The organism is Pseudomonas sp. NPDC090592 (assembly GCF_044769185.1).
Classification (GTDB): Bacteria; Pseudomonadota; Gammaproteobacteria; order Pseudomonadales; family Pseudomonadaceae; genus Aquipseudomonas.
This window is the reverse complement of the sequence record NZ_JBIVXJ010000039.1, coordinates 1-55,125: the sequence shown is the minus strand read 5'-3', so window position 1 is coordinate 55,125 and position 55,125 is coordinate 1. Positions and strand designations below refer to the sequence as shown.

The following is a 55,125-nucleotide window of genomic DNA, read 5'->3' as shown; positions in this document are numbered from 1 at the left end:
GTTTCCCCATGTGAGAGTAGGTCATCGTCAAGATTCATTTCGCAAAACCCCTATCTGCGCATGCAGGTAGGGGTTTTGTCTTTGTGCTCCAAAAATAATCTCCGCCATGTCGTGGCCCCATGTGGGAGCGGCTTTAGCCGCGAACACCGGCAACGCCGGTGCCATCCACCGCGCCGCCTGCTTCGCGGCTAAAGCCGCTCCCACAGGGGCCGCGCCAGCTCCTGTAATCGCGCAGAGCAATCATGAAATGTGCGTCATCTATGCCTGACGACTCACTGCTCAATGCTACGCTCGCGGAAATACTCAGCACGGATACCCCACCATGGACATGAACTGGCACCAGGCCCTGCAGGAAAGCCTGATCTGGCTTGCAATCGCCTCGTTCATCACCCTCATCGGCTTTGCTGCTGCCGCCACCGTGGCCGTACGTTGTACGCGCTGGGGCAGCCAGTTCTGGCAGCTTGCCGGACCCTATTTCAGTTTCAGGCGTAGCTGGCGGCCGCTATTGGTGTTTGCGTTGCTGCTGGTGTTGACGCTGTTCTCGGTGCGCCTGAACGTGCTGTTCTCGTTCTGGTACAACGGCTTCTACAGCGCCTTGCAAGGCCTTGATCAACCCGCTTTCTGGTCCCTGCTCGGCGTCTTCGCCGTATTGGCTACCATCCATGTGCTGCGCTCGTTGTTCGCCTTCTATGTGACCCAGGCATTCAGCATTCACTGGCGAGTCTGGCTCACGGAGCGCCTGACCCGCGACTGGATGCGCGGTGATGCCTACTACCGTGGTCAGTTCCTCGCCGAGCCGGTGGACAACCCCGACCAGCGTATCGAACTGGACGCCAACGCTTTTGTCAGCAACTCGGTAACCCTCGCCTTGGGCGCGGTCAGTGCACTGGTGTCGCTGGTGGCGTTCACCGGGATCCTCTGGGGGCTGTCGGCACCGTTGGCTGTTGCGGGTGTGGAAGTCCCGCGGGCGATGGTGTTTGCCGTGTACCTGTATGTCATTGTCGCCACCTGGATTGCCTTCCGTCTGGGGCAGCCGCTGATCCGCCTGAACTTCCTCAACGAAAAGCTCACCGCCAACTTCCGTTACGCGCTGATGCGCCTGCGCGAAAATGCCGAGAACATTGCCTTCTACCAAGGTGCCCTGGTAGAGCGGGGTACGTTGCTGGGCCGCTTTGGCGCCTTGATTGTCAATGCCTGGGCCCTGGTGTTCCGGAACCTGAAGTTCAGTGGTTTCAACCTGGGCGTGAGCCAGGTGGCCGTGGTATTCCCGTTTATCCTCCAGGCACCGCGCTTTTTCAGTGGGGCAATCAAGCTGGGCGATGTCATGCAGACCGCCCAGGCGTTCGGCCAGGTGCAAGACTCGTTGTCGTTCTTCCGTGAGTCTTACGATGCCTTCGCCCAATACCGTGCCACCCTCGACCGTCTGACCGGTTTCCTTGAAGCCAACGAACAGGCAAGTGCCTTGCCACGTGTCATCACCGAGCACCAGGCACACGCGCTGGAGATTACCCAGTTGCAAGTGCTGCGCCCGGACGGGCACGCCCTTATCGCCGACTTGGACCTGAGCCTGCACGCCGGCCAGGCGCTGTTGATCAAGGGCCCTTCGGGAAGTGGCAAAACCACCTTGTTGCGTGCACTGGCGGGCCTTTGGCCCTATGCCGAAGGTGAAGTCCGGCGGCCGACAGGCCATCAGGCGCTGTTCCTGTCGCAACGCCCGTACTTGCCCTTGGGTGACTTACGCACCGTTATTGCCTACCCGGCGGCCAGCAAGCCTGAAGACGAAGCGCGCATGCAACAGGTTTTGCGCCAGGTCAACCTGGCTCACCTGGCCGAGCGGCTGAGCGTCAACTGCGACTGGCCACACATTCTCTCGGTGGGTGAACAGCAGCGCCTGGCGTTCGCTCGGGTGCTGTTCAACCGGCCTCAAGTGGTGTTCCTCGACGAATCCACCTCGGCGATGGACGAAGGCCTGGAGCATGCCCTGTATTCGTTGCTGCGCACGGAGATGCCGGGCGCGCTGCTGGTCAGTGTCGGCCATCGCAGCACGCTGGCGGGGTTTCATACTCACCGGCTGGAGGTAGATGGGCAGGGGGGCTGGTCATTGCTCACGCAAGCTGTTCAACCTGCGTAGGCCACAGGTATCTGCTCAGAATGCGCAGCCATGGTCCGGCAGCCTACACTGGCTCAGTGCAACAGCGTTACCCCCAGCAGGGTGGCGCTGGCAAACCCTGCGCCAACCAGGAAGGTTGCCTGGAACCCCGCACCATCCCACAACAACCCGGCCACCACGCTGGCCACCAGCAGCGCCACCCCGGTCAGCAGGTTGAACAAGCCGAAGGCCGTGCCGCGCAGGTTGGCGGGTGCGCTGTCGGCAATCATGGCTGCGAAAATGCCCTGGCTGAAGCCCAGGTGCAGGCCCCAGGCGGCCACCCCCAGGGCCAACCCGACCCAGCCCGGCAGCAGGGCCAGCAGCAGGTCGGCGACAATCAGCAGCCCCAACCCCGTCATCAGCACTCCACGGCGGCCCACGCGGTCCGACAGCACCCCGGCAGGGTAGGCCGACACTGAGAAGGCCAGCGCCATCAGCACCAGCACCGCCGGTGCCCACATCGGCGCCAGGCCCATGTCCTGTGCACGCAGCAGCAGGAACGCCTCGCTGAAGCGCGCCAGGGTGAACAGCGTGGCCAGCCCGACAAGGCGCCAGTAGGCTGGCCCCAGGTGCACCAGTTCGTCCAGTGCCAGCGGTGCGCGCACTGGCGTTGTCGTGGTCGGCACTTCGGGTTCGCGTACGAACGCCACGAGGATATAAACCGCCACCAATGCGGGGATCACCGCCACCCAGAATACAGCCTGGAAATGGCTCGCGGTCAGCCACATCAGCATCATCGCCAGCAGCGGCCCAAGGAATGCCCCAACCGTATCCAGCGCCTGGCGCAGGCCGAAGGCGGCGCCACGCAACTCGGGGGGCGTGACATCGGCCACCAGTGCATCGCGTGGCGCCCCACGAATGCCTTTGCCGACCCGGTCGACGAAGCGTGCCGCGGTCAACCACTCCATGCCGCCAGCCATGGGAAATACTGGCTTGCTCAGCGCGGCCAGGCCGTAGCCGATCACCGTCAGCAGCTTGCGCTTGCCCAACCGGTCGCTGAGGGCGCCGGAGAACACCTTGGTGATCGACGCGGTGGCTTCGGCAATGCCTTCGATAACACCCACCGCTACTACCGAAGTGCCGAGCACCGTGACCATGTACAGCGGCAGCAGGGCGTGGATCATCTCCGAGGAAATGTCCATGAACATCGATACGAACCCCAGCGCCCAGACGCTACGCGGGATTCTCGGCAGGGTTCTGCTGGCACTTGCTGAGTGGCTTTCTTCCTGACTGTGCATCTGGGGGGCTCGGCAGAGTTGCTACGTTGGAACTGTAGTAGCCGGTGCGTCGATTTTCGCCGGGACACTCATTCAGGGAATCCGTCAACGCTCCTGAAGCACTTCGCGGAAAACGTCGGGGCGAGAAGCAGCAATATGGAGGAGGGACCGAGCGGCACCGGATGGTGAACGCCGACCCTGCTCCCATTCCTGAAGCGTACGTACCGAAACACCTAGCATTTCGGCAAACCTGGACTGGGAGAGCCCTGTTCTGCTGCGTGCCTCGGCGGCCTCGGTTACCTCTACCTGAAGTACCGCACCATAGCGGCCAGCTTTCACATCACGAATGGACTCCAGTAATTCCTCACCGATATTACGGCTGGCATCACGCAGTCTCAGTTCTTTTTCAGTCAGGGGCATGGTTGAGCTCCTTGGCAATCTTGCGCAACACGTGCGCGGGTATATTTTCAGTAGCGCTCTTACAGTAAATGAGCAGTGCGACCAGGGCCCCATTAGCGAGCTGGGCTATGTAGATTACACGGACCGCTCCGCGCTTGCCCTTGCCATCCAGGCTCCAGCGCACCTTGCGGCATCCACCTGAACCGGGAATCACAGCGCCGGCATCGGGTTCATTAGCAAGGTAGGACATGAAGGCTCCGTGCTCTTCTTCAGTCCAGTAATCAGGCCATTGTCTTGAGAAAATTGGCGCTTCAATGATTGTTAGCATACTGCATTCCTACGTCTTTGACGTAGGGATTTTGCTTCGTTCTTCTAAGCCAAAGAAGCGTGAGGATGTATCGACGGGTTGCTGATCAGCCCGCTCGTGCTGAAAACACCAGGGCCACTGCTCTACTCGGCGTTCCAGCAAAGTTCCGTTACAAACATGTAAACTTCGTAAATAAGATTTACTCGCATTTACATCGCCCTATATTTACCACCCCTGTTGGCCACCAAACTGTGTTTGCGAGGCCGGTGGGCGAGGGCTCCCGGTTTCCGACAGGGATGTGCCGTTTCGCTCATGAATCGCAGGAGATGTACCCATGCAGTGCAGAACTTCACCCAATAGCCTGGCCCTGGCGTTCGTCGCGCTGGCGTCGCCGGCCATGATGGCCACCGCGGCTGAAGCCGAGGAGCAGCGTGCGGGTGAGGTGCTGGAAGTGCCGGTCGCCGACAACGCGCTGGTGATCCAGGACACCCTGGTCACCGCCGAGCGCGAGGCCCGCCAGGCCCTGGGGTCGTCGATCATCACGGCCGAAGACATCAAGCGCCACCCGCCGGCCAACGACCTGTCCGACATCATCCGCCGCGAGCCCGGCGTCAACCTGACCGGCAACAGCGCCAGCGGCGCACGGGGCAACAACCGGCAGATCGACCTGCGTGGCATGGGCCCGGAGAACACCCTGATCCTTATCGACGGCAAGCCCTCCAGTGCACGCAACGCTGTGCGTTATGGCTGGAACGGCGACCGCGATACGCGCGGTGAAACCAACTGGGTACCGGCCGAAGCGGTCGAGCGCATCGAGATCCTGCGCGGGCCGGCGGCTGCACGCTACGGCTCCGGTGCAATGGGCGGGGTGGTCAACATCATCACCAAGCGACCCACCGACGAGCTCAAGGGTAGCGTCAGCCTGTACACCCAACTGCCGGAAGACAGCGCCGAGGGTGCCAGCCAGCGCGCCAACTTCAACCTTGGCGGCGGGCTTACCGATAACCTCGGTTTCCGGCTGTATGGTGGCCTGGCCAAGACCGACGCCGACGACCTGGATATCAACGCCAGCCATGCCAACAGCGCACTGGTTGCCGGCCGCGAGGGTGTGCGCAACAAGGACATCAACGGCCTGCTGAGCTGGAAGCTCAACGACGAGCATCGCCTGGAAGCCAGCGCAGGCTACAGCCGCCAGGGCAACATCTACGCTGGCGACACCATGAACAGCAATGGCGGCAGTGACGTCGCGCTGATTTCCAGCCTGTATGGCCACGAAACCAACGTGATGCAGCGCAGCACCTACGACCTGACCCACCTGGGTGATTTCACCTGGGGCACCAGCAAAACCACTCTGGCCTATGAATACGTGCGCAACTGGCGCCTCAATGAGGGCCTGGCCGGTGGCCCGGAAGGGGCGATCAACGACAGCGGTGCGGCGATGTCGCGGCTGCGCAACACCCGCTTGAACAGTGAGGTCAACCTGCCGTTCGCGGTGGGCAGCACTGAGCATGTGCTGACCCTGGGCGGGGAGTACCTGTACGAGTCGCTCAACGACCAGGGTTCGTTCCGCCCGCAAAGTTTCGACCCGAGTGCCTCGGGCAGTGACGCGATCAGCGGCTTTGACCGCAGCAACACGAAAATGACCGCCAAAAGCTACGCGTTGTTCGCCGAAGACAACATCGTCATCGGCGACACGACCGTGACGCCGGGCCTGCGCTTTGACCATCACGAGATGTTTGGCGACAACTTCAGCCCAAGCCTGAACCTGTCGCACAAGCTCACCGAGGCACTGTCGGTCAAGGGCGGCATCGCGCGCGCCTACAAGGTGCCGAACCTGTACCAGTCCAACCCCAACTACCTGCTCTACAGCCGTGGCCAGGGCTGCAGTGTGCAGCAGACCAACTCCGGCGGCTGCTACCTGCAAGGTAACGCCGACCTCAAGCCGGAAATCAGCGTCAACAAGGAAATCGGCCTGCTGTACGACCGCGGCACCTGGCGTACCAGCGCCACCTACTTCCGCAACGACTACAAGAACAAGATCATCGGCGGTACCGATGTGCTCTACGCCATCAACAGTGGCCGCCGCGTGACCCAGTGGGAGAACGCGGGTGAAGCGCGGGTGGAAGGTATCGAAGGCAACTTCTTCATCGAGTTGACGCCGAGCCTGGACTGGAACACCAACCTGACCTGGATGCTCGACAACGACAACCGCGAGACCGGAGAGCCGCTGTCGGTTATCCCGGAATACACCGTCAACACCACCCTCGACTGGCGTGCCACCGAGCAGCTGTCGTTCCAGGTGGCGGGCACCTACTTTGGCAAACAGAAGTCGCCGACCTACAACTACCGCACTCAGCAGGATTACGACCAGGCAGCGCAACAGGACGTCGAGGCCTATGGCCTGGTGGATCTGAGTGCCGGGTACAAGTTCAACGCCAACTACGACGTGCGGGTAGGGGTGAACAACGTGTTCGACAAGCAGATCCTGCGGGGCGGCAACGCCAGCAGTTCGGGGGCCAACACCTATAACCAGCCAGGCAGGGCGGTGTTTGCTGCGCTGAATATCAACTTCTGACACAAGGGGCCGCTTTGCGGCCCAATCGCCGGCAAGCCAGCTCCCACAGGTACCGCACAGCATTCGAACCTGGTGCAATTGTTGTGGGAGCTGGCTTGCCGGCGATTGGCTGCGCAGCAGCCCCGGCCTCATCACCGGACCTCAAGGAATCTCCGATGATCAACCCCCCAGCCTGGCTACAGATCCTCTCCCGCAGCGCCGCCGCCCTGCTCGGCGGCTATGCCTTCAGCTACACCGCCACTGCCTGCCTGGCCCGCATCCTGCCGCTGTCTGCCGCCGACGCGATCATCGTCGCGACCCTGCCTGCGTTCATTTTCTACACCGCTGCCATCCTCTGGGCTTTTGCCTGCCGTGATGCCCTGCGCGCCTGGGCGCCGCTGGCGCTGGCTGCACCCCTTGCCGTGATTGGCTTCTGGCCGCAGGTGCTGGAGCGGCTGGCATGAAGAATACCTTTACCCAATCGATGGCCTGGCTGCACACCTGGGCCGGGCTGGTCTTCGGCTGGCTGCTGTTCGCTATCTTCGTCACCGGAACCCTGGCGGTATTCGACAAGGAGCTCAACCACTGGATGCAGCCGGAAATTCCGGCCACCCAGGTGTCCCAGGCCGACGCGGCACAGCGTGCCATCGCCTACCTGCAGGCCCATGAACCGCAGGCGGGCAACTGGGGCATCAGCCTGCCAAGCGAGCGTTCGCCTGGGCTGCGTGTGTCCACGGGTGACCGGCGCCATGGCGTTGGGGTACAACTCGACCCACGCACCGGGGAAGCCATCGAGGTGCGCGACAGTGTCGGCGGCAACTTCTTCTTCCGCTTCCACTTTACCCTCGACCTGCCACGCAACTGGGGCATCTTCGTGGTCGGCGCGCTGGCGCTGGTGATGCTGGCGGCGTTGGTCACCGGCATCGTCATCCACAAGAAGATCTTCAAGGAGTTCTTCACCTTCCGGCCGAACAAGGGCCAGCGCTCGTGGCTGGACTTTCATAACGCCAGCGCGGTGCTGTTGCTGCCATTCCACCTGATGATCACCTACACCGGCCTGGTGATCTTCATGCTCATCTATATCCCCGCCGGGGTTGATGCGCTGTTCGCCGGTGACAACCGTGCCTACTTCCAGGCCCAGGGCAATGCCCGCGTGGAGCAGCCCCGTGGCCTGGCCAGGCAGCCGGCTGCGCTGGTCGATGTGGCGCCGCTGCTGGCCCGGGCCGAGGCGCAGTTGGGGCCGCTGGGCGGCTTGAATATACGCAACCCGAACACAGCGGCGGCGCGTATCGAAATACGCCCCGAGTTGGGCAACCGCATCGCCTTGGCCAAGGGCCAGGCCATGGTCTTTGACGGCGTCAGCGGGGCGTTGCTCAGCGACGTGCCGCAATGGCGCGCGGCCCCGCTTACCCAACGGGTCATGGTCGGGCTGCACTTTGCCCAGTTTGGCGGCTACCCGATGCGCTGGCTGTACTTCATCTGCGGGCTGGTCAGTTGCCTGATGATCGCCAGCGGCCTGGTGCTGTTCTGCGTGAAACGCGGGCGTAAGTACGCCACTGCCACCGCCGAGGCTTCAGCGCGACGCTGGTACCGGGTGGCCGAGGTGTGCAATGTGGCTTTCATCAGTGGCCTGTTGCTGGCCTGTGTGGGGCTGTTGTGGGCCAGTCGCTTGTTGCCCGTTGAGTTGGCGCAGCGTGAGAGCTGGGAAGTACGTGCGTTCTTTGGCGTGTGGCTGTTGGCGTTGTTGCATGCCGGTGTCAGGCCGGCACGTCGGGCCTGGGTTGAGCAACTGCTGCTGTCGGCAATGCTGTGCATCGGACTGGGGGCATTTGGCGGCCTGGACGACACCATGCGCCTTGGGGTTGCCGCGTGTGCGCTGGTGCTGGGGGGAATGCTTGGGTTGGTGGCCTGGCGCGTTCGGCAAGCGCAGCCGGTGCAGCAGAAGGCCAGGGCAGGGCGGCGGATGGAGGCCGAGGCATGATGATGTGGATTACAGGCGGGGTTTTATTTGCCTACGCCGGCATGCTCGGGCTGTGCCAAGGGCTGGAGCGGCATTACAAACAGGTGTGGAGCCGGGCCTGCCCGCGTGTGTTGCGGGTCGGCCTGCGCAGTGCAGGGTGGCTGGCATTGCTGGCCAGCCTGGTGCTGTGCGCCCAGGCCTGGGGTTGGGCCATGGGGGCGGTGGCTTGGTTTGGTGCGATGTCGCTGGCGGGGATGCTGCTGGTGATGCTGCTGCCGTACTGGCCAAGGCTGGCGGTGAGGTTGGTGGTGGCACTGCCTGTTTGGGGGCTGATAGTGATGGTGGCCTGATCTGGCCTCATCGCCGGCAAGCCAGCCCTGTGGGAGCGGGCGTGCCCGCGAAGAATCCAACGCGGTGCATGGCACCGGCTGCGCCGGTGTTCGCGGGCTTGCCCGCTCCCACAGGGTCCCTGCTGAATCAGTAAGTGATGTGCAGTTCCATGAGAGCTGGCTTGCCGGCGATGAGGCCCACGCGGTCAGCCAGGCACCACCTTGGCAAACGCCGCACGAAAGCGCTGCATGTCTCGCTCATCGCCCACACTCACCCGCACCCAGTTCGGCCAGCTCGGCCAGATCCGTCCCACCAGCACGCCTTGCTCTGCCAGGCGCTCGACCACCGGCTGCCCGGGCCCGCGCATATCGATCATGAAACAGTTGGTCTGCGACGCGGTACAGCGCCAGCCGCGTTCGGCCAGCCAGGCGATGGTCTGGTCGCGCAAGCGGGCGTTGTCGGCCTTGCGCTGCGGCACCAGCTGGCGGTCCTGCAAGCTGGCCAGGCCTGCCAGCAAGGTGGGGGCTGCCGCGACGTTCTGGCCGTCAAACGCTTCCAGCCGCTTCAGCAGTGGTGCCTGGCCAATCGCCAAACCCAGGCGTGCGCCCGCCATGCCGTACAGTTTGGAAAACGTCTGCAACACCAGTAGCTCTGGGTGGTCCTTGACCAGATCGATGCAACTTTGTGCATTGCTGAAATGAATGTAGGCCTCGTCCACCAGCACCACGCTACCTGCCGGCTTGCGCGCCAGCAGCCGTTCGATGTCCAGGCGTGGAGTGACGGTGCCAGTGGGGTTGTTGGGGTTGCACAGGTAGATCAACCCCGCTGCCGGGTCGGCCGCCAGCATGGCATCGACATCATGGGCGAAGCGGGCATCGAGGGCGATGCTGTGCACCCGGGTGCCACGCCCGACGGCGGCTTCGGCTGGCGCTTCATAGGACGGTTCCGGGACCACCAGGCTGCGTGACCCGGTGAACGCCATCACCGCGTGCTGCAACGCCAGTTTCGAACCGCAGAACACCTGTACCTGATCCGGTTTCAAACCGTGGTCGGCGGCGAACAGGTCGATCAACCGGTATTGCGCATCATAGGGGTAGCGCCCACACAGGCCGATACCTTCGCGCATGGCTTCGCGCGCCGCCGGGCTCGGGCCCCAGGGGCTTTCGTTGTAGTTGATGCGTGCCGGGCCGTCATTGGTAGCCGGGGAGGGTGATGCAGCGTTGGCCCAGTTGATCTGCCCGAGCAGCGGTAAGGCCATGCCCAGCCCCACCAGCGAGCGACGTGTCATTGCGGTCATGCGTCGACGTCCCTGTTGTCATTGGTCACTTCAGGGACGAAATGCACCCGCAGGAATTAATGATGGCAAATCGCTGCAGGTTGGTCGGCATCGACATTGTTGCAGCCAAACGCTTTGCGGCATGCTAAACCTTGCGTCCCAGCCTGCCACGAGAAACGCCTGGTGAAAGCCACCCGCCTGACCCTGATCTGCCATGCCCTGACCCAGGCCCAGAAGACCGGGCGCCTGCACTGTGCCGATGACGGTATCCTGCCGCTGGCGCAACCGCCGGCAGCTACCCTGCCCGCTGTGCAACTGCTGACTGCGCCGGAGCGGCGCGCTTGCGAGACGGCAGCATGGGTGTCGGGGACGGTGCAGGTCGAGCCGGCCTTGGCCGATTGTGACCTGGGGGGGTGGAAGGGGCTGGCATTGAAACAATTGCAGGCCGAGCGGCCTCAGGCACTCGCGCAATGGCTGCAGGATCCGGCAAGTGCGCCGCACGGGGGAGAGTCATTCGCCGCGCTTTGTCAGCGCGTGGCGAGCTGGCTGGCAAGCTTCGACAAGCCGGGCGAATGGCTGGCGGTAACCCACCCCATGGTCATCCGTGCCGTGCTGGTACAGGTGCTGGGCTGCCCGATGAGTGCCGGGCAGCGGATCGATGTGTTGCCGCTGTCACGTCTGGCGTTGAGCTTTACCGGGCAATGGCGGCTGCGCCTGGTTTGAGCTTCAGAACGCCAGCTTGTAGCCGATCAGCAGCAGCATCGCCGCCAGGCATGGGCGCAGCACGCGGTCGGAGATCCGCCCGGTGAGGTGGCTGCCAAGGTAGATACCCGGCAGCGAGCCCAGCAGCAGGTAGCCCAGCAGCGACCAGTCCATGTTGCCCATCCCCGCGTGGCCCAGGCCTGCGACCAGGGTAAGCGGCACGGCGTGAGCGATTTCGGTACCGACCAGGCGGCGGGTGACCAGGAACGGGTACAGCAGGAACAGCGCCACGGTACCCAGTGCACCTGCACCGATGGAGGTGAGGGTAACCATCACCCCCAGCACCACGCCAGTCAGCACGGTGAGGATGTTCAGGCTGCGATCACTGAGGTGGTAGTGGTCACCGGCATGGCGGCTGGCAAAGGCTTGCAGGCGTGATTTGAACAAGATGGCCAGTGCAGTCAGGATCAGCACCACCGCCAGGCCTTGCTTGATGATGGCGTTGAGCGCCGAGGTGTCGGTGTGCAGGGTGCTGAGGAACCACAAGGTCAGCGCTGCGGCAGGCACGCTGCCCAGGCTGAGCAGGCCGGTGATCTTCCAGTCGATGTTCTTCTGGCGCGCATGCACCCAGACACCACTGGCCTTGGTGATTGCCGCATAAAGCAGGTCGGTGCCGACAGCCGTAGCCGGGTTGATGCCAAACCACAGCAGGATCGGGGTCATCAGCGAGCCGCCACCGACGCCGGTCATGCCGACGATGAAACCCACAACCAGGCCAGCAATGGTGAAACCAAAAGAACCTACATCCATACGCTACTCGACTGCCCAACATTGCCCGTTATCGGATGCAGCCAGCATATAGATTTTTTTATAGCCAAATAGACTTGTTCGTTATTAGGTTATAACCGAGCCGGGTCAACGATCGGTCATCACCACCATCACCTGTGCATCGCCACCGTCCTCGCTCTCGGACAGGTAGATGTGCCCCACCTGGCTGTCGAAGTATGCCGTCTCCTGCGGCCCGATGCTCACGGCTTCGCCGGTCTCGAATTCGATGCGCACGCGCCCGCTTAGCACTAGCGCAAACTCCTGCCCGGGGTGGCGGATAAAATCGTCGAACTGGCCGCGTTCACGGGCGATGATGCGGGCATAGGCCGGGGTCATGCGGCGTTCGGGGAAGTCGCCGGCGATGGGGTGGTAATCGTAGGTGCCGGTCGAATAGCCCGCCGCCGCCGGCAACGAATCGACCACCACGGTCACCGGCACCGGGGCGCTGACCGTAGCGCCGGAGCGGAACAACTGAGCGATATCGACATTCAGGGCCCGGGCAGCGGCGGCGAGCTTTTCATAGCTGACCGATACCTGCGCCAGCTCCATCTTCGACAAGGTGGACAGCGGTACGCCACTGGCTTCGGACAATTGCTTGAGGGTCATCTGGCGCGCCTTGCGCACCTGGCGCAGGCGCTGGCCGACTACAGCACGGTCCAGCAGGGGTAGGGCAGCGGGCATTCAGGGCTCTCGGCATACGGCATTGGTCGGGCATCTTACCTTGGACACTTGCGCATTTCTAAATTCTCATATATTAGAATTCTCATAAATGATAATTGCCTGGCAGGAGCGTTCATGACCCCGACCTACGACACCCTCATCATCGGCGCCGGCATTGCCGGTGCCTCCCTGGGCTATCGCCTGGCCGGGCAACAGCGGGTACTGCTGCTGGAGCGTGAGTCGCAGCCTGGCTACCACTCGACCGGGCGTTCGGCCGCCATGTTCATGGAGGCCTACGGCACCCCGCAGATTCAGGCGTTGACCCGCGCCAGCCGGGCGTTCTACGAGTCACCACCGCAAGGGTTCTGCGAGCACCCGTTGCTGGAACCGCGTGGCTGCCTGTACGTGGCCAACGTGGAGCAGCGTGCGCTGCTTGAACAGACCCACGCGCAAAACCTGGCCAACGGCACCGAGGTCAGCCTGCTGGACCGCGATGCCGCCCTGGCCCTGGTGCCGAGCCTGCGTGGCGAAACTCTTGCCGGCGCGGTGCTTGAGCCGGGCGCCATGGACCTGGATGTGCATGCGCTGCACCAAGGCTTCTTGCGCGGCTATCGCGCCGCAGGTGGTGAGCTGCGTTGCAACGCCGAGCTGATCCAGGCCTGGTACCTGGACGACCTGTGGCAGGTGGAGCTGGGCGATGGCAGCCGGGTGCAGGCGCGCCAACTGGTGAATGCCGCGGGCGCCTGGGCCGACCGCGTGGCCGAGCAGTGCGGTGTGGACGTATCGGCCTGCAACCGTGCCGGCGCAGCGCGTTCACGTTCCCCGGCCCGGCAGACCAGGACTTCGCCCGCTGGCCAGCGGTGATCGGCGTTGACGAAAGCTTCTACTTCAAACCCGACGCCGGGCAGCTGCTGGGGTCACCGGCCAATGCCGACCCGGTCGAACCCCAGGATGCCGCCCCTGAAGAGTTCGATGTGGCTTTGGGTATCTACAATATCGAAGCCATGACCACCCTGGCGATTCGCCGCCCGAGCCACACCTGGGCCGGGCTGCGGTCGTTCGTCGCCGACGGCGACCTGGTGATCGGTTTCGATGCGCAAGCCCCCGCGTTCTTCTGGCTGGCGGCACAAGGTGGCTATGGCATCCAGTCGGCTGCGGGCGCCTCGCGCCTGGCTGCCGACTTGCTGCTTGGCCAGCCCGTGTGTCCTGGCCTTGTCCGCCAGGGTGTGGCGCCCGAGCGCCTGTCCCCGGCCCGTTTCCAGCAACCTTGAAAGGAACATCCCATGAGCAATGACATCCAGCGTTTCCCTAGCAGCCTGCCGTTCCCGTTCTCCCGTGCAGTGAAGGCGGGTGGTTTCCTGTTTCTCTCCGGCCAGGTGCCCATGACTGCCAGCGGCGAAGTCGTGCGCGGTGACATCCAGGCCCAGACCCGCGCTGCCTGCGAACGTATCGCCGAAAGCCTGGCGGCGTGCGGTGCGCGTTTCGACCAGGTGGTAAAGGCCACGGTGTGGCTGTCGGACATGAGCCACTTCGCCGGTTTCAACGAGGTGTACAAGGAATTCTTCGGTGCGGCGCTGCCGGTGCGTTCGACCGTGGCCTCGGCATTGGCGCTGGGGGTGGACGTGGAAATCGAAGTGCAGGCGTTTGTCGGCGAAGCATGACCGAAGCACGAACCCATGTGGGAGCGGGCGTGCCCGCGAAAGAGCCCACACAGTGGATGGCACCGGTTTTGCCGGTGTTCGCGGGCACGCCCGCTCCCACATGGATTGCGCAAGCCTTGAGATTTCGGAGCAAGACAGCTGCTCCTGCAAAAGGCATGCGGTGGCGGTAAGACAACAACAATAAATCCAGAGGTTCACATGCAAGAGCAACTGAAGATTGCCGGCGCATTTGTCGGCGTGATCGTGGGGGCGGGGTTCGCTTCGGGGCGGGAACTGTTGTTGTTCTTTGTCGATTTCGGCGTGTGGGGGCTGGTTGGCGCCATGGTCAGCGCGGCCCTGTTCACCTTCCTCGGGATGGCCTTGGCCGGCTTGGGCAACCGCCAGCAGGCCACCTCGCACAAGGATGTGATCCAGGCCATCTGCGGCCGTCACCTGGGCCTGTTCGTCGACTGGCTGATCACCTTCTTCATGTTCGCCGTCACCGTGGTCATGCTGGCCGGTGGTGGTGCGTTACTGGAGCAGCAGTTCGGCATACCGGCGTTGACCGGTAGCGTGCTGGTGACGCTGGTGGTGGTGGGCATCGTCTGCCTGGACGTGCGCAAGGTGATTCTGGCCATTGGCGCCATCACTCCGCTGTTGATCCTGGTGGCGTCAGCCATTGCCTTGTATGCCGTGTTCACCCGCGAGCAAAGCTTCGCTGCGCTCGATCACCTGGCCAGCCAGCAGCAGGCCGGCACCCGTCACTGGCTGCTGGGTGCATTTTTGTATGTGTCGTACAACATCGTTGCGGGTGCGCCGATACTCGCTATTCTGGGCGGCTCGGCCAAGGGGGAGAAAACCGCAGTGTGGGGCGGTTTGCTGGGCGGCGCGGCGTTGGGCGGCCTGATGCTGGTGATGAGTGCCGGCCTGCTGTCACGCCTGGACAGCGTGGCCGACCTGCCCATGCCGATGCTGTCGATTGCCAACGAAGTGTCGCCGTTGCTGGGGCTGGTGATGTGCCTGATCATCTTCGGCATGATCGTCAATACCGCGGTGGGTACGTTGTTTTCGTTCCTTTCGCGGCTGCTGCCGGCGGGCACGGCGAAGTTCCGCTGGGGCTCGGTGTTAACCGGTGCGGTGGCGTTTGCCTGCAGCCTGGTGGGGTTCATCAGCCTGGTGGGTGAGGTGTACCCGTTGTTTGGCTACCTGGGGTTCGTGCTGATGGCGGCGGTGTTGCTGGCGTGGGTGCGGCGGGGTAGGGCTGCGAAAGCGGTTACAGCTTAAGGGGGCGCAAAGCGCCCCCCCAGGCCATCAGATCCTGAAACTGCCGACCAGCTGCTTCAAGCGCCCGGCCTGCTGGGCCAGTTGGTCGCAATGGCGCAGGGTTTCATTGAGGTTTTCCACCCCTTGCTGGTTCAGGGCGTTGATCTGGGTGATGTCCAGGTTGAGGCTCTCGACCACGGCGGTCTGCTCTTCGGTAGCGGTCGCCACCGACTGGTTCATGCCATCGATTTCGCCGATGCGCTGGGTGACGCTGGCCAGGCGTACGCCGGCCTGGTTGGCCACCTGCACGGTCTGCTCGCTGGACACCTGGCTGGTGTTCATGGTGTGCACCGCTTCGCGCGAGCCTACTTGCAGGCTGGTGATCATGCGGTGGATCTCTTCCGCCGATTCCTGGGTGCGGTGCGCCAGGTTACGCACTTCGTCGGCCACCACGGCAAAGCCACGGCCGGCTTCACCGGCACGGGCTGCCTCGATCGCGGCGTTCAGTGCCAGCAGGTTGGTCTGCTGCGAGATGCCCTTGATCACGTCGAGGATCTTGCCGATTTCGTCGGTGCTGGCGTTGAGTGTTTCGATCTGCGCGCAGGACTCGCTGATGCGCTGCGACAGCGCGGTCATGGCGCTGATCGCTTCTTCGACCACTTCACGCCCACCGTGGGCCTGTTCGCTGGCGCCACTGGCATGCTGCGACGCATCGGCGGCGTTACGGGCGATTTCCTGGGTAGCGGCGCCCAGCTCGTTGATGGCTGCAGCCACGCTGTTGGTGCGCATGCTCTGTTCTTCAGAGCCGCTGATCGATGCGTTGGACGCGCTGACCACTTTTTCCGACAGGTCATGCACCAGGCGGGTGGCCGAAGACACTTCGCTGATCGAGGCATGGATGCGCTCGACAAAGCGGTTGAACGAAGTGGCCAGCTCGCCGAATTCGTCCTTGTTCTGCACGGTCAGGCGGCGGGTAAGGTCACCTTCGCCCTCGGCGATGTCGCGCATGGCGCGGCCCATGGTGGTCAGCGGGCTCATCAGCACCGGGATCAGCAGGCCTAGCACGCCGGCGATGGCTGCCACGGCAATCAGCATGGCGATGATCGCGGAGGTGCGGAACTGGCTGAGTGCGGCGTAAGCCTTGTCCTTGTCGATCGACAGGCCGATGTACCACTGTGCAGACGGCAGGCCGGCCACCGGGGCGAAGGAGATGATGCGCTCCTGGCCGTTGAGGGTGACATCCTGCATGCCGGCGGCAACCCGCAGGTTACTGCCTGGGTAGATGTCCTTGAGGTTCTTCATCACCTGGTCTTTGTCGGGGCTGACAATCACCTGGCCGTTGGCGTCGGCCAGGAAGGCGTGGCCGATGCCGCCGAAGTCGACCGAGTTGATGATCTCGACCAGGGTATCGAGGGTCACGTCACCGCCGACCACCCCGACCAGCTCGCCATTGCTCTTGCTCTTCACCGGTGTGGCGATGGTCACCATCAGGCCACCGACCGCGCCTTGGTACGGGGCGGTCAGCACGGTTTGCCCGGCGCTGGCGGCGGCGCCATACCATGGGCGCTGGCGGGGGTCGTAACCGGCAGGCATCTGGGCATCAGGGCGCTGGGTGAACACACCGTTGGCCTGGCCCAGGTAAGTGAACAGGAAATTACGCGTGTAGGACGGCTGCTCGATCAGCCCGGCCAAGGTCTCGCCGGCACCTTGCTGGCCGATATCCTGGGCCAGGTTTTCCAGTACCAGGATGCGCCCGCTCATCCAGTTCTGCACGCTGCTGGCGGTCAGTGCGCCGGCTTGTTGCACCGAAGCTTCGATGTTCTGGCGGATGGTGTTGCGTTGCAGGTAGTCGTTGTAGAGCGTGAACAGGGCAAATGCCAGGACGACGACGCCGCAGGCGCTGAGCAGGATCTTGTGGCGAAATTTCAGGTTCATGTTTCGAGACCTTGAGCCAATGAGGGGAGGGCGCAGCGCACTCATGACGCGCTGCGGGGCCTGTCGACCGAGATATCGGCTCACGGGCTAAAAGATTGAAGTGCTTACAGAAATTTCTTACGGTCGTTTCGACAGACGGTATTCAGTGGCGACTCAGTTGCTCGATCAGCAACCGTGCGGCTTGCTGCAGCGGCTGTTGTTTTCGCCACAGGATGTGCACCGGCAGCTGCAGTTCGTTGCGCGTATTGCGAAAATCCAGGCGCACCAGGCGCCCGCTGGCCAGCAGCGGCGTAACCCGCGACAGCGGCAGGTCGCCCCAGCCAAGGCCCGCTTCTACCATCTGCAATGCCAGGTCGAAGCTGTCGGTGGACCAGTGCGTCGCGCCGATCAGCGGGCGCGGGTCGGCCAGCGGCAGGTCGCGGCTGCGCACCAGAATCTGCCGTACCCGGGTCAGGTCTTCCAGGTAGTGGATACGCCCCTCGCGCAAGGCCGGATGGGTGGGTGACAGGGTGGCCACCAGCGATTCCATACCGATGTGCTGGAAACCCCGGCGGGCGTCGACCTGCAGGCCTGCAAAGGCTACGCAGAGGTCGGCACGGCCGCTGTCCAGCAGGTGCAGGGCTTGCTCCTGTGGGGCGCTGAGCAGGGCGATGTCCAGCAGCGGGTGGCGCTCGCCGAGTTGGGCGATGGCGGCCAGCAACGGCCGGTGGTCGATGTCGGGTACCACGGCCAGGGTCAGGCTGCTTTCCAGCCCTTGGGACAACTCCAGGGCGTGTACCTGCAGCAGCCCCAGTTGTTCGCCAATCAGCCTGGCATGGGGTTCGAGGGCCAGGGCCTGTGCGGTCGGGCGAACTTCACGTGGGCCCCGTTCGAACAGGCTATAGCCCAGTTCCGCCTCAAGGTTGCCAATGGCCATGCTCACCGCCGAAGGCACCCGCTGAAGGGCGCGCGCAGCCGCGGAAAACGAGCCGCGATCAAGCACGGCAAGGAACAACTGGATATTGTCGCTGGAAAAGTTCATGTCAGCCTCCTGTCAGTAGATCTGACAGCTGCTGACTTTTGCTGTCAAGCATGGTGAAGCATGATCGCACCCCATCGCTTTTGTCATTGGAGGTAACCCCGGGTGCAGGGACTGAAACGCAAACTGGTCTACGTGACTTTCTATGAACTGATCGGGCTGTGCATGTCGACGCTGGGGCTGGCCTACCTGTCCGACACCGAGGCGTCGCACACCGGACCGCTGGCGGTCATGATCACCACCATTGCCATGCTCTGGAACCTGGCCTACAACACCTTGTTCGAATACTGGGAAAGCCGCCAGGCCAAGCGCGGGCGTAGCGTGGCGCGGCGGGTGGCGCATGCCATTGGTTTTCAGCTGACCCTGGTGGTGTACCTGATTCCGTTGATTGCCTGGTGGCTGGACATGACGCTGGTGGAGGCGTTGCTGGTGGACATGGCGTTCATCCTGCTGGTGCCTTGCTACACCTTTGCCTACAACTGGGCATTTGACCGGCTGTTCGGGTTGCCAGACTCGGCCACGGCAACCCCTACGGCGGCAGGCGTATGATCAAAGGTTCCTGCTGCTGCTTCACTTGCTGCTCCACAGGTTGTTCAGCCGGCCGCGGCAGACTGGCCAGCAAGCTGTCCTCAACCTGCCCCGACAGGTAGTACACCCCCGCCATGGCCCCGCTCTGGCGGTTTTCCATCAGCTCCTGCCATTCCTGGTTCAGCGCCACGTTGAGGATCACCCGCAACTGCTCGACCATCTCTGGATGATCGCGGTCATGGGTCATCATGCCGTAGCCGGCCGCCGCGATCGAAATCATCGCCCCCGCCACCTTGCCCACTGCCGACGCCACGGCACTGGCGATCCCACGCGGGGCGAGGGTGGCGCCGAGCTTTTCGCTGGCGCGGGTGGCCACTGAGCCAAGCCCGACGTCAGTCTGCCCAGGGCCTTTGCTGGCCAGTTGGTGCAGGTGCTGGCGCATGGCTTGCCAGGCCGGTTGCTGGTCCAGCGACTTGGCCCTTAGCAGTTGATACAGGCTGGCATTGCGCGCATCCGGGGGGCCCAAATGTATGGCGGGAATGCGATTGAGGCGCTGGCTGAACTGCTCGGGGGGCGCGTTGTAGCGGCTGATGATGGCCGGTAATTGCTGGCCAAGCAGTTGCAGGTACAACTCGCAGGCGCGGTCGCGGATGCCCTCGGGGTTGATCTGTTCGGCCACCGGCTCGATCACCCGCTCGTGATACTGCTCCTGCAGGTACAGGGCGAGGCGTTTTTCTGCAGGCTCCCGGCCTTCGCCGCTGTCGAGCTTGTACCAGGCCACCTTGAGGGTGAGCCACTGCTGGGTCCAGTACCCGGTAAACCAGGGGATGAAGTCGCTTTCGGTGCGCTGCTGCACCTGCTCCTTCCACACCCGCATGGAGCGCCGGGCATAGTCGTTGGCCGAGCCGGCGGCGCCGGCCGAGGCATCGATCAGTTCCTGGTCGATGCGTTGCCAGGCGGCGGGGGTGAGTACTACAGGCGGAGGCGGGGCAGGCGGGCGCTTGCTTGCGCAGGCGCCGAGGGCCAGCAGAAGGCACAGCAATATAAGTGTTCTGGAACTCACGCGACCGCCTCCCTGGTAGAGGCTGGGGTGGTGTTTCGAGTATAGGGGCGGCAGTGAGCGACTGCCGTGCAGCCCATCGCCCCGGCAACGCGCTCCTACAGGGGATGGCGTAATTACGCCAGATCGAGTTTTTCTTCCAGGCGGTCCAGGTGCTTGTGCATCAAGCCCAGCGCTGCCTCGGCATCGCCTTGTTCCACGGCATCGATGATGGCCTCATGCTCTTCCCACGCACAGTGGTCGCAGCACGGTGATTCGTAGCGGGCAATGATCAGCGAGGTCATCGGCACCAGGCCATTGAGAAAGCGCGCCAGTGGTGCATTGGCAGCCACTTGCGCCAGTTTCAGGTGAAACTCGCCGCCCAGGCGGATCGCCGCACAACGTTCACCGCTTTCGTGGTGCTGGCGTTCGCGTTCTACCAGTTGCCGCAGTTGGCGCACCTGAGCCGGCCGGGCACGCTGGGCGGCCAGGGTAATCAGCGTGGTTTCGGCCAGGCGCCGGGCGCTGAGTACCTGGCGCGCCTGGTCCGGGTCGGGCGCGGCCAGGTGCGCGGTGTGGCTGGGGCGCTGCACCACTACCTGCTGGTCGCTAAGGCGCCCGAGCACACGGCGGATCACGGTGCGGCTGACGCCAAAGGCATGGCCCAGCGCCTGCTCGGGCAACAGTGCGCCCGGTGGCAAGCGCTGTTCGAGAATGGCGTCGAACAGCCGCGGGTAGATCTGCTCGGCCGACAGGCGGGTTTCGCCAGACGCGAGCAGGGCAGGCAAATGGGGGGCGGCGTTCATGGGCGCTCTCCTGGGGTCATGGGTGCGGGTGTTCGTCCGGGATGTTCAGCGAAATGCCCATGCGTTGGCCTTCGGCCAGAATGTGCTGGCGCATCTGGGTGCTGGCCTGGGCACTGTTGCGTTCACGTATGGCGCGCACCACGGCTTCGTTTTCCTTCAGCCGCGCCGCCAGGTGCTCTGGCGAGTTGCGCAGCATGTCGGCGCTTTGCTTGAGGGCATTGCCGGTCTGCTGCACCACACTCTGGAAAATCGGGTTGGTGGTGAGGGCGAACAACGCCTCATGGAAGGCGATGTAGGCTTTTACCCCGGCTTCGCTGTCATCGGCCTCCAGTGCTTCGCGCATGTCCATCAGGGTGAGACGCAACTGGCCGATGTCCTGGCTGTTGGCCGATTGCGCCACCAACCCGACAATGAAGGGTTCCAGGGTGTAGCGCAGCTCCAGCACATCGGCCAGGCTGGCTGCGGCACTGGTGTCCATGCCCTGTTCCACGGTAACGGCGTCGGCATCCAGTACCAGCACGCCCTTGCCCGGCAGCGAGCGCACCAGGCCAAGGGTTTCCAGCACAGTCACCGCTTCGCGCAAGCTGGGGCGGCTGATGCCCAGTTGTTCAGCCAGCTCGCGCTGGCCCGGCAGCATGTCGCCGGTGCGCCATTGGCCCCGGGCCAGGGCCTGGCGCAGTTTTTCCACCACTGAGTTGACGACGGTCGATGAGCTGATCACGGTTCGCTCCTGCAAGGGCCGGCGTTACCGGCGGCCGCTTTGCTTCAGAATTCCTGTTGATGGTGCGTGTTGGTCTGCTTGCGCGGCGTGGGCGTGAAGCCCAGCTTGCCGTCGAGCACGTTTTGCGCACGCTCCAGGTCAATGTCCTTTTCCCAGCGGGCGATGGCCACGGTGGCCACGCAGTTGCCGATCAGGTTGGTCAGCGCCCGGCCGATGCCCATGAACCAGTCCACTGCCAGCACCAGCACCAGGCCGACCACCGGAATTGCCGGCACGGCGGTCAGGGTGGCGGCGAGGATCACCAGCGCCGAGCCTGGGATGCCGTGAGCACCCTTAGAAGTCACCAGCGACACCAGCAGGATGGTCAGCAGGTCGGTCATTTCCAGCGGTGTGTCGGTGGCATTGGCAATGAACACGATGGCCAGGGTCAGGTAGATGGAAAAACCATCGAGGTTGAACGAGTAACCGGTAGGGATTACCAGGCCGACCGTGGAACTGCCGATCCCCAGATGCTCCAGCTTGCGCATGATCTGTGGCAGCACGGCGTCGGAGGACGCGGTGCCCAGGACGATGGTCAGCTCTTCACGCAGGTACTTGATCAACGGCAGCAGCTTCAGCCCGGACAGGCGCATCACGGTACCCAGCACGATCAGCACGAAGCCGGCGCAGGTGAGGTAGAACAACGCCACCAGCCCGCCCAGGTGTTGCAGCGATTCCAGGCCGTATTTGCTAGTGGTGAAGGCGATGGCGCCGAACACGCCGATGGGGGCCAGGCGCACGATCATGCCCATGATGCGGAAGATCACGTGGCTTAGTTCGTTGATCAGCCGCGAGATGCCGGCTGCCGAATCACCCACCAGATTCAGCGCGCTGCCGAACAGCACCGAGAACAGCAGCACCTGGAGAATGTTGTTGTCGGCAAAGGCGCCGATCACCGAGGTGGGGATCAGGTCCATGAAGAACGCCGTGGCGCCATGGATGTGCTGGCCGCGCTCGGCCAGGCCGTTGGCGTCCGCGCTGGACAGCTGGTCCAGGTGAATGTTGGCGCCAGTGCCGATGCCACTGCTGAAGGCGAACACCAGGCCGATCACCAGCGCCAGGGTGGTCAGGACTTCAAAGTAGATCACCGACTTCAGGCCGATGCGCCCGACTTTTTTCAGGTCGCCTGCGCCCGAAATGCCGCTGACTACCACGCAGAACACGATCAGGCCGATGAGCATCTTGATCAGCTTGATAAAGCCGTCGCCCAAGGGTTTGAGTTGCAGGGAAAGGTCGGGGAAGCTGAGGCCGCAGGCGATGCCGAGGGCAAGGCCGAGCACGACTTGCAGGAATATCGAACGCGAGCACCATTTGAGCATGGGAGGAGTCTCTGATCGGTGTCCTTGCTTCGGTAGCCGCACGGGGCGAAAGAGCGCAGGACTTAATTATTGTGGTCTTACCGGTTTGTTCAGCGCGAAGCCATAAAAGCGCGAAAAAACCGGGATTGCAAGGTTTTTTGGCCTTACCGGTCTGACCAGTTGTGGGGCAATCTGGCCTGCCAGGCTCTAGTTCGGTGCGTGCCTTGAAAGGGGCTCGTATGAATATTTGCAGGGCATGGCCAGGGCCTTGATCACTTGTGCAATCAGCTTGCCAAGCACGCTGGCGACCGTGAAATCATAGATAACGGCATGATCAGTAAGGTTTATTCGCTTTATGTGGTGGGATGGACAGCCCGCAGTCTCCTGGCCACACCGGTTGACGTTGCTGGCGCAAGCCTTGGCCCTGCCATTGGCCGGTGGGCTGCTGGCGCTGGGCGCCAACCAGCTGTGGCCTGGCCTGGCGGGGCAGGGGCTGACCGTTGGGCTGTTCCTGGCCTATGGGCTGTGGATGCGCAACGCCTTCGGGCGCCAGATACAGAAGGTGATCGAGGGTGCTGGAGATGCCTTCGCCGACCCGGTCGCAGCCTTGACCTACAGCGACCTGCCGGGCACTGCAGGGCACTGCAGGGCAACTGCAACTGATGCTGATCAGCGAAGAGGCACGGCTGAAAACCGCATTGACGCGGTTGAGCGACCTGGCCGCGCAAATGGCCGAAGCTGCCCACGATGCCGGGCAGTTGTCGCGCAGCACCGAGGCGGCATTGCTGGATCGATGCAAAAAACGTAGGGGCGCTACGCTAATGCCAGTCAGTTAAGCCATATCGGGCCGCTTTGCGGCCCATCGCTGGCAAGCCAGCTCCCAGAGGGGCTGCGCAAAGCTTGAGATTTGCGCGGCACCTGTGGGAGCGGGCAAGCCCGCGAAGAGGCCAGGGCAGCCACCGAGAAATCACAGGCAAAAAAAACGGCACCTGCCAGTGGTGCCGTTTTTTCTTCACGCTCGATTACTTGTGCAGCTCTTCTGCCGCATACAGCGTGTTTTCCAGCAGGCAAGCGCGGGTCATCGGCCCTACGCCACCCGGCACCGGCGTGATCCAGCCCGCGCGCGGCAGGGCGGTCTCGTAGACCACATCGCCGACCAGCTTGCCGTCTTGCTGGCGGTTGATGCCCACGTCGATGACGATGGCGCCTTCCTTGACCCACTCACCCTTGACCAGCCCCGGCTTGCCGGCAGCCACGACCACCAGGTCGGCACGCCCGACATGGCCGGCCAGGTCCTTGGTGAAACGGTGGCAAACGGTAACGGTGCAACCGGCCAGCAGCAGTTCCATGGCCATCGGGCGACCCACGATGTTGGAAGCGCCGACGATGACTGCATTCATGCCGTACAGGTCCTGACCGGTGCTTTCCAGCAGGGTCATGATGCCTTTTGGCGTGCATGGGCGCAGCAGCGGGATACGCTGGGCCAGGCGGCCAATGTTGTAAGGGTGGAAACCGTCCACATCCTTGTCCGGGCGAATGCGTTCAAGCAGCAGCGAGGCGTCCAGGTGAGCCGGCAACGGCAGTTGCAGCAGGATGCCGTCGACAGCCGGGTCGTCATTGAGGCGGTCGATCAGCTCGGTCAGGGCCTGCTGCGTGGTTTCGCTGGGCAGGTCGAATGCCTGCGAAATGAAGCCGACCTCTTCGCAGTCCTTGCGCTTGTGCGAGACATAGACTTGGGAGGCGGGGTCGGTGCCGACCAGGATCACTGCCAGGCCCGGGGTACGCAGGCCTTGCTGGCGACGCTCCACGACACGTTGAGCGATCTGCTTGCGCAGGTTGGCGGCGATCGCCTTGCCATCGATTAGGTGTGCAGTCATAGACGCGTGATTAACCATCGAGAAGGAAACAATAAAGAGGGCGCATTCTCGCACGACACGGCCAATGGGCAAAGGCGGGTGGTCGGGCAAATCCCCTAACCCCTTAAATAATTTAAATTTTTTTTAAAAAGGTGTTGACGACTTACAGGGCCGACTATAAGATTCGCCGCACTTGTCGGGCACAGCCTAGCACTGGTTGGCTAAGTCGGGCAGAATGAGTGGTTTAGCAGTTCGCTGTTAAGGTCTCGTTCGGTTAGGCTTCAAGCTTAAGCGCCCGTAGCTCAGCTGGATAGAGCATCCGCCTTCTAAGCGGATGGTCGCAGGTTCGAGTCCTGCCGGGTGCGCCATTAGGCAGCTTTGGCAAGCAAGTAGGCTGTAATGCAATATGGTGGGCGTAGCTCAGTTGGTAGAGCGCTGGATTGTGATTCCAGTTGTCGTGGGTTCGATTCCCATCGTCCACCCCATATTCTTCAAGGGCGCCTCGATAGCATCTGGCGCCTTTGTTTTAAGCGTTACGCGGACGTGGTGAAATTGGTAGACACACTGGATTTAGGTTCCAGCGGCGCAAGCTGTAAGAGTTCGAGTCTCTTCGTCCGCACCATGCTTCTGTAAGGTTGTACCGCAACATCGTAATACCGCAATATGGTGGGCGTAGCTCAGTTGGTAGAGCGCTGGATTGTGATTCCAGTTGTCGTGGGTTCGATTCCCATCGTCCACCCCATATTCTTGAAAAGGCGCCTTGATCGTGAGATCGGGCGCCTTTTTTGTTTTTTGGGGTCGTGTGGCTGTGGTGTGCATGCCTTGAATGGTATGGCGCCTGTGAGGCCGGGCGCCGCCCGCGCGGCGCTTCGCGGGACAAGCCCGCTCCCACATTTGTTGCAACGTGGCCATGCCTGAGGGAGAGGGGTTGCCCGCCTTGGTGTATGTCTCGAGACAGGTGGGGCGACGGATGCGCCAGTCGAGAAATCCAGTCAGGGCAACCAGGCTGGCGACTATGGCCTGACAGGTTCGGCACGTTGCAATAAATGTGGGAGCGGCGGTGCGGCGATCCGACTTGTCCCGCGAAGCGCCGCGCGGGCGGCGCTCGATCTCGCAGGCGCCACAAGGCTCAAGCCAAAACGTTCGCAATTCCCCCTTGCAATCCTCTAGTGACACCCCAATAAAAGCTGTTAGATTTCAGCCGGTTGAAACATCGGCCCATTTGGCCGGTAGAGGAACAGCCCGATGATCGCAAAAGAATCCCGTCAGGCCCTGGCGCTACAGCGCTTTGCCGAAGCCAATCCGCAGCTGCTTGAGGAGATCCGCGAGCTGGATGCGCGCGAGCAAGCCCAGCAGATCGAGTGGGCGTTCGAGGATGCAGCCGACGAGCAGGGTATTCAGCCCTGGGAACTGGCGCTGCAATTGATCGCCGAAACCCCGGAGCAGCTGAAGGCCATGCGCCTGGAAACGCACCGTGAGGTGGCCGAGGCGCTGGGGCTGCAATGGGAAGAGTACTGCCAGTTCAACGAAGTCGATCCTGAATAAAGGAAACGAAGCCGTTGTTGGTGGTTGTTTGACAAGGTATTTCGGCAGCGGGGCACCCCGGTGTCGTGCGGCCCTTATTGAAACAGGCTCGGCGGTAAGCCGTGCGGGCCTTGAAAGTTAATCGACCGGCGTGGTTTCCCGTCGTCCCGTGTGGGGTGACTTCTGCTGCGCGACTCACTAGAATGCTTGCCCTTGATTCTGGAGTCGGGCTAACGCCGGCTAACGTCTGTGCAACGAGGAATATCCATGCAAGTTTCTGTTGAAAACACTTCCGCTCTCGAGCGCCGCATGACCATCGCCGTTCCGGCCGAGCGCGTCGAGAACGAAGTCAACAAGCGTCTGCAGCAGACTGCCAAGCGCGCCAAGATCGCGGGCTTCCGTCCTGGCAAAGTGCCAATGAACGTGATCCGTCAGCGCTTCGAAGCTGACGCTCGTCAAGAGGCTTTCGGTGACCTGGTCCAGGCTTCCTTCTACGAAGCCATCGTCGAGCAGAAACTGAACCCGGCTGGCGCTCCGTCCGTAGAGCCAAAATCCTTCGAAAAAGGCAAGGATCTGGAATTCGTCGCCGTCTTCGAAGTGTTCCCTGAGTTCACTGTTGCTGGCCTGGAGTCGATCAACGTCGAGCGCCTGAGCGCCGAAGTGGCTGACGCCGACCTGGACAACATGCTGGAAGTGCTGCGCAAGCAGAACACCCGCTTCGAGGCCGTCGAGCGCGCCGCGCAGAACGACGACCAGGTCAACATCGATTTCGTCGGCAAGGTCGACGGTGAAGTGTTTGCCGGTGGTTCGGCCAAAGGCACCCAGCTGGTACTGGGCTCCGGCCGCATGATCCCAGGCTTCGAAGAAGGCCTGGTTGGCGCCAAGGCTGGCGAAGAGCGCGTTGTCAACGTGACTTTCCCAGAGGACTACCAGAACCTGGACCTGGCTGGCAAAGCCGCCGAGTTCACCATCACCGTCAACAGTGTTGCCGCCCCTGCGCTGCCAGAGCTGAACGAAGAGTTCTTCGCCCAGTTCGGCATCAAGGAATCGACCCTGGAAGGCTTCCGCACCGAAGTTCGCAAGAACATGGAGCGTGAACTGCGTCAGGCGATCAAGACCAAGGTGAAGAACCAGGTCATGGACGGTCTGCTGGCCGCCAACCCGATCGAAGTGCCGAAAGCCCTGCTGGAAAACGAAGTCAACCGTCTGCGCGTGCAGGCTGTTCAGCAGTTCGGTGGCAACATCAAGCCTGAGCAGCTGCCAGTCGAGCTGTTCGAAGAGCAAGCCAAGCGCCGCGTAGTGCTGGGCCTGATCGTGGCCGAAGTGGTCAAGCAGTTCGAACTGAAGCCGGACGACGCCAAGGTTCGCGAGATGATCGAAGAAATGGCTTCGGCCTACCAGGAGCCTGATCAGGTCATCGCCTGGTACTACAAGAACGACCAGCAAATGAACGAAGTGCGTTCGGTTGTGCTGGAAGAGCAAGTTGTAGATACTGTTCTGCAGAAAGCGACTGTGACCGACAAGTCGGTCTCGTACGAAGAAGCCGTAAAACCAGTTGAGGCTCCTGCCGCTGCTGAGTAACAGGCTACTCTCGTAGGAAACCCCCACAAGCCAGCCTTCGCGCTGGCTTGTGCGTATTCAAGCCATGACTATTTGGGAGTGAGCGCAGGACATGTCCCGCAATTCTTATATTCAGCAGAGCTCTGACATCCAGGCCGCAGGCGGTCTGGTCCCGATGGTTATCGAGCAGTCCGCCCGTGGCGAACGCGCCTATGACATCTACTCGCGTCTGTTGAAGGAGCGAGTGATCTTCCTGGTAGGTCCTGTAGAAGACTACATGGCCAACCTGGTGGTGGCGCAGATGCTGTTCCTTGAGGCGGAAAACCCGGACAAGGATATCCATCTTTACATCAACTCCCCTGGCGGTTCGGTGACTGCAGGCATGTCGATCTACGACACCATGCAATTCATCAAGCCGGATGTCTCGACCATCTGCATCGGCCAGGCCTGCAGCATGGGTGCCTTCCTGTTGACTGCGGGTGCCAAGGGCAAGCGTCACTGCCTGCCTAACTCGCGGGTGATGATTCACCAGCCGCTGGGCGGCTTCCAGGGCCAGGCTACCGACATCCAGATCCACGCCCAGGAAATCCTCAGCATCAAGGCGCGTCTCAACGAGCTGCTGGCCTACCATACCGGCCAGGATCTCGAGACCATTCAGCGTGATACTGAGCGTGACAACTTCATGAGCGCCTCGCGCGCGGCCGAGTACGGCCTGATCGACTCGGTCTACGACAAGCGGCAACTGGCCTCCTGAACCGGGGTGCCAGAGCAGGCAGGCGCCCAAAGCGCCTACCTGCGGACTTGAAAAAGCCCGCAATTGCCTTCATCTTGTGTTGCAAGCCTACCGGATTGGATCGATCGAATGACTGACACCCGTAACGGCGAGGACAGCGGCAAATTGCTCTATTGCTCCTTCTGCGGCAAAAGCCAGCACGAAGTGCGCAAATTGATTGCCGGGCCCTCGGTATTTATCTGCGACGAGTGCGTCGACCTGTGCAATGACATCATCCGTGAGGAGGTGCAGGAAGCCCAGGCCGAGAGCAGCGCGCACAAATTGCCTTCGCCGAAAGAAATCAGCGGCATCCTTGACCAGTACGTCATTGGTCAGGAGCGCGCGAAAAAGGTGCTGGCCGTAGCGGTGTATAACCACTACAAGCGCCTGAACCAGCGTGACAAGAAGGGCGACGAAGTCGAACTGGGCAAGAGCAACATCCTGCTCATCGGGCCGACTGGCTCGGGCAAGACCCTGCTCGCCGAAACCCTTGCACGGCTGTTGAACGTACCGTTCACCATTGCTGACGCCACCACCCTGACCGAAGCCGGTTATGTGGGTGAGGACGTCGAGAACATCATTCAGAAGCTGTTGCAGAAGTGCGACTACGACGTGGAAAAGGCCCAGATGGGCATTGTCTACATCGACGAAATCGACAAGATTTCGCGCAAGTCGGACAACCCGTCCATTACCCGTGACGTTTCGGGCGAGGGCGTGCAGCAGGCACTGCTGAAGCTGATCGAAGGCACTGTGGCCTCGGTCCCGCCGCAAGGCGGCCGTAAGCACCCGCAACAGGAATTCCTGCAGGTTGATACCCGCAATATCCTGTTCATTTGCGGTGGCGCCTTCTCGGGCCTGGAAAAGGTCATCCAGGGCCGTTCCACCAAGGGTGGCATCGGTTTTGGCGCCGAAGTACGCAGCAAGGAAGAGGGCAAGAAGGTTGGTGAGTCCCTGCGTGAGGTCGAGCCGGACGATCTGGTCAAGTTTGGCCTGATTCCGGAGTTCGTTGGCCGTTTGCCGGTGCTGGCTACCCTCGACGAGCTGGACGAGGCTGCTTTGATGCAGATCCTCACCGAGCCGAAGAACGCCTTGACCAAGCAGTATGCCAAGCTGTTCGAGATGGAAAGCGTCGACCTCGAGTTCCGCAGCGATGCGCTCAAGGCTGTCGCTCGCAAGGCCCTGGAGCGCAAGACCGGCGCCCGTGGCCTGCGTTCGATCCTCGAAGGCGTCCTGCTCGACACCATGTACGAAATTCCTTCGAAGAAGGATGTCAGCAAGGTGGTGATCGACGAGAGCGTCATCGATGGTAGCTCGCAGCCGCTGATGATCTACGAGAACAGCGAGCCACAAGCCAAGGCCGCGCCAGACGCCTGATCCAGGTAAAGGCCGGTTGATGGTTGCAAGCAAGGAAGGGGCCTACGGGCCCCTTTCTGCTTTTCCTGCGCTAGCGCTTGTAATTTCCCAAGCGTGCCCCCACATTAGGTCCAAGCATCATTTCCACCGGTTTCCGGCCATAAGGCCGCTGTAGAGGCGAAATCATGAAGACCACCCTCGACTTGCCTCTTTTGCCATTGCGCGATGTCGTTGTTTACCCGCACATGGTTATCCCGCTGTTCGTGGGGCGCGAAAAGTCCATCGAAGCCCTTGAGGCAGCGATGACGGGCGAAAAGCAGATCCTCCTGCTGGCCCAGAAGAACCCAGCCGACGACGACCCGGGTGAAGACGCCCTGTACCGCGTCGGTACCGTCGCCACCGTACTGCAATTGCTGAAGCTGCCAGACGGCACCGTCAAGGTGCTGGTCGAGGGCGAGCAGCGCGGCGCCGTGGAGCGTTTTACCGAAGTAGAAGGGCACATCCGTGCCGAAGTCTCCCTGATCGACGAAACCGACGCTGCCGAGCGCGAGTCGGAAGTGTTCGTGCGCACGTTGCTCTCGCAATTCGAGCAGTACGTGCAGCTGGGCAAGAAAGTCCCTGCCGAAGTGCTGTCTTCGCTGAACAGCATCGAAGAGCCGGGGCGGCTGGTCGACACCATGGCCGCACATATGGCCCTGAAGATCGAGCAGAAGCAGGAAATTCTCGAAATTGTCGACCTGACCACGCGCGTCGAGCATGTGCTGGCGCTGCTGGATGCCGAAATCGATCTGTTGCAGGTCGAAAAGCGCATTCGCGGTCGGGTCAAGAAGCAGATGGAGCGCAGCCAGCGCGAGTACTACCTGAACGAGCAGATGAAGGCCATTCAGAAAGAACTCGGCGATGGCGATGAAGGCCACAACGAAGTCGAAGAGCTGAAAAAGCGCATCGAAGCCGCTGGCCTGCCCAAGGATGCCCTGACCAAGGCCCAGGCCGAGCTCAACAAGCTCAAGCAGATGTCGCCGATGTCGGCTGAGGCCACCGTGGTGCGTTCGTACCTCGACTGGCTCGTGCAGGTGCCGTGGAAGGCCCAGAGCAAGGTGCGCCTGGACCTGACCAAGGCCGAGGAAATTCTCGACGCCGACCACTATGGCCTGGAAGAGGTCAAGGAACGCATCCTCGAGTACCTTGCCGTGCAAAAGCGCGTCAAGAAAATCCGTGGTCCGGTGCTGTGCCTGGTTGGCCCGCCTGGCGTCGGCAAGACCTCGCTGGCCGAGTCGATCGCCGCTGCCACCAACCGCAAGTTCGTGCGCATGGCCTTGGGTGGCGTGCGTGACGAGGCCGAAATCCGTGGTCACCGCCGTACCTACATCGGCTCCATGCCAGGTCGCCTGATCCAGAAAATGACCAAGGTGGGCGTGCGCAACCCGTTGTTCTTGCTCGATGAAATCGACAAGATGGGCAGCGACATGCGTGGCGACCCGGCTTCGGCACTGCTGGAAGTGCTCGACCCGGAGCAGAACCACAACTTCAACGACCACTACCTGGAGGTTGATTACGACCTTTCGGACGTGATGTTCCTGTGCACCTCCAACTCGATGAACATACCGCCGGCGCTGCTTGACCGGATGGAAGTCATCCGCCTGCCGGGTTACACCGAGGACGAGAAGATCAACATCGCGGTCAAGTACCTGGTGCCCAAGCAGGTCAAGGCCAACGGCTTGAAAAAGGAAGAGCTGGAGGTCGACGTTTCGGCGATCCGCGACATCATCCGCTACTACACCCGCGAAGCCGGTGTGCGGGGCCTGGAGCGGCAAATCGCCAAGGTCTGCCGCAAGGTGGTCAAGGAACATACCGGGCAGAAACAGGTCAAGGTCAAGGTGGCCAGCGAGCAGCTGGAGCACCTGCTGGGCGTGCGCAAGTTCCGCTACGGCCTGGCCGAGCAGCAGGACCAGATCGGCCAGGTTACCGGCTTGGCATGGACCCAGGTGGGCGGCGAATTGCTGACCATCGAATCGGTGGTCATCCCCGGCAAAGGTCAGCTGATCAAGACCGGCTCGCTGGGTGATGTGATGGTCGAGTCGATCACTGCCGCGCAGACCGTGGTGCGTAGCCGTGCCCGCAGCCTGGGTATCGCCGCCGACTTCCATGAGAAGCACGACGTGCATATCCACATGCCGGAAGGCGCCACGCCGAAGGACGGCCCAAGCGCCGGTATCGGCATGTGCACCGCGCTGGTGTCGGCGCTGACGCAGATTCCGGTACGTGCCGACGTGGCCATGACCGGCGAAATCACCCTGCGTGGCCAAGTACTGGCCATTGGCGGGCTGAAGGAAAAACTGTTGGCGGCACACCGTGGCGGGATCAAGACGGTGATCATTCCAGAGGAGAATGTTCGCGATCTGAAGGAGATTCCTGAAAATATCAAACAGGATCTGCAGATCAAACCGGTCAAATGGATTGACGAAGTCCTGCAAATTGCGCTGCAATACGCCCCGGAGCCCTTGCCAGATGTGGCTCCTGAGATTGTCGCGAAAGATGAAAAGCGCGACGGTGATGCTAAGGAAAGAATTAGCACACATTAGTAGTTTTAGGCTGGGGGGCTTTCCTTGACAGTTTTTTCGGGGCCTTGCTATAAAGCGGCACGCTATTGTCATCAGGCCACCCAGCGCACGTTTGATAAGCTTTTCATTACATACTTAGAAACAAACTCAATAGAGAAATAAGGGGACTTAGAGTGAACAAGTCGGAACTGATTGACGCTATCGCTGTATCGGCTGACATTTCCAAGGCTGCCGCAGGTAAGGCTCTGGACGCTGTGATCGACTCCGTAACCGGTGCCCTGAAAGCAGGCGACGACGTCGTTCTGGTTGGCTTCGGTACCTTCTCGGTCAAAGAGCGCGCCGAGCGCACCGGCCGTAACCCGCAAACCGGCAAGGCGATCAAGATCGCTGCCGCCAAGGTTCCAGGCTTCAAGGCTGGCAAAGGCCTGAAAGACGCCGTCAACTAAGTCGTCTCTTTCAGCCGGACCGGGCTTGGCCAGGTCCGAGCACGCTGACGGCGGGCCGCAAACGTTCCCGCCTGACACGTTTGCTAAGAAAAGGCGCATCCTCGGATGCGCCTTTCTTTTATCAGGATTCTACCCACGCTCCGCGGTTGTCGACGCAGTGGTACAGCCGTTTCTGGGGGACGCATGCTGCAAAATATCAGGGACAATTCACAAGGTTGGATTGCCAAGACCATCATCGGCCTTATCGTCGTCTTGATGGCGTTGACCGGTTTCGAAGCCATTTTCCAGGCCGCCACCCATAGCCAGGACGCCGCCAAGGTGAACGGCCAGACCATCAGCCAGAACGAGCTGAGCCAGGCGGCCGACATGCAGCGCCGTCAGTTGATGCAACAGCTGGGCAAGGATTTCGACCCGGCGCTGCTGGATGACAAATTGCTGCGTGAAGAGGCGCTCAAGGGCCTGATCAGCCGCAAGCTGCTGTTGCAGGGCGCCGAAGATGCCAAGTTCGCCTTCTCCGAGGCCGCGCTGGATCAGGTGATCCTGCAGACGCCGGAATTCCAGGTGGACGGCAAGTTCAGTGCTGACCGTTTCGACCAGGTCATCCGCCAGATGGGCTACGGCCGCATGCAGTTCCGTGACATGCTCGCCGAAGAAATGCTCATCGGCCAGCTGCGCACCGGCCTGGCCGGCAGCAGCTTTGTCACCGACCAGCAGGTCGATGCCTTTGCCCGCCTGGAGAAGCAGACCCGCGACTTCGCCTCCCTGACCTTCAAGGCCGACCCGGCTGCGGTCAAGGTCAGCGACGAAGAGGTCAAGGCGCACTACGACCAGCACGCGAAGGAGTTCATGTCGCCTGACCAGGTGGTGATCGACTACATCGAGCTGAAGAAGTCGGCGTTCTTCGACCAGGTCAAGGTGACTGACGAAGAGCTCAAGGCCCAGTACGAGAAGGAAATCGCCAACCTCGCCGAGCAGCGCCACGCCGCGCACATCCTCATCGAGGTCAACGACAAGGCCACCGACGCACAGGCCAAGGCCCGTGCCGAAGAGATCGAGCAGCGCCTGGCCAAGGGCGAAGACTTTGCCGCGCTGGCCAAGGAGTTCTCTCAGGACCCGGGCTCCGCCAACAACGGTGGTGACCTTGGCTTCGCCGGCCCTGGTGTGTACGACCCGGCGTTCGAAGAGGCACTGTACAAGCTGCAGGATGGCCAGGTATCGGCACCGGTGCGCACCGAGTTCGGCTACCACCTGATCAAGCTGTTGGGCGTGCAGGCACCGGAAGTACCGAGCTTCGCCAGCCTGAAGGACAAGTTGACCCGCGACCTGAAGATTCCGCTGGTCGAGCAGCGTTACGTCGACGCCAGCAAGCAGCTGCAAGATGCTGCCTACGAGGCTTCCGACCTGGCCCAGCCGGCCCAGGACCTGAACCTCAAGGTGCACACCTCCGCAGCCTTCGGCCGCGAGGGTGGCGAAGGCATTACCGCCAACCGTTCGGTGGTGCAGGCAGCGTTCTCCGAAGAAGTGCTGGACGAGGGTGCCAACAGCACCGCCATCGAGCTCGATCCGGAAACCACCGTGGTACTGCGCGTCAAGGAGCACCGCAAGCCGGAGCAACTGCCGCTTGAGGCCGTGGCCAAGAACATCAGCGAGCAGCTGGCTAAAGAGAAGGCGACTGCCGAACTCAAGGCCAAGGCGGACAAGCTGATCGCCGGCCTGCGTGACGGCTCCATCGCAGCGGGCAGCGTGCATGAAGGCCAAGGCTGGAAGGCCTATGAAGCCGTGACCCGTGGCGAGGACGGTATCGACCCGGCCGAACTGCAGGCGCTGTTCCGCCTGGGCAAGCCGCAAGCCAAGGACAAGCCGGTGTATGGCAGCGTAGTGCTGCGTGACGGTAGCCTGGTAGTGCTGCAGCTCAAGGGCGTCAACGAAGGCGCTACTGCCACCGACGAAGAGAAGCAGCAGATCCGCCGCTACCTCGCGTCGCGTGCTGGCCAGCAGGACTTTGCGGCCTTCCGCAAGCAGCTGGAAGCCAATGCGGACATCACCCGTTATTAAGGTGATCGTTGCATGACAAACAGGCCGCCTCGTGCGGCCTGTTTTGTTTTCTGTTGTCTGTGAGGGCCTCATCGCCGGCAAGCCAGCTCCCACAGGTACCCCACAAAGCTTGAAGCCTCTGTGATACCTGTGGGAGCTGGCTTGCCGGCGATGAGGGCCATACAGGTAATGCAAAGCCTACCGTTTCACGCCCTCATAGCTATCCAGCGTATCCCGCGCAATCTCCCGCCCCAACGCAATCAGCTCTGGCGCCTTGTAGAACTCGAAAAACCGGCACACCCGCTTGGGCACGTTGATCAGCACATCCGGTGGATAGCCAGCGATCTTGTACTGTGCCAACGACGTCTGCATGACCTCGAAGCTCTGGTTGATCAAATCCAGCAGCGAAGCAGGCCCCACGTTGTCGATGATGAACGAGCCGGTCGCCGACTTTGGCGCGCCCTCGCGTTCCGGCGTCGCTGCCGGTTGCTGGCCTTCCGGGTCGGCGGCATCTGCCAGCCACGGATTGGGCGGTGCCAGCCCTTCGGCGACGATCTCCTGTTCGATGCGCATCAGCTCTTCTGCTGGCTTGCGGCGGAACGGCAAGCGAGAACCGAGTGAGCTCAACAGGGCGTCAAAACGCATCTTGAACGCCGCCGGGCGCTCGATCACCGGCAACTGATACTGCTTCTGGTTGGTGGCGTTAAGGTTGACCGCGATGATCAGGTCGCAGTGGCTGGATACCACCGGCACGATCGGCAGCGGGTTGAGGATGCCGCCGTCGACCAGCATGCGGTTGCCTTGCATCACCGGCGTAAACAGGCTGGGAATGGCCGCGGAGGCGCGCATGGCCTGGTGCAGGCAGCCCTCCTGGAACCAGATTTCCTGCTGGTTGGTGAGGTCGGTGGCAACTGCTGTGTAAGGGACGCGCAGTTGTTCTATGTTGATTTCGCCGACGATCTTGCGGATCTGCCCGAACACCTTGTCGCCGCGGATGGCACCAAGGCGAAAGCTGACGTCGACCAGGCGCAGCACATCCAGGTAGTCGAGGCTCTCGATCCAGTTGCGGTAGTCCTTCAGCTTGCCAGCGGCGTAGATGCCGCCAATTACTGCGCCCATGGAGCAGCCGGCGATGCAGGCGATGTCGTAGCCGCGACGCTCGATTTCCTCGATCACGCCAATGTGTGCATACCCCCGGGCGCCGCCCGATCCCAGTACCAGTGCCACACGTTTACTCATGAGCTTTCCTCGGGCTGTGCAACCATGGTCCTACAATGCACCCTGGGTGGCCTGTGCTTCAATGTAGATCGCGCTGAGCTACTGTGATAATGCTGGCCACGCAAAGCAGGCTGGACAGGGCACTTTTCTGATGCCCGGGCGTCGAACAGCCACAGTTTTTTCACCATTGAGGTCATACCGATGAAAGCCTGGATCTGCCTTCCACTGATTGCCCTGGCCCTTGCTGGCTGTGCAGGCAAGACGGCCTACCGTGACAGCTGCGCGACTCAGCTGGATGCCGCCTGGAAGGAACTGGACCTGGCCAAGGCCGAAGGCTTTGCCGGTGCAGTGAGTTACTCCAAGGCCTTGTCGCTGCTGACCGGGGCCAAGACCCAGCAGCAGTTCGAAGGTTACGAAAGCTGCACGCGCAAAGCTGAAAAGGCGCGCTTCTACATTCGTGAGTCCCGCGCCGGGCGCTGACCAAGGAGCGTCGTATGTCTGCCATGCTAGACCATGTCGTTGCCCAGATACTGGCCGTGCAGGTTCGTCTGCTGGCTTGCCGTGAACGCTTGGCTGCCGATACCGACAGCGAGGCCTTGCACGACCTGCGCATCGGCCTGCGGCGCTTGCGCAGCCTGCTGAGGCCGCTGCGAGGGCTGCCGGGCGTGGAGCAGCTCGATGATGCCGCCAGCGCACTGGGTACCCTGACCACGCCGCTGCGTGACCGAGAGGTGTTGGCAGCCGAGCTGATGCGGCGCGGTTTTGCTGCGGCCGGCCAGCAGCGCCTGGAAGGGCGTGGCAGGACCTTTGCCAGTGTCGCTGCCAGCTTGCAGCTGACCCGGGTGCTGGCGATTGTCGATGCGTTTCCATTGTTCCTGCGGGCGGCCGGGCGTGAAGGGCTGGTCGAGTCGCTGGAAAAACGCATCGACAAGCGCCTGGTCAAGCAGTGGCGCAAGCTGCACGAAGCCTTGCAGGACCCCGCTCACGACCGCCACCGCCTGCGCTTGCTGATCAAGCGTGCGCGCTATGGCGACGAGGCCTACCCGCAGCTCGATCACGCCGGGAAGAAACTGCAGCGGCTGCTGAAAAAGGCACAGAGCGATCTGGGCAACTGGCATGATCGTCTGCAGTGGTTACTGCAGGCGCGCGAGCATGCCGACCTGAGCCCCTGCAAGGTTGTTTGGGAGCAGGAGCTGCACGAGGCTGAGCGCCAATCGGATGTGACGCTGGATGCCCTGTTGCAGGCGCTGGCGCGTCGCTAGCCCGAACAATGACCGATATGCGGGCTGATCGCTCGGGGTTTGCTGGCTAGGATGGGCAGACCTTTTTCGCTGCAGGCAGGAGCCGGTCAATGAACTTCAACCAACTGCTCGACGCTGTACGGGCCAATCCGGACTCCGTCAGCATCCCGCCCAGCTGGGCCCAGGGGCGCGCTGCTTTTGGCGGGCTGATGGCGGCCATGGTTCATGAAGCCATGCGCCTCAAGCTCACCGATGGCCGCCCTGTGCGTTCCCTGGCCATCAGCTTCGTCGCGCCCGCAGCAGCCGATGTGCCAATCCGTTTCGAGGTGGAAGTGCTGCGTGAAGGCAAGGCGGTCAGCACGTTGCTGGGGCGTGCCATTCAGGATGGCCAGGTGGTAACCCTGGTGCAGGGCAATTTTGGCGCAGGGCGGCCTTCCGTGGTCGATGTGCCGGCGTTGCCGGCCATGGAAATGAAAGCGCTCCAGGATGCAGCCCCCGAACTGCCCTACATCAAGGGCATCACCCCCGAGTTCATGCGGCATGTCGCCTTGCGCTGGGCGGTGGGTGGGTTGCCGTTCAGTGGCAATCAGTCGCGCAAGATGGGGGGCTGGGTGCGCTTGCGGGACGTGGCAGAAGAACAAGTCAATGAAGCGCACCTGCTGGCGCTGGTCGATGCCTGGCCGCCAAGCCTGATGCCGTTCCTCAAGCAGCCTGCCGCGGGCAGCACGTTGACCTGGACCATCGAATTCATCCAGCCTACGGCGATACTGTCGACCCTGGACTGGTGCCGCTATTGCGTGGAAACCGAGCATGCCCGGGATGGTTATGGGCACGCTGCGGCCGCCCTTTGGACGGCGGAGGGCGAGTTGCTGGCCCTGAGCCGGCAGACCGTGACCGTGTTTGCCTAACCCTCAGCCACGACGATCAACTGTAGGAGCGGCCTTGTGTCGCGATCGGGCCGCAAAGCGGCCCCGGCGATCTCTGCCGCGAAGCTGCAATACTGGGGCTGCTGCGCAGCCCGATCGCGACACAAGGCCGCTCCTACAAAGGATTGCGCATGATCGGCAGATCAATGCCGGTGCTTATGCCGCTCCCGCCAAGCCTTCCACCATGCCCCGCTCAACACAAAGCGCGGAAAGGTAATGAACTGCTCGGTCAGCAAGCGTTGCACGGCATCCTGGCGGTTGGCGAACGGCTCAGGCTGCTCGGCTTCCAGGCGGTGGCCCTGGCGCTGTAACCCCAGGCCTGCAATCAGGGCGATCACGCCGACGGCAATTTGCCCCAGGTCCAGGGCGAACAGGCCCGATAGAACCAGCAGCGCGCCAAGAATGAACAGCGGCACGGCAATCAGGTGCAGCACCAGGTTAGCCGGGTGGCGGTGGTTGTGGTGGTAGCCGCGCCATTGCCAGGCGGGCAGGTTGGGCAGGCGTTTACTCATGGGCATTTCCTCTCGGACATGCTCAAAGCTTAGTGCGGCCCCCGGGCAGGGGCCAATCGAGGCTGGCTATGGCGATTATAGCTTGAGCTGGCCAATGGCCTTGTTCAGTTCGCCGGCCAAGGTGGCCAGCTCGTTGCTGGTGGTCGCCGAGCCTACAGTCTGCTGCACGGTTTGCTCAGTAACGTCACGGATGCTCACCACCGCGCGGTTCATTTCCTCGGCCACCTGGCTTTGCTGCTCGGCGGCCACGGCAATCTGGGTGTTGCTTTCGCGCATCTGCGCCACCGCACCGGTGATCTCGGCCAGTGCGGCGCCGGCCTCCTGTGCCTGGCGCACGCAGTCGTCGGCCTTGTACGAGCTTTCCTGCATGAACTCCACGGCATCACGGGTGCCCGACTGCAGCGCCGATACCATCGTGGTGATTTCGTCGGTAGAGGTTTGCACGCGTTTGGCCAGGTTGCGCACCTCGTCGGCCACAACGGCAAAGCCGCGGCCCAGGTCGCCGGCGCGTGCGGCTTCGATGGCAGCGTTGAGCGCCAGCAGGTTGGTCTGCTCGGCGATGCTGTGGATCACGCTGACCACGCTGTTGATCTTCTGGCTGTCTTCGGCCAGTTGGCGGATCATTTCGGCGGTTTGCTGCACGCCACTGGACAGCCCGGAAATCGAATCCTGTACCCGGCTGACCACCTCCTTGCCCCTGCCGGCCAGGGTATCGGCGGCCTGCGACAGGTCACGAGTAGCGCCGGCATGCTGGGCAATGTGGTGCACCGTCGCCGACATTTCGTTGATGGCAGTGGCGGCCTGGTCGGTTTCGCTCTGCTGGCCAAGCATGCCGTGACGCACGTCGCTCATGCTGGCGGCCAGGCGCATGGCGCCCGAGTCCAGTTGCGCCGCAGTGTGGGCAACGGTGCTGACAACGCGGTGGTAGGTGGCCTGCATGGCATTGAAGGCCCCGGCCATCTGGCCAACCTCGTCGCCGCAGGCCAGCGGCACGCGGGCAGCCAGGTCGCCGGTCTTTTCCACGTGCAGCATCACATCCTTCAGGGTATTGAGCTGGCTGAGCAGGAAGCGGATCAGCAACTGCGAAGCGCCCAACATGGCCAGCATCAGGATCAGCACGCACACCGCATAATTGCTGAAGCGCTCGAAGAATACCTGGCGCAGGCTGGGTGCCTGGGCCAGCACGGCCATGTGCTGGTCGCCATTGCGCAAAACCTGCGCGCCGCGCAGCGGGTTGTCGCCAAGCACCCATGCGCTTGGCAGCGCCACCCAACCCTGGGCGTCGCGCAGGGTATCGAGGGCTTCACCGGCAAAGGTCGGCGTTTGCCCGGTCGACCAGCTGATGACGTTGCTCGGGCGCGGCAGTGCTTGCCCGGCGGGCCAGGCGGCCAGCAACTGGGCTTGCGCTGCCGCCTGGGCCTGCGCCGCCTCGGCCCGGGCGCGTTGCTCCAGGTGCACGGCGTAGAGCACCAGCAGCAAGGTCGTGACAAAGGCCACCGCGTTGACGGCCCAGAATTTGTACTTCAGGGAAACATTGCTAAGCCAGGCACCCATGGGCAGGTCTTCTCTGAGTTGAGCGGAAACAATATTGGCAAGGTGCCATCATTGTGCCTGCATCTTCCCAGCAAGATGTTGATGCATGTCAACAACCCGCGCGTGGGGTTTAGGGTAGCTGGAAGAACGCCCGGGCCGTCGCGGTGGTATGGGCTGCCGTATGCTCGGCCGCTTCACCCCGGTGCAAAGCCACTTCACGCAGCACCTCTGGCAAGAATGCGGGTTCGTTACGCCCGTTTTTTGGCTTGGGCCGCAGGCTGCGGGGCAGCAGGTAGGGCGCATCGCTTTCCAGCATCAGTCGCCCTTGGGCAATGTTGCCCACCAGCGGGTGCAGGTGCGTGCCGCGGCGCTCGTCGCAAATCCAGCCGGTAATGCCAATGTGCAGGTCCATGTCCAGGTAGGCGAACAGCGCCTCTCGCTCGCCGGTAAAGCAGTGCACGACTGCGCCGGTCAGGTGGTCGCGGTAATCCTTGAGGATCGCCAGCAAGCGCTCACTGGCATCGCGCTCATGCAGGAACACCGGGAGCTGAAGCTCCGCGGCCAAGGCCAACTGGGCTTCCAGGGCTTTTTCCTGCAGTGGGCGAGGGGAGAAGTCCCGGTTGAAATCCAGGCCGCATTCGCCCACGGCGCGCACCCGTGGTTGATTCAACAACTGGCGCAACTGGCGCTCGCTGCCGGCATCCCAGGCTTTGGCGTCGTGTGGATGAACGCCCGCCGTGGCGAACAGGTGCGCACCGCTAGTATCCAGCTGTTGGCACAGCTCCAGCGCCTGCTCGCTGACTGCCAGGCTGGTGCCTGTCAGCACCATCTGGGTGACCCCGGCTTCAAGGGCGCGCTCGACGATTGCCGCTTGCTGGTCATGGAAACTGCTATTGGTCAGGTTGACGCCGATATCGATCAGTTGCATGGTGCTACCTCGTGCCGCGGGGCGGCCAGCATAGCAAAAACCGCGTTTTTCTGAAAAAACCAACAACTTCATGCTGTTGCCGTGGTCTTTTGCCGTCATTTCTCAATTGGCGCTGCAACCCATGGATGCCGCCCACCGACCACGGACACGTTTCGCATGCTGCGATGCTGGCTCACTTCCCTGTTGACGCTCGGGCTGACCATTGGGCTTACACTGCCCGGTGACGCCCATGCGCGCGCGCCAGGTCCGCAGCAGAATATTCCACCTGCCAAGGTGCGTGACCTGCAACAGATTCGCACCAGCCAGGTGCTGAGGGTGCTGGTCAATCAAAGCCGCAACAGCTCAGGTGAGGTCAAGGGCGAGCCGGTCGGCATCGAATACTATCGCCTGCGCGCCCTGGAGCATTACCTGAATGCCCGTGCCGCCGATGGCCAGGAAATTCAGCTCAAGCTCATCCCGCGGGCCAAGGAGCAGTTGCTGGGCGCCCTGGCCCGTGGCGAGGGCGACCTGGCTGCGCCGGGCGAGCTGCTTGACCCCGGCACGGTGCGCGGCGTCAGCAGCAGTGCGCCGATACTCGACCAGGTACCGCTGATGCTGGTTGGGCGCAAGGGCGAACGAAGCTTCAGCAAGGTCGAACAGCTTTCCGGGCGTACCGTGGCGTTGACCAGCGCCAGTGCGGCCGGGCCGCTGATCCAGCAGGTCAACCAGCAACTGGCACTGCGCAAACGGCCGCCGATCAAGGTGGAGTGGGTCGACTCGACACTGGCGGTGGAGGATGTGCTGGAGATGGTGCAGGCTGGCATCTACCACCTGACGGTAGTCGAGCAGCCCATTGCCCGGCGTTGGGCGCGCGTGATGCCGCGCCTGCGCCTGGATAGCCGGGTGCACCTCGGGGCGCCGCAGGCCATGCGCTGGTATGTGGGGCGTGATGCGCCACAATTGCTGGCTGCGGTCGATCACTTCCTGAAGGGGTACCGCGCACCAGACAACCAGGATGCTGCGTTCGAGCGCATCTACCGCCGCCAGTACCGGGTGCACAACCCGTTGGCCAGCAAGGACCGCCAGCGCCTGGCCTCGGTGCGGGCGGTGCTGCAGAAGCATGGTCAGGCGCAGCAGATCGACTGGCTCAACCTGGCTGCACTGGCGTTCAAGGAGTCGACGCTCAACCCGGCAGCACGCGGCACTGGCGGTGCCCACGGGCTGATGCAGATAACGCCTTCTGCGGCCCAGCGGGTAGGGGTGAGCAACACCGCCACGGTAGATGGCAATGTGCAGGCCAGTGCCCGCTACCTGGCGCTGATTCGGCGCAAGTTCTTCGCCAGTGCCAAGATCAACGAGCGTGAGCGCATGGCTTTTGTGCTGGCGGCCTACAACCTCGGGCCTGAGCGGGTCCAGGCCATGCGTGCCGAAGCCCGGCGCCGGGGCCTCAACGGTAACCAGTGGTTCTTCCAGACCGAGCGCATCGCCATGGAGCAGGTGGGCATGGGGCCGGTCAACTTCGTCAATAGCGTCAACAAGTACTTCCTGGCGTTCAACCGGGAGCGTGCGGCGCTGGAGCGTGTGGCGAAGCGCTGACGAATCGATTTAATCGATTGTTATGTTGGGTTTTTTGCGGTTTTCATATCTGATCAATCGATTATGATGGCGCCCATCCCAACACAACTTCTTCGCTTCAAGGACGCTTCGACATGAACAACACAACCCTCAACGCCCTGTTCTCCACCCGTGGCGGCGCTGGCCTCAGCGTTATCCGCATCCTGGTTGGCATCATTTTCATGGCGCATGGCGCGCAAAAACTGTTCGGACTGTTTGGCGGCTATGGCCTGGAAGGTACCGGCCAGTGGATGGAAAGCATCGGCCTGGCCCCGGGCTACCTGATGGCCCTGCTGTCCGGTAGCGCCGAGTTCTTCGGTGGCCTGGCCTTGGTGATCGGCCTGCTGGCCCGCCCGGCGGCCCTGGCGCTGACGGTGACGCTGGTGGTGGCAATTTTCTCGGTTCACATCGGCAACGGCCTGTTCATGTCCAACAACGGCTATGAGTTTGCCCTGGCCCTGCTGGCTGGCACTGTCGCCGTCATGATCGAAGGCGCTGGGCGCTTCTCGCTGGACCGCTTGATCGCCCGGTAATCAGCTGCAAGCTGTGAGCTACAAGCCGCAAGCAAGAGCGGGTCAGTACTCGGCCTGCTTTTGCTTGCGGCTTGTAGCTTGCAACTTGTAGCTCATCGCTCTAGCATACCGCCTGCGCCGATTTAAACAGCTACTTGCGGGGCGCAGGAAAGCCCCCTCCGGGTCATCCGAAATACCGCTAAAGCGCTGGTTCGGTGACGCCTCCCACCGCTGCCCAGCGGGATTCGCGAGGCGGAGAGAAACACCATCATGAGTTGCCCACGTACCAGTGTCTGTCTAAGCCCTTTGCCTGCCAGCCAGGCGTCCCGCACACCGCGCATCCTGCTCGGCGGCCAGCATCAGCCCACACTTTTGCGTCACCTCGAAGGCCTGTCCCGGCGCAAGGGCCAGGCACGCGCCTTTCTGATCCAGTTCGCCGAAACCGGCTGCCATCTTGCGCAGTACAGCAATGACCGTTTCGACCTGGCCGTGATCCAGGCCCCGGCGCCGGATGAGGCCACCGACGTCATCGGCCATCTCACCCGCATCGCGCGTCAGGGCCTGATTACCCGCCGCTGAGGAGCGCCTGTTGAGCACCAACATCATCACCACGGAAGGCCATGAGGCGCTGAAAAAAGAGCTGGATCACCTGTGGCGGGTGTATCGACCGGAAATCACCCAGAAGGTGGCCTGGGCTGCGTCGCTGGGCGACCGCAGCGAGAATGCCGACTACCAGTACAACAAGAAGCTGCTGCGCGAAATCGACCGCCGGGTGCGTTACCTGCGCAAGCGTCTTGAGGATGTGAAGGTGGTGGCTTATTCGCCACAGCAGGAAGGCAAGGTTTTTTTCGGCGCCTGGGTCGAGATCGAGAATGATGATGGCGAGACCATGAAGTTTCGCATTGTCGGCTATGACGAGATCTACGGGCGTAACGATTACATCTCGATCGACTCGCCCATGGCCCGTGCCTTGCTCAAGAAAGAGGTGGGGGATGAGGTGGTGGTGCAGACGCCGACCGGTGAAGCGACCTGGTATGTGAATAACATCACCTACGGGCAATAAATTGATGTTGTTTTTGCCGGCCCCTTCGCGGGCATGCCCGCTCCCACAGGGATAGCACAGTATTTGAGGGCTGCACCGGACCTGTGGGAGCGGGCGCGCCCGCGAAGAGGCCGGTCCAGGTAATCCTCAACTGTCGCGCAAAACCGCCAACGGGCTGGCATTCAAAGCCCGCCGAGTCCCCAGCACCCCCGCACCGCCCACCAGCAACGCCCCTGCCAGCGGCAACGCCAGCAGCCATGGATGCGGGCTCCACTGCAAGTCAAAGGCATAGCGGTACAACACCAGGGTAATCAGCTCGCACCCCACTGCCGCCAACAGCCCACTGGCCGCGCCCAGCAAACCGAACTCGATACGCCGCGCCCTCACCAGCAGCGGCCGTGCCGCGCCCAGCGCACGCAGCAAGGCCCCTTGGCGAATGCGTTCATCCAGCGTTGCCTGCAAGCCAGCGAACAGCACTGCCAGCCCGGCCGCCAGCACAAACAACAGCACATATTCCACCGCCAGGGTCACCTGGGCGAGGATGCTGCGCAGTTGGTCGAGCAAGGCATCCACTTGCAGGATCGTTACCGCCGGAAATGCCCGCGACAGCGCCACCACATCCAGGTCATGGCCCGGCGCCAGGTAGAAGCTGGTCAGGTAGGTGGTCGGCAGCCCTTGCAGCGTGCCGGGCTGGAAGATCATGTAGAAGTTGGGCTGGAAGCTGTCCCAGTGCACGCTGCGCAGGCTGCTGACGCGGGCCTGGCGTTGCTGGCCGCCGATGTCGAAGGTCAGCAGGTCGCCCATTTGCAGTTTCAGGCTGGCGGCCAGTTCCGCCTCCACCGAAACACCAGGAATTTCACCCTCGGCGGGCATGGCTTGCCACCAGTTGCCGGCAGTCAGTACGTTGCCTTCGGGCAGTTCGGCGGCCCAGGTCAGGCTGAGGTCGCGCTGGACGGCGCGCTCGCCTGCCGACTCCTTGCTGACGATTTGCTGCACCGGTTGCTCGTTGATTTGAACCAGGCGACCGGGTGTCACCGGGTACAGGGGCGCTGAAGCGGCGTTGACCTGATGCAGGCGTTGCGCGAACGGTTCACGGTCATCCGGCAGGATGTTCAGGGCGAAATGGTTGGGCGCATCCTTGGGCAACTGGGCTTGCCAGGTGTCGAGCAATTCGGCGCGTAGCAGGGCGACCAGGGCCATGGCCAGCAGGATCAGGCCGAAGGCCAGGGCCTGCCCTGCGGCGGCCGTGGGGTGGCGCAGCAACTGGCCAAGCCCCAGGCGCCAGGTCAGCGGCGCCCCGGCAAGCAACTGGCGCAGGCTGCGCAAGCCGAGCAGCAGCAGGCCGCCGAGCAGCAACGCGGCGACCAGGCCGCCACCGAGCAAGGCGAAGGTGAGCAACAGGTCAAGGCTCAGGCGCCACATGATCAGGCCCAGGGCGAGCAGGGCGGCGCCGTACACCAGCCAGCTGCTGGGTGGTATCGGTAAAAGGTCGCGGCGCAGCACCCGCAATGGGGGCACTTGGCCCAGTGCCGCGATGGGGGGCAGGGCGAAGCCGGCCAGCGCCACCAGCCCGGTGCCGATACCGGCCAGGGCAGGGACGATACCGCCGGCAGGTACCACGCTGGGCAGCAGGCCATGCAGCAGACGGAACAGGCCCAGTTGGGCCAGCCAGCCGAGCAAGGCGCCGGCCAGCGCGGCTACCACGCCGAGCATGGCCAGTTGCAGGCAATACAGGCCCAATGCCTGGCGACGCGACAGGCCCAGGCAGCGCAGCAGGGCGCTGGCATCCAGGCGGCGTGCGGCGTAGCGGCTGGCTGACAGGGCTACCGCAACGCCGGCCAGCAGTACCGCCACCAGGCTGGCCATGTTCAAGTAGCGTTCGGCCTTGCCCAGTGCACCGCCGATCTGTTGGTTGCCATCGCGGGTGTCGCGCAGGCGCTGGTTGGCGGCCAGGTCCTTTTCCACCGCCTGGCGGTACTGGGCCAGTGCCGCGGCATCGCCACGCCACAGGTCGCGGTAGCTGACCCGGCTGCCCGGCTGGATCACGCCGGTGGCTTGCAGGTCGGCCAGGTTCATCAGCACCCGCGGGGTAAGGCTGTAGAAGTTGTTGGCACGGTCCGGTTCGTAGGTCAGCACGCGGCTCATGCGCAGGGTTTTCATGCCCACGTCGATGCTGTCGCCAATCGCCAGCCCCAGCGCGGCCAGCAGGCGGGGCTCGACCCATGCCTCGCCAGGTGCCGGGCCGCCGCCTGGGGTTTCCTCTGCATAGGGCGCCACTGCGCTGCGTACCTGCCCGCGTAACGGGTAGGCGCCATCGGCAGCCTTTACACTGGACAGCTGGATGCCGTTGTCGCCGCCCACCACGCTGGTGAACTCGACTACCTGTGCGTGGCGCAGGCCAAGGGCCGTGCCGCTATCGATCTGCTGCTGGCGGGCTGGAGCGCTGCCTTGCAGTACCAGGTCGGCGCCCAGGAATTCGCTGGCGCGCAGTTGCATGGCACCGTTGAGGCGGGCACCGAAATAGCCGATGGCGGTGCTGGCGGCCACCGCCACCAGCAGGGCAAAGAACAGCACGCGAACTTCGCTGGCGCGAATGTCACGCAGCAACTGGCGCAGGGCCAGGCCGCACAGGCGGGACAGTGGCATGTGAGTCATCAGGCCTCCACCGCGGCCACCAGGCGGCCCGCATCCAGGCGGATCTGGCGACGGCAGCGCCGGGCCAGGCGTTCGTCATGGGTGACCAGTACCAGGGTGGTGCCGCGCTCCTTGTTCAGCTCGAACAGCAAGTCACTGATACGCTCGCCGGTGTGGCTGTCGAGGTTGCCGGTAGGTTCGTCGGCAAACAGCACGGCAGGCTGTGCGGCGAAGGCGCGGGCGATGGCCACCCGCTGTTGCTCGCCGCCCGACAGTTGCCGTGGGGTGTGGCTCAGGCGTTTACCCAGGCCGACCCGTTCCAGCAGGGTGCGCGCGTGTTCGCGTGCATCGCGGCGGCCGTCCAGCTCCAGCGGCAGCATGACGTTTTCCAGCGCGTTGAGGCTGTCGAGCAGCTGGAACGACTGGAACACGAAACCCACATGCTCGGCGCGCACCCGGGCCCGCTGGTCTTCATCCAGTGGCCCCAGGTCGTGGCCGGCGAGTATGACCTTGCCGGCGCTGGGCTGGTCGAGGCCGGCGAGCAGGCCGAGCAGGGTCGACTTGCCCGAGCCCGAAGCGCCGACGATGGCCAGGCTGTCGCCCTGGGCCAGGTCGAGGGAGAGAGCGTGAAGGATGGCCAGGTCACCTTCCGCGCTGGGGACCACTTTGCTAAGGTTCTGCGCAACGAGAATGCTGGGGCCCATGGAGAATCCGATGCGAGTGTGGTGGTTGAGTGCCGGTCTGGCCCTGTATTGCCTGGCCCAGAGCGCGGCGGCGGGAACACTGCTGGTTGTCGGCGATAGTATCAGCGCCGGTTTTGGCCTGGATAGCCGCCAGGGTTGGGTCTCTTTGTTGCAGACCCGGCTCAAGGACGAAGGTTTCGACGACAAGGTGGTCAACGCCTCGATCAGTGGCGACACCAGTGCAGGTGGCCAGGCGCGGCTGCCGGCGCTGCTTGCAGCCCACAAGCCGAGCCTGGTGGTGCTGGAGCTGGGCGGTAACGATGGGCTGCGTGGGCAGCCTCCCGCGCAATTGCAACAAAATCTTGCCTCGATGATCGAGCGTGCGCGCCAGGCCGGTGCCAAGGTGGTGCTGCTGGGCATGCGCCTGCCGCCGAACTATGGCGTGCGCTATACCACCGCGTTTGCCAAGGTGTATGAACAATTGGCTGCGGACATGCAGGTGCCATTGGTGCCGTTTTTCCTCGAAGGGGTTGGGGGTGTGCCTGAATTGATGCAGGCCGATGGTATCCACCCGGCCCAGGGTGCCCAGCAGCGCCTGCTGGAAAATGCATGGCCAGCGATAAAACCCTTGCTGTGACGCTTTAAACGGGGCCGGCTTTCGGCTAATGTTGCGCCCCCCGTTTCGAGTGCCCCCGATGCCGCGCCCCGCCTGGTCCCTGTATGCCTACCAATTGATCGAGCCCGATGAACAGCTCGACTTGTTCGCTTGCCAGGAAATCCGCGTCCACCTGGTGGCCCGACAGCTTGAACTGGGCGTGCCGGTGGACCGTACCTTGTGCGGCGGCCTGCTGCCTGCGCAGCCGCGCTGGTCGGCCGTGCCGCGCGCCATCTACCGTGACAACCGCCTGTGCGACCTGTGCCGTGCCATCCTCGATGCCCAGCGGCGGGGCATGCGCCCGGTCTGGCCAGAACTGCAGGCCAGCTGAACGACAAGCACCTTTCATCATCTGAAACGCTTGTATGGCGCCAACGCCTCCCGCTTGCACCGACGCGGGTGTACAATCGATCCTCTTGACCCACCTTTCGAAGGATTTACCGGATGTTGCCGCGCTTTCCTGCCGTCACCCGTAGCCTGTCCCTGGCCGCCCTGCTGGTAGCGGGCCCCGCTGCTGCGCTGGAACTGCCACTGCCACCGCCCGGTGAAGACATCGTCGGCCAGGTGCATACGATCAAGGCAAAGTACGAGGACACCTTCGCCGACATCGGCACCGCCAACGACCTCGGCTACCTGGAAATGATTGCCGCCAACCCGGGTGTCGACCCCTGGCTGCCGGGCGCAGGCACCGAGATAGTCCTTCCAACCCGTTACATTCTGCCGCCGGGCCCGCGCGAAGGCATCGTCATCAACCTGGCCGAGTACCGCCTGTACTACTTCCCGAAAGGGCAGAGCGTAGTGCACACCTTCCCGTTGGGGATTGGCCGTGAGGGTTGGGGGTCGCCGATCGCCAACACCAAGATCACCGCCAAGACGCCGAACCCGACCTGGACGCCACCCGCTTCCATCCGCAAGGAGCACGCAGCGGACGGCGACATCCTGCCGGCCGTGGTGCCGGCCGGCCCGGACAACCCGCTGGGGCCGTTCAAGTTCACCCTGGGCGTGCCGGGCTACCTGATCCATGGGTCGAACAAGAAGTTCGGCATCGGCATGCGTACCAGTCATGGTTGTTTCCGCATGCTCAACAACAACGTGCTGGAACTGTCGAAGATGGTGCCGGTGGGTACCCCGGTACGCATCATCAACGAGCCATACAAGTTCGGTATCAGTGGCGGCAAGGTGTATCTGGAAGCGCACACGCCGCTGGATGATCAAGGGAATCCGTCGGTGGTGGACAAGCACACTGCCGTTATCAATGCCTTGCTCAAGCGTGAAGACCTGGCCAACAACCTGCGCATGAACTGGGACATGGTGCGTGACGTGGTGGCTGCAGAAGATGGTATGCCGGTTGAGATTGCCGTGCCGGTGGAAAACCAGGGCGGTGCGCCGATGGTGACGAGCATTCCACCCGAACTGCAGTAAGGTATTTGCGACACACCCAGGCCCGCCTTAGTGCGGGCCTTTTCGTTATTGCCGGGCGCGTCTGCCTTGTTTGCAGGCAATAAAAAAGCCGACCCACAAGTGGGTCGGCTTCTCAACAATCCGTGAGGATTATTACTTGCGGCTGGCTTTGTCCAGCATACGCAGGGCGCGCTCGTTGGCTTCGTCAGCGGTCTGCTGAGCCTTCTGAGCGGCTGCCAGTGCGTCGTCAGCCTTACGGTAGGCTTCGTCAGCACGAGCTTGAGCGCGAGCTGCTGCGTCTTCAGTCGCAGTCAGACGAGCTTCGGTTTCTTTGGATACGCTGCTGCAACCGGTAGCCAGAACTGCGGCCAGAGCCAGAGCAGAGAATTTCAGAACGTTGTTCATCGTGTTCCCCTTCAAGGACTTTCTATTAAATAGCCATCTCTCAGGAAAGAGAAACTGGCCGGCGTACATAGTACCCATTACTTGTAGTAAGTAAACTGACTGAGCGCAAGAACTGCAAAAAAAATGTTGCTTGACGCCTTGCCGACAAGATTTGCGACGCGTGTGTGAAAAAAATGTGCAGGGAGCGCAAGCGATTGTAGTACAGGAACTTTTTGTTGAACTAACAGTGACTTTAACTGTCCCTCGTCGTCTTAAGCCCTACAACATCCGGCCGCTGTTGAACCTGCAGGGAAGAGTCGTTTTCTGTGGGTTTTCGCCTTTTTTAGCCGCCACCACCTTGAGCAATCCCGTTTGCGGCGCCTACTATCTTGTGAGTGCCAGTGGATCCGAACGATTGCAATCGTCCAGCGGTCGAAGGGGCAACAGGTGGCATGGAGGAATCTGTGCCGGATAAACCACCATCGGTTAAGGTATGGGTCTGCCGAGAAGACCTGCGAGGAGTAGTGATGAGCGAAGCGCTGACCATCCACCATGACCAGGCCGGTCATCAGTTCGAGACCAACGTGGACGGTCATCGTGCCTATCTGACGTACATGGATCTGGGCAAGCAGACGCTGGACATCTATCGCACCTTCGTGCCCAACGCCTTGCGGGGCCGCGGCATTGCTGCTGCATTGACCGAGCGGGCGCTGGAGTACGCTGAACAGATGGGCTATACGGTGATTCCGTCCTGCTCGTATGTGGAGCGCTACATGGAGCGCCAGCAGCGGCATTCGAGCAAGGCCTGAATCGGTAAATAAAAAGCGGGGCCGCTGCGCGCCCCATCGCCGGCAAGCCAGCTCCCACATGTACAGCGAAACGCTTGAATGTGGGAGCTGGCTTGCCGGCGATGGGGCGCGTAGCGGCCCCGTTTTTTGTGATATCAGTTAACTGCGCTTACGCTGCGGCAGCACATCCTTCAGCTTGGCGTGCATGCTGCGCAGGGTCTTCTCGGTCGCCGACCAGTCGATGCAGGCATCGGTTACCGACACGCCGTACTGCAGCTCTTCCAGGTTCTTCGGAATCGACTGGCAGCCCCAGTTCAGGTGGCTTTCCACCATCAGGCCGATAATCGACTGGTTGCCTTCGAGGATCTGGTTGGCAACGTTCTCCATCACCAGCGGTTGCAGGGCCGGGTCCTTGTTGGAGTTGGCGTGGCTGCAATCGACCATGATGTTGGCCTTGATCCTGGCCTTGGCCAGGTCCTGCTCGCACAGGGCGACGCTGACCGAGTCGTAGTTAGGCTTGCCATTGCCGCCGCGCAGAACCACGTGGCCGTAAGGGTTGCCCTTGGTGGTGACGATCGACACGCCGCCTTCCTGGTTGATGCCGAGGAAGCGGTGCGGCTTGGACACCGACTGCAGGGCATTGATGGCAACGGTCAGGCCGCCATCGGTGCCGTTCTTGAAACCGACTGCCGAGGACAGGCCCGAGGCCATCTCGCGGTGGGTTTGCGACTCGGTGGTGCGGGCACCAATGGCCGACCAGCTGATCAGGTCCTGCAGGTACTGTGGCGAAATCGGGTCGAGCGCTTCGGTGGCGGTCGGCAGGCCCATTTCGGCCAGGTCCAGCAGCAACTGACGGCCGATGTGCAGGCCATCCTGGATCTTGAACGAGTCATCCAGGTACGGGTCGTTGATCAGGCCTTTCCAGCCGACGGTGGTGCGTGGCTTTTCGAAGTACACCCGCATGACCAGGTACAGCGTATCGGACACCTCTTCGGCCAGCACCTTCAGGCGCTCGGCGTATTCGTGGGCGGCCTTGATGTCGTGGATGGAGCAAGGGCCGACCACGACGAACAGGCGATGGTCCTTGCCGTCGAGAATATTGCGCACCACTTCACGGCCGGCAGTCACGGTCTGCAGGGCCTTGGCGCTGAGGGGGATTTCCTTCTTGAGTTGATCAGGGGTGATCAGGGTCTCGTTGGAGGCAACGTTCAAGTCATCGATCGGTAAATCAGCCATCGTGTTACTCGTCAGGTCACGGGTGCCGGCCGCCAACTATCCCCGTGCGGCCCAGCAGCAAGAATAATCGCAGCGGGGAGCCGAACCTTAGCGCGTTACGGGTGGCGCGACAATGGGCGACACTTCCGTCAGCCTGCTGTTTTCCCTACGTTTGCAGTGCTTTTAGGTCCGTGGGCTACCTGGCGGCGTGCAACCTGTGTAAAAAAGAGGGCTGACATTGACTGGAGATTGGCATGCACACGCCTACACGACGCATCGGCATCATCGGCAGCGGCGCCATTGGTGGCTTTTATGGGTTGATGCTGGCGCGGGCCGGTTTCGATGTGCATTTTCTGCTGCGCAGCGAATACGAGTTTGTGCGTGAGCAGGGGCTGGCGGTTGAGAGTGCGGTGCATGGCGCACTGCAGATGAAGGTGCAGGCCTATGCCGATGCGGGCGACATGCCGCCTTGTGACTGGTTGCTGGTCGGCGCCAAGGCCACCAGTAACGACCAGTTGGCCCCGCTGATCGTGCAGGCTGCTGCGCCTGGCGCCAAGGTGGTACTGCTGCAGAACGGCCTGGGCGTGGAGGCGCAACTGCGCCCGGCCTTGCGCAGCGACATGCACCTGCTCGGTGGCCTTTGCTTCATCTGCGTCAACCGCCATGCGCCAGGTGTGATCCGCCACCAGGCACTGGGCGCGGTCAACCTGGGTTACCACAGTGGTCCGGCCAGTGATGGCGGCGCCGAGGTGGTCCGTGAAGGCGCGGGGCTGTTCGAGGCCGCAGGGATAGATTCGCAGGCCATGCCGAACCTGGAGTTGGCGCGTTGGCAGAAACTGGTGTGGAACGTGCCCTATAACGGCCTGTCGGTATTGCTGGCGGCCAGCACCACGCCGCTGATGGCGGACAGTCACAGCCGGGCCCTGATCCAGGCGTTGATGGCAGAGGTGGTGCAAGGTGCTGCAGCGTGTGGCCACGTGTTGCCCGAGGGCTATGCCGAGCATCTGTTCCAGGTGACCGAGCGCATGCCTGACTACTGGCCAAGCATGTATCACGACTATGCCCTGATGCGCCCGTTGGAGCTGCAGGCTATCTATGCCGAGCCGCTGGCGCGTGCGCGTGAGGCAGGCTTGCATTTGCCGCGTATGGAAATGCTCTACCAGGCGCTGAGTTTCCTCGACAGCAGCGATCGGCTCCGCTGAGGGCAGCGCCTGTTGGCCCTCCAGCCCACGCCAGCAGCGCGCCGGACGGCAAAGCGTGCCTGCGGCGCGCTGCTAAGCTGAAGCTTGCTCTGCCGCTGCGGCAGTCGAGGAGGTCGAATGATCCGCTCCATGCTGTACGCCACCGACCTCGGTGTCTACGCACCCTTTGTGATGCAACACGCACTGGCCCTGGCGCGTACTTTCAGTGCCGAGTTGTATGTGATCCACGCGGTGGAGCCAATGGGGCAATTCGCCGAATCCCTCCTGCAAAGCTACCTTGATGAGCAGACGCTCGACCAGTTGCACAGCCAGGGTGTCAACACGGTCATGGCCAACATCGAGCAGCGCGTGCTGGAAAATTTTCGTGATGAGCTGGGCGAGGAGGCCGACCTGGCGGTGATCAAGGCGGTGCGGGTACGCCAGGGCGACCCCGCACAGGTGATCCTGGAACAGGCGCAGCGACTGAGCGTCGACCTGTTGATTTTCGGTAGCCACAGCGCCGGAGCGGGCGTGGATGTGCCCCTGGGGCGCACGGCGGTACGGTTGCTGCAACTGTCGCCGGTGCCGGTGTACATGGTGCCTTTGGCGCAGCATTTGGGGCGTAGGAAAACATGAACATTGGCGTAGGCCATTTCCGGGGGCATGTAACAAAATAGTTCTAGATTTATTTCCAGAACCACTAATATAGTTATATATCGTCGCTGCCTGCTGCCGCGGACTCATCGCTGAACCGAGGGGAATCTATGAAGCTTCAACAACTGCGCTACATCTGGGAAGTGGCGCACCATGACCTCAACGTCTCCGCGACGGCGCAGAGCCTGTATACCTCTCAGCCGGGTATCAGCAAGCAGATCCGCCTGCTCGAAGATGAGCTGGGTGTTGAAGTTTTTGCCCGCAGTGGCAAGCACCTGACCCGTGTCACACCGGCCGGTGAGCGCATCATCAATACCGCCGGCGAAATCCTGCGCAAGGTCGAAAGCATCAAGCAGATTGCCCAGGAATTCTCCAACGAGAAGAAGGGCACGTTGTCCATCGCCACCACCCATACCCAGGCACGCTATGCCTTGCCGCCGGTGATCAGCAGCTTCATCAAGCAGTACCCGGAGGTGTCCCTGCACATGCACCAGGGTTCGCCCATGCAGATCGCCGAGATGGCAGCAGACGGTACGGTAGACTTCGCCATCGCCACCGAGGCGCTGGAGCTGTTCGGCGACCTGATCATGATGCCGTGCTACAAGTGGAACCGGTGCGTGGTGGTGCCGCAAGGTCACCCGCTGGCCAAGCTGCCGAAGCTGACCCTGGAAGCGGTTGCCGAATACCCGATCGTTACCTACGTGTTCGGTTTCACCGGGCGCTCGAAGCTGGACGAAGCCTTCAACCACCGCGGCCTCACGCCAAAAGTGGTGTTCACCGCGGCAGATGCCGACGTCATCAAGACTTATGTGCGCCTGGGGCTGGGTGTGGGGATCGTTGCGGGTATGGCTGTGGATGCCAAGCTCGACAGTGACCTGGTGGCCCTGGACGCCAGTGAGCTGTTCGAGGCCAGCATCACCAAGATCGGCTTCCGCCGTGGCACGTTCCTGCGTGGCTTCATGTGCGACTTCATCGAGAAGTTCGCCCCGCACCTGACCCGTGAAGTGATGGCCAAGGCCATTCAGTGCCATAACAAGCAGGAGCTGGAAGAGCTGTTCGAAGGTGTCGAACTGCCGGTGCACTGATCCGAGAATGCCGGGGCCGCTTTGCGGCCCAATCGCGACACAAGGCCGCTCCTACAGGGATATGCGATCTCCTGTAGATACCGTCTTGACCCTCACCCCGCAAGAGGGATTTTGGGGTCAAACGGTATCCCCGACTTCACCACCCCGTAAACCAGGTGCAGCAGC

52 protein-coding genes, 4 tRNA genes and 1 pseudogene are annotated in these 55,125 nt (G+C 62.5%); 36 read left to right on the top strand and 21 right to left on the bottom strand.

Annotated features, from left to right (window positions below):
- Positions 1 to 322 precede the first annotated feature (322 nt).
- On the top strand, positions 323 to 2,131 hold the full coding sequence (locus tag ACIQUI_RS25605; RefSeq protein ID WP_403203424.1) for an ABC transporter ATP-binding protein/permease: 1,809 nt from the start codon (positions 323 to 325) through the stop codon (positions 2,129 to 2,131).
- 53 nt (positions 2,132 to 2,184) lie between these two features.
- On the opposite strand, the gene ACIQUI_RS25600 is transcribed toward ACIQUI_RS25605, so the two are convergent.
- The 3 genes from ACIQUI_RS25600 to ACIQUI_RS25590 all read right to left on the bottom strand — a co-directional run bounded on the left by ACIQUI_RS25600 (position 2,185) and on the right by ACIQUI_RS25590 (position 4,093).
- The gene (locus tag ACIQUI_RS25600) at positions 2,185 to 3,312 is read right to left on the bottom strand and encodes an MFS transporter (RefSeq protein ID WP_403203425.1); all 1,128 of its coding nucleotides are present in this window, start codon (positions 3,310 to 3,312) and stop codon (positions 2,185 to 2,187) included.
- Between the two features lie 159 nt (positions 3,313 to 3,471).
- Positions 3,472 to 3,786 carry a helix-turn-helix domain-containing protein gene (locus ACIQUI_RS25595; protein ID WP_403203423.1) on the bottom strand — a complete coding sequence of 105 codons (315 nt, stop codon included), beginning with the start codon at positions 3,784 to 3,786 and terminating at the stop codon, positions 3,472 to 3,474.
- Complete coding sequence (locus ACIQUI_RS25590; protein ID WP_403203422.1) at positions 3,773 to 4,093, bottom strand: transcriptional regulator; 321 nt, start codon at positions 4,091 to 4,093, stop codon at positions 3,773 to 3,775. The genes ACIQUI_RS25595 and ACIQUI_RS25590 overlap by 14 nt, the downstream gene beginning before the upstream one ends.
- A 313-nt stretch (positions 4,094 to 4,406) precedes the next feature.
- Here ACIQUI_RS25590 and ACIQUI_RS25585 point away from each other — a divergent pair, with 313 nt between their 5' ends.
- The 4 genes from ACIQUI_RS25585 to ACIQUI_RS25570 all read left to right on the top strand — a co-directional run bounded on the left by ACIQUI_RS25585 (position 4,407) and on the right by ACIQUI_RS25570 (position 8,936).
- Positions 4,407 to 6,647: a TonB-dependent siderophore receptor gene (locus tag ACIQUI_RS25585; protein ID WP_403203421.1), complete on the top strand. Its 2,241-nt coding sequence runs from the start codon at positions 4,407 to 4,409 to the stop codon at positions 6,645 to 6,647.
- Positions 6,648 to 6,802: 155 nt separating this feature from the next.
- A complete protein-coding gene (locus ACIQUI_RS25580; RefSeq protein ID WP_403203420.1) occupies positions 6,803 to 7,090 on the top strand; it encodes an iron transporter in 288 nt (95 codons plus the stop codon).
- Positions 7,087 to 8,607 (top strand): PepSY-associated TM helix domain-containing protein, encoded by a 1,521-nt coding sequence (locus ACIQUI_RS25575; RefSeq protein ID WP_403203419.1) that lies wholly within the window; start codon positions 7,087 to 7,089, stop codon positions 8,605 to 8,607. The genes ACIQUI_RS25580 and ACIQUI_RS25575 overlap by 4 nt, the downstream gene beginning before the upstream one ends.
- Complete coding sequence (locus ACIQUI_RS25570) at positions 8,604 to 8,936, top strand: DUF3325 domain-containing protein (RefSeq protein WP_403203418.1); 333 nt, start codon at positions 8,604 to 8,606, stop codon at positions 8,934 to 8,936. Before ACIQUI_RS25575 ends, ACIQUI_RS25570 begins: the two co-directional genes overlap by 4 nt.
- A 185-nt stretch (positions 8,937 to 9,121) precedes the next feature.
- Here ACIQUI_RS25570 and ACIQUI_RS25565 read toward each other — a convergent pair whose 3' ends face one another.
- Positions 9,122 to 10,213 (bottom strand): pyridoxal phosphate-dependent aminotransferase, encoded by a 1,092-nt coding sequence (locus ACIQUI_RS25565; RefSeq protein ID WP_403203417.1) that lies wholly within the window; start codon positions 10,211 to 10,213, stop codon positions 9,122 to 9,124.
- Positions 10,214 to 10,375: 162 nt separating this feature from the next.
- Here ACIQUI_RS25565 and ACIQUI_RS25560 point away from each other — a divergent pair, with 162 nt between their 5' ends.
- The gene (locus ACIQUI_RS25560) at positions 10,376 to 10,915 is read left to right on the top strand and encodes a histidine phosphatase family protein (protein WP_403203416.1); all 540 of its coding nucleotides are present in this window, start codon (positions 10,376 to 10,378) and stop codon (positions 10,913 to 10,915) included.
- A gap of 3 nt (positions 10,916 to 10,918) precedes the next feature.
- On the opposite strand, the gene ACIQUI_RS25555 is transcribed toward ACIQUI_RS25560, so the two are convergent.
- Together ACIQUI_RS25555 and ACIQUI_RS25550 are read right to left on the bottom strand one after the other, a co-directional pair.
- Entirely contained in the window at positions 10,919 to 11,704 is a 786-nt protein-coding gene (locus ACIQUI_RS25555) for a sulfite exporter TauE/SafE family protein (protein WP_012271535.1), read from the bottom strand.
- A gap of 105 nt (positions 11,705 to 11,809) precedes the next feature.
- Complete coding sequence (locus ACIQUI_RS25550; protein WP_403203415.1) at positions 11,810 to 12,403, bottom strand: helix-turn-helix domain-containing protein; 594 nt, start codon at positions 12,401 to 12,403, stop codon at positions 11,810 to 11,812.
- A gap of 114 nt (positions 12,404 to 12,517) precedes the next feature.
- Between ACIQUI_RS25550 and ACIQUI_RS25545 the strand changes: the two are divergent.
- From ACIQUI_RS25545 to ACIQUI_RS25535, 3 genes and pseudogenes are all read left to right on the top strand, one after another.
- Positions 12,518 to 13,653: pseudogene (locus tag ACIQUI_RS25545) on the top strand (NAD(P)/FAD-dependent oxidoreductase).
- A gap of 12 nt (positions 13,654 to 13,665) precedes the next feature.
- Positions 13,666 to 14,043: a RidA family protein gene (locus tag ACIQUI_RS25540; RefSeq protein WP_403203414.1), complete on the top strand. Its 378-nt coding sequence runs from the start codon at positions 13,666 to 13,668 to the stop codon at positions 14,041 to 14,043.
- A gap of 198 nt (positions 14,044 to 14,241) precedes the next feature.
- The gene (locus tag ACIQUI_RS25535) at positions 14,242 to 15,306 is read left to right on the top strand and encodes a hypothetical protein (protein WP_403203413.1); all 1,065 of its coding nucleotides are present in this window, start codon (positions 14,242 to 14,244) and stop codon (positions 15,304 to 15,306) included.
- A gap of 27 nt (positions 15,307 to 15,333) precedes the next feature.
- Here ACIQUI_RS25535 and mcpA read toward each other — a convergent pair whose 3' ends face one another.
- On the bottom strand, positions 15,334 to 17,220 hold the full coding sequence (mcpA, locus tag ACIQUI_RS25530; RefSeq protein ID WP_403203412.1) for a methyl-accepting chemotaxis protein McpA: 1,887 nt from the start codon (positions 17,218 to 17,220) through the stop codon (positions 15,334 to 15,336).
- Positions 17,221 to 17,362: 142 nt separating this feature from the next.
- Positions 17,363 to 18,241 (bottom strand): LysR family transcriptional regulator, encoded by an 879-nt coding sequence (locus ACIQUI_RS25525; RefSeq protein WP_403203411.1) that lies wholly within the window; start codon positions 18,239 to 18,241, stop codon positions 17,363 to 17,365.
- 102 nt (positions 18,242 to 18,343) lie between these two features.
- On the opposite strand from ACIQUI_RS25525, the gene ACIQUI_RS25520 reads away from it, so the two are divergent.
- Entirely contained in the window at positions 18,344 to 18,787 is a 444-nt protein-coding gene (locus tag ACIQUI_RS25520; protein WP_403203410.1) for a PACE efflux transporter, read from the top strand.
- Here the strand turns inward: ACIQUI_RS25520 and ACIQUI_RS25515 are convergent.
- From ACIQUI_RS25515 to ACIQUI_RS25500, 4 genes are all read right to left on the bottom strand, one after another.
- Entirely contained in the window at positions 18,768 to 19,829 is a 1,062-nt protein-coding gene (locus ACIQUI_RS25515) for a hypothetical protein (RefSeq protein WP_403203409.1), read from the bottom strand. The genes ACIQUI_RS25520 and ACIQUI_RS25515 overlap by 20 nt on opposite strands.
- A gap of 113 nt (positions 19,830 to 19,942) precedes the next feature.
- Positions 19,943 to 20,611 carry a GntR family transcriptional regulator gene (locus ACIQUI_RS25510; RefSeq protein WP_403203408.1) on the bottom strand — a complete coding sequence of 223 codons (669 nt, stop codon included), beginning with the start codon at positions 20,609 to 20,611 and terminating at the stop codon, positions 19,943 to 19,945.
- A gap of 16 nt (positions 20,612 to 20,627) precedes the next feature.
- Positions 20,628 to 21,332 (bottom strand): FadR/GntR family transcriptional regulator, encoded by a 705-nt coding sequence (locus ACIQUI_RS25505; protein WP_403203407.1) that lies wholly within the window; start codon positions 21,330 to 21,332, stop codon positions 20,628 to 20,630.
- Positions 21,333 to 21,376: 44 nt separating this feature from the next.
- Entirely contained in the window at positions 21,377 to 22,690 is a 1,314-nt protein-coding gene (locus ACIQUI_RS25500; protein WP_403203406.1) for a C4-dicarboxylate transporter DctA, read from the bottom strand.
- Positions 22,691 to 23,331: 641 nt separating this feature from the next.
- On the opposite strand from ACIQUI_RS25500, the gene ACIQUI_RS25495 reads away from it, so the two are divergent.
- The gene (locus ACIQUI_RS25495; RefSeq protein ID WP_403203405.1) at positions 23,332 to 23,505 is read left to right on the top strand and encodes a hypothetical protein; all 174 of its coding nucleotides are present in this window, start codon (positions 23,332 to 23,334) and stop codon (positions 23,503 to 23,505) included.
- A gap of 186 nt (positions 23,506 to 23,691) precedes the next feature.
- Here the strand turns inward: ACIQUI_RS25495 and folD are convergent, their stop codons facing one another.
- Positions 23,692 to 24,546: a bifunctional methylenetetrahydrofolate dehydrogenase/methenyltetrahydrofolate cyclohydrolase FolD gene (gene folD, locus ACIQUI_RS25490; protein ID WP_403203404.1), complete on the bottom strand. Its 855-nt coding sequence runs from the start codon at positions 24,544 to 24,546 to the stop codon at positions 23,692 to 23,694.
- A 270-nt stretch (positions 24,547 to 24,816) separates the two neighbouring features.
- Here folD and ACIQUI_RS25485 point away from each other — a divergent pair.
- The 11 genes from ACIQUI_RS25485 to ACIQUI_RS25435 all read left to right on the top strand — a co-directional run bounded on the left by ACIQUI_RS25485 (position 24,817) and on the right by ACIQUI_RS25435 (position 34,796).
- Positions 24,817 to 24,893 (top strand) — tRNA-Arg (locus tag ACIQUI_RS25485).
- Positions 24,894 to 24,934: 41 nt separating this feature from the next.
- Positions 24,935 to 25,010: transfer RNA gene (locus tag ACIQUI_RS25480), tRNA-His, on the top strand.
- A 52-nt stretch (positions 25,011 to 25,062) separates the two neighbouring features.
- Positions 25,063 to 25,147: transfer RNA gene (locus ACIQUI_RS25475), tRNA-Leu, on the top strand.
- Between the two features lie 44 nt (positions 25,148 to 25,191).
- A tRNA-His gene (locus ACIQUI_RS25470) sits at positions 25,192 to 25,267 on the top strand.
- Between the two features lie 503 nt (positions 25,268 to 25,770).
- On the top strand, positions 25,771 to 26,070 hold the full coding sequence (locus ACIQUI_RS25465) for a DUF6388 family protein (protein ID WP_403203403.1): 300 nt from the start codon (positions 25,771 to 25,773) through the stop codon (positions 26,068 to 26,070).
- A 246-nt stretch (positions 26,071 to 26,316) separates the two neighbouring features.
- Positions 26,317 to 27,630, top strand: coding sequence for a trigger factor (gene tig, locus ACIQUI_RS25460; RefSeq protein ID WP_403203402.1), 1,314 nt, complete (start codon positions 26,317 to 26,319; stop codon positions 27,628 to 27,630).
- Between the two features lie 91 nt (positions 27,631 to 27,721).
- A complete protein-coding gene (gene clpP / locus ACIQUI_RS25455; protein WP_012271562.1) occupies positions 27,722 to 28,363 on the top strand; it encodes an ATP-dependent Clp endopeptidase proteolytic subunit ClpP in 642 nt (213 codons plus the stop codon).
- A 108-nt stretch (positions 28,364 to 28,471) separates the two neighbouring features.
- Entirely contained in the window at positions 28,472 to 29,755 is a 1,284-nt protein-coding gene (gene clpX, locus ACIQUI_RS25450; protein WP_391132928.1) for an ATP-dependent Clp protease ATP-binding subunit ClpX, read from the top strand.
- Between the two features lie 164 nt (positions 29,756 to 29,919).
- Entirely contained in the window at positions 29,920 to 32,316 is a 2,397-nt protein-coding gene (gene lon, locus ACIQUI_RS25445; protein WP_403203401.1) for an endopeptidase La, read from the top strand.
- A 152-nt stretch (positions 32,317 to 32,468) separates the two neighbouring features.
- Complete coding sequence (gene hupB / locus ACIQUI_RS25440; protein ID WP_054883552.1) at positions 32,469 to 32,741, top strand: nucleoid-associated protein HU-beta; 273 nt, start codon at positions 32,469 to 32,471, stop codon at positions 32,739 to 32,741.
- 183 nt (positions 32,742 to 32,924) lie between these two features.
- Positions 32,925 to 34,796, top strand: a complete 1,872-nt coding sequence (locus ACIQUI_RS25435) for a SurA N-terminal domain-containing protein (RefSeq protein WP_403203400.1) — start codon at positions 32,925 to 32,927, stop codon at positions 34,794 to 34,796.
- Between the two features lie 177 nt (positions 34,797 to 34,973).
- Here the strand turns inward: ACIQUI_RS25435 and ACIQUI_RS25430 are convergent, their stop codons facing one another.
- Positions 34,974 to 36,014 (bottom strand): patatin-like phospholipase family protein, encoded by a 1,041-nt coding sequence (locus tag ACIQUI_RS25430; protein ID WP_403203399.1) that lies wholly within the window; start codon positions 36,012 to 36,014, stop codon positions 34,974 to 34,976.
- A 180-nt stretch (positions 36,015 to 36,194) separates the two neighbouring features.
- On the opposite strand from ACIQUI_RS25430, the gene ACIQUI_RS25425 reads away from it, so the two are divergent.
- The 3 genes from ACIQUI_RS25425 to ACIQUI_RS25415 all read left to right on the top strand — a co-directional run bounded on the left by ACIQUI_RS25425 (position 36,195) and on the right by ACIQUI_RS25415 (position 38,142).
- On the top strand, positions 36,195 to 36,473 hold the full coding sequence (locus ACIQUI_RS25425; protein WP_003250254.1) for a lipoprotein: 279 nt from the start codon (positions 36,195 to 36,197) through the stop codon (positions 36,471 to 36,473).
- Between the two features lie 14 nt (positions 36,474 to 36,487).
- Positions 36,488 to 37,255 (top strand): CHAD domain-containing protein, encoded by a 768-nt coding sequence (locus tag ACIQUI_RS25420; protein ID WP_403203398.1) that lies wholly within the window; start codon positions 36,488 to 36,490, stop codon positions 37,253 to 37,255.
- 89 nt (positions 37,256 to 37,344) lie between these two features.
- The gene (locus ACIQUI_RS25415) at positions 37,345 to 38,142 is read left to right on the top strand and encodes an acyl-CoA thioesterase (protein ID WP_403203397.1); all 798 of its coding nucleotides are present in this window, start codon (positions 37,345 to 37,347) and stop codon (positions 38,140 to 38,142) included.
- A 161-nt stretch (positions 38,143 to 38,303) separates the two neighbouring features.
- Here ACIQUI_RS25415 and ACIQUI_RS25410 read toward each other — a convergent pair whose 3' ends face one another.
- From ACIQUI_RS25410 to ACIQUI_RS25400, 3 genes are all read right to left on the bottom strand, one after another.
- Positions 38,304 to 38,672, bottom strand: coding sequence for an Mpo1-like protein (locus ACIQUI_RS25410; protein ID WP_060498376.1), 369 nt, complete (start codon positions 38,670 to 38,672; stop codon positions 38,304 to 38,306).
- A 75-nt stretch (positions 38,673 to 38,747) separates the two neighbouring features.
- Positions 38,748 to 40,226 carry a methyl-accepting chemotaxis protein gene (locus ACIQUI_RS25405; protein ID WP_403203396.1) on the bottom strand — a complete coding sequence of 493 codons (1,479 nt, stop codon included), beginning with the start codon at positions 40,224 to 40,226 and terminating at the stop codon, positions 38,748 to 38,750.
- A 109-nt stretch (positions 40,227 to 40,335) separates the two neighbouring features.
- A complete protein-coding gene (locus ACIQUI_RS25400) occupies positions 40,336 to 41,133 on the bottom strand; it encodes a TatD family hydrolase (RefSeq protein ID WP_403203395.1) in 798 nt (265 codons plus the stop codon).
- 156 nt (positions 41,134 to 41,289) lie between these two features.
- Between ACIQUI_RS25400 and ACIQUI_RS25395 the strand changes: the two genes are divergently transcribed.
- The 4 genes from ACIQUI_RS25395 to greB all read left to right on the top strand — a co-directional run bounded on the left by ACIQUI_RS25395 (position 41,290) and on the right by greB (position 44,301).
- Positions 41,290 to 42,708, top strand: coding sequence for a transglycosylase SLT domain-containing protein (locus ACIQUI_RS25395; protein ID WP_403203394.1), 1,419 nt, complete (start codon positions 41,290 to 41,292; stop codon positions 42,706 to 42,708).
- A gap of 113 nt (positions 42,709 to 42,821) precedes the next feature.
- A complete protein-coding gene (locus tag ACIQUI_RS25390) occupies positions 42,822 to 43,259 on the top strand; it encodes a DoxX family protein (protein WP_403203393.1) in 438 nt (145 codons plus the stop codon).
- A 249-nt stretch (positions 43,260 to 43,508) separates the two neighbouring features.
- Positions 43,509 to 43,817, top strand: coding sequence for a hypothetical protein (locus tag ACIQUI_RS25385; RefSeq protein WP_403203392.1), 309 nt, complete (start codon positions 43,509 to 43,511; stop codon positions 43,815 to 43,817).
- Between the two features lie 10 nt (positions 43,818 to 43,827).
- Complete coding sequence (greB, locus tag ACIQUI_RS25380; RefSeq protein ID WP_403203391.1) at positions 43,828 to 44,301, top strand: transcription elongation factor GreB; 474 nt, start codon at positions 43,828 to 43,830, stop codon at positions 44,299 to 44,301.
- Between the two features lie 126 nt (positions 44,302 to 44,427).
- Here greB and ACIQUI_RS25375 read toward each other — a convergent pair whose 3' ends face one another.
- Both ACIQUI_RS25375 and ACIQUI_RS25370 read right to left on the bottom strand, forming a co-directional pair.
- Complete coding sequence (locus tag ACIQUI_RS25375; protein ID WP_403203390.1) at positions 44,428 to 46,935, bottom strand: ABC transporter permease; 2,508 nt, start codon at positions 46,933 to 46,935, stop codon at positions 44,428 to 44,430.
- Positions 46,935 to 47,618, bottom strand: coding sequence for an ABC transporter ATP-binding protein (locus ACIQUI_RS25370; protein ID WP_403203389.1), 684 nt, complete (start codon positions 47,616 to 47,618; stop codon positions 46,935 to 46,937). Before ACIQUI_RS25370 ends, ACIQUI_RS25375 begins: the two co-directional genes overlap by 1 nt.
- Before the next feature lie 10 nt (positions 47,619 to 47,628).
- On the opposite strand from ACIQUI_RS25370, the gene ACIQUI_RS25365 reads away from it, so the two are divergent.
- The 3 genes from ACIQUI_RS25365 to ACIQUI_RS25355 all read left to right on the top strand — a co-directional run bounded on the left by ACIQUI_RS25365 (position 47,629) and on the right by ACIQUI_RS25355 (position 49,674).
- Positions 47,629 to 48,234, top strand: coding sequence for an arylesterase (locus ACIQUI_RS25365; RefSeq protein WP_403203388.1), 606 nt, complete (start codon positions 47,629 to 47,631; stop codon positions 48,232 to 48,234).
- Between the two features lie 58 nt (positions 48,235 to 48,292).
- Positions 48,293 to 48,583, top strand: coding sequence for a hypothetical protein (locus ACIQUI_RS25360; protein ID WP_183673451.1), 291 nt, complete (start codon positions 48,293 to 48,295; stop codon positions 48,581 to 48,583).
- Between the two features lie 113 nt (positions 48,584 to 48,696).
- Positions 48,697 to 49,674, top strand: a complete 978-nt coding sequence (locus tag ACIQUI_RS25355) for a L,D-transpeptidase family protein (RefSeq protein ID WP_403203387.1) — start codon at positions 48,697 to 48,699, stop codon at positions 49,672 to 49,674.
- Positions 49,675 to 49,806: 132 nt separating this feature from the next.
- On the opposite strand, the gene oprI is transcribed toward ACIQUI_RS25355, so the two are convergent.
- On the bottom strand, positions 49,807 to 50,058 hold the full coding sequence (oprI, locus tag ACIQUI_RS25350; RefSeq protein WP_003259780.1) for an outer membrane lipoprotei OprI: 252 nt from the start codon (positions 50,056 to 50,058) through the stop codon (positions 49,807 to 49,809).
- A 506-nt stretch (positions 50,059 to 50,564) separates the two neighbouring features.
- On the opposite strand from oprI, the gene ACIQUI_RS25345 reads away from it, so the two are divergent.
- Positions 50,565 to 50,846 (top strand): GNAT family N-acetyltransferase, encoded by a 282-nt coding sequence (locus ACIQUI_RS25345; RefSeq protein WP_003250290.1) that lies wholly within the window; start codon positions 50,565 to 50,567, stop codon positions 50,844 to 50,846.
- A gap of 138 nt (positions 50,847 to 50,984) precedes the next feature.
- On the opposite strand, the gene ACIQUI_RS25340 is transcribed toward ACIQUI_RS25345, so the two are convergent.
- Positions 50,985 to 52,061 carry a 3-deoxy-7-phosphoheptulonate synthase gene (locus tag ACIQUI_RS25340; RefSeq protein ID WP_403203386.1) on the bottom strand — a complete coding sequence of 359 codons (1,077 nt, stop codon included), beginning with the start codon at positions 52,059 to 52,061 and terminating at the stop codon, positions 50,985 to 50,987.
- A 233-nt stretch (positions 52,062 to 52,294) separates the two neighbouring features.
- Between ACIQUI_RS25340 and ACIQUI_RS25335 the strand changes: the two genes are divergently transcribed.
- From ACIQUI_RS25335 to cysB, 3 genes are all read left to right on the top strand, one after another.
- Positions 52,295 to 53,242, top strand: coding sequence for a putative 2-dehydropantoate 2-reductase (locus ACIQUI_RS25335; protein WP_403203385.1), 948 nt, complete (start codon positions 52,295 to 52,297; stop codon positions 53,240 to 53,242).
- Positions 53,243 to 53,359: 117 nt separating this feature from the next.
- The gene (locus ACIQUI_RS25330) at positions 53,360 to 53,857 is read left to right on the top strand and encodes a universal stress protein (RefSeq protein ID WP_391132982.1); all 498 of its coding nucleotides are present in this window, start codon (positions 53,360 to 53,362) and stop codon (positions 53,855 to 53,857) included.
- Positions 53,858 to 53,985: 128 nt separating this feature from the next.
- A complete protein-coding gene (cysB, locus tag ACIQUI_RS25325) occupies positions 53,986 to 54,960 on the top strand; it encodes an HTH-type transcriptional regulator CysB (RefSeq protein ID WP_010953293.1) in 975 nt (324 codons plus the stop codon).
- The last annotated feature ends 165 nt before the right edge of the window (positions 54,961 to 55,125 follow it).

Coding starts and splice junctions, on each gene's coding strand:
- ACIQUI_RS25375 (WP_403203390.1), bottom strand. CDS start 46,935: ATGACTCACATGCCACTGTCCCGCCTGTGCGGCCTGGCCCTGCGCCAG.
- ACIQUI_RS25370 (WP_403203389.1), bottom strand. CDS start 47,618: ATGGGCCCCAGCATTCTCGTTGCGCAGAACCTTAGCAAAGTGGTCCCC.
- ACIQUI_RS25525 (WP_403203411.1), bottom strand. CDS start 18,241: ATGAACTTTTCCAGCGACAATATCCAGTTGTTCCTTGCCGTGCTTGAT.
- ACIQUI_RS25410 (WP_060498376.1), bottom strand. CDS start 38,672: ATGAGTAAACGCCTGCCCAACCTGCCCGCCTGGCAATGGCGCGGCTAC.
- ACIQUI_RS25595 (WP_403203423.1), bottom strand. CDS start 3,786: ATGCCCCTGACTGAAAAAGAACTGAGACTGCGTGATGCCAGCCGTAAT.
- ACIQUI_RS25405 (WP_403203396.1), bottom strand. CDS start 40,226: ATGGGTGCCTGGCTTAGCAATGTTTCCCTGAAGTACAAATTCTGGGCC.
- ACIQUI_RS25420 (WP_403203398.1), top strand. CDS start 36,488: ATGTCTGCCATGCTAGACCATGTCGTTGCCCAGATACTGGCCGTGCAG.
- ACIQUI_RS25355 (WP_403203387.1), top strand. CDS start 48,697: ATGTTGCCGCGCTTTCCTGCCGTCACCCGTAGCCTGTCCCTGGCCGCC.
- cysB (WP_010953293.1), top strand. CDS start 53,986: ATGAAGCTTCAACAACTGCGCTACATCTGGGAAGTGGCGCACCATGAC.
- ACIQUI_RS25465 (WP_403203403.1), top strand. CDS start 25,771: ATGATCGCAAAAGAATCCCGTCAGGCCCTGGCGCTACAGCGCTTTGCC.
- ACIQUI_RS25425 (WP_003250254.1), top strand. CDS start 36,195: ATGAAAGCCTGGATCTGCCTTCCACTGATTGCCCTGGCCCTTGCTGGC.
- ACIQUI_RS25565 (WP_403203417.1), bottom strand. CDS start 10,213: ATGACCGCAATGACACGTCGCTCGCTGGTGGGGCTGGGCATGGCCTTA.
- ACIQUI_RS25535 (WP_403203413.1), top strand. CDS start 14,242: ATGCAAGAGCAACTGAAGATTGCCGGCGCATTTGTCGGCGTGATCGTG.
- folD (WP_403203404.1), bottom strand. CDS start 24,546: ATGACTGCACACCTAATCGATGGCAAGGCGATCGCCGCCAACCTGCGC.
- ACIQUI_RS25555 (WP_012271535.1), bottom strand. CDS start 11,704: ATGGATGTAGGTTCTTTTGGTTTCACCATTGCTGGCCTGGTTGTGGGT.
- ACIQUI_RS25510 (WP_403203408.1), bottom strand. CDS start 20,611: ATGAACGCCGCCCCCCATTTGCCTGCCCTGCTCGCGTCTGGCGAAACC.
- ACIQUI_RS25395 (WP_403203394.1), top strand. CDS start 41,290: ATGCTGCGATGCTGGCTCACTTCCCTGTTGACGCTCGGGCTGACCATT.
- ACIQUI_RS25500 (WP_403203406.1), bottom strand. CDS start 22,690: ATGCTCAAATGGTGCTCGCGTTCGATATTCCTGCAAGTCGTGCTCGGC.
- oprI (WP_003259780.1), bottom strand. CDS start 50,058: ATGAACAACGTTCTGAAATTCTCTGCTCTGGCTCTGGCCGCAGTTCTG.
- ACIQUI_RS25580 (WP_403203420.1), top strand. CDS start 6,803: ATGATCAACCCCCCAGCCTGGCTACAGATCCTCTCCCGCAGCGCCGCC.
- lon (WP_403203401.1), top strand. CDS start 29,920: ATGAAGACCACCCTCGACTTGCCTCTTTTGCCATTGCGCGATGTCGTT.
- ACIQUI_RS25550 (WP_403203415.1), bottom strand. CDS start 12,403: ATGCCCGCTGCCCTACCCCTGCTGGACCGTGCTGTAGTCGGCCAGCGC.
- ACIQUI_RS25605 (WP_403203424.1), top strand. CDS start 323: ATGGACATGAACTGGCACCAGGCCCTGCAGGAAAGCCTGATCTGGCTT.
- ACIQUI_RS25335 (WP_403203385.1), top strand. CDS start 52,295: ATGCACACGCCTACACGACGCATCGGCATCATCGGCAGCGGCGCCATT.
- tig (WP_403203402.1), top strand. CDS start 26,317: ATGCAAGTTTCTGTTGAAAACACTTCCGCTCTCGAGCGCCGCATGACC.
- ACIQUI_RS25360 (WP_183673451.1), top strand. CDS start 48,293: ATGCCGCGCCCCGCCTGGTCCCTGTATGCCTACCAATTGATCGAGCCC.
- ACIQUI_RS25365 (WP_403203388.1), top strand. CDS start 47,629: ATGCGAGTGTGGTGGTTGAGTGCCGGTCTGGCCCTGTATTGCCTGGCC.
- ACIQUI_RS25570 (WP_403203418.1), top strand. CDS start 8,604: ATGATGATGTGGATTACAGGCGGGGTTTTATTTGCCTACGCCGGCATG.
- ACIQUI_RS25400 (WP_403203395.1), bottom strand. CDS start 41,133: ATGCAACTGATCGATATCGGCGTCAACCTGACCAATAGCAGTTTCCAT.
- ACIQUI_RS25330 (WP_391132982.1), top strand. CDS start 53,360: ATGATCCGCTCCATGCTGTACGCCACCGACCTCGGTGTCTACGCACCC.
- clpP (WP_012271562.1), top strand. CDS start 27,722: ATGTCCCGCAATTCTTATATTCAGCAGAGCTCTGACATCCAGGCCGCA.
- ACIQUI_RS25540 (WP_403203414.1), top strand. CDS start 13,666: ATGAGCAATGACATCCAGCGTTTCCCTAGCAGCCTGCCGTTCCCGTTC.
- ACIQUI_RS25575 (WP_403203419.1), top strand. CDS start 7,087: ATGAAGAATACCTTTACCCAATCGATGGCCTGGCTGCACACCTGGGCC.
- ACIQUI_RS25415 (WP_403203397.1), top strand. CDS start 37,345: ATGAACTTCAACCAACTGCTCGACGCTGTACGGGCCAATCCGGACTCC.
- ACIQUI_RS25495 (WP_403203405.1), top strand. CDS start 23,332: ATGCTGATCAGCGAAGAGGCACGGCTGAAAACCGCATTGACGCGGTTG.
- ACIQUI_RS25430 (WP_403203399.1), bottom strand. CDS start 36,014: ATGAGTAAACGTGTGGCACTGGTACTGGGATCGGGCGGCGCCCGGGGG.
- ACIQUI_RS25585 (WP_403203421.1), top strand. CDS start 4,407: ATGCAGTGCAGAACTTCACCCAATAGCCTGGCCCTGGCGTTCGTCGCG.
- ACIQUI_RS25590 (WP_403203422.1), bottom strand. CDS start 4,093: ATGCTAACAATCATTGAAGCGCCAATTTTCTCAAGACAATGGCCTGAT.
- ACIQUI_RS25435 (WP_403203400.1), top strand. CDS start 32,925: ATGCTGCAAAATATCAGGGACAATTCACAAGGTTGGATTGCCAAGACC.
- mcpA (WP_403203412.1), bottom strand. CDS start 17,220: ATGAACCTGAAATTTCGCCACAAGATCCTGCTCAGCGCCTGCGGCGTC.
- ACIQUI_RS25390 (WP_403203393.1), top strand. CDS start 42,822: ATGAACAACACAACCCTCAACGCCCTGTTCTCCACCCGTGGCGGCGCT.
- ACIQUI_RS25385 (WP_403203392.1), top strand. CDS start 43,509: ATGAGTTGCCCACGTACCAGTGTCTGTCTAAGCCCTTTGCCTGCCAGC.
- clpX (WP_391132928.1), top strand. CDS start 28,472: ATGACTGACACCCGTAACGGCGAGGACAGCGGCAAATTGCTCTATTGC.
- ACIQUI_RS25340 (WP_403203386.1), bottom strand. CDS start 52,061: ATGGCTGATTTACCGATCGATGACTTGAACGTTGCCTCCAACGAGACC.
- ACIQUI_RS25345 (WP_003250290.1), top strand. CDS start 50,565: ATGAGCGAAGCGCTGACCATCCACCATGACCAGGCCGGTCATCAGTTC.